General features: G+C 41.3%; 57 protein-coding genes and 5 tRNA genes (2 of these 62 cut by a window edge). 36 read left to right on the top strand and 26 right to left on the bottom strand.

The genetic code is table 11. The annotated features are described in order from the left end of the window. Positions 1 to 748: the 5' portion of a LysR family transcriptional regulator gene (locus PJ15_RS05665; protein ID WP_047428836.1), read on the bottom strand. It extends 164 nt beyond the left edge of the window; the window shows 748 of its 912 coding nt (coding positions 1-748); it begins with the start codon at positions 746 to 748; its stop codon lies off the left edge, out of view. A gap of 99 nt (positions 749 to 847) precedes the next feature. On the opposite strand from PJ15_RS05665, the gene PJ15_RS05660 reads away from it, so the two are divergent. Next, positions 848 to 1444, top strand: coding sequence for an NAD(P)H-dependent oxidoreductase (locus PJ15_RS05660; protein ID WP_047428834.1), 597 nt, complete (start codon positions 848 to 850; stop codon positions 1442 to 1444). Between the two features lie 77 nt (positions 1445 to 1521). Here PJ15_RS05660 and PJ15_RS05655 read toward each other — a convergent pair whose 3' ends face one another. Next, positions 1522 to 2157 carry an SDR family oxidoreductase gene (locus PJ15_RS05655; protein ID WP_047428833.1) on the bottom strand — a complete coding sequence of 212 codons (636 nt, stop codon included), beginning with the start codon at positions 2155 to 2157 and terminating at the stop codon, positions 1522 to 1524. 216 nt (positions 2158 to 2373) lie between these two features. Further along, entirely contained in the window at positions 2374 to 3474 is a 1101-nt protein-coding gene (locus tag PJ15_RS05650; protein ID WP_047428830.1) for an MBL fold metallo-hydrolase, read from the bottom strand. Between the two features lie 280 nt (positions 3475 to 3754). On the opposite strand from PJ15_RS05650, the gene PJ15_RS05645 reads away from it, so the two are divergent. From PJ15_RS05645 to PJ15_RS05620, 6 genes are all read left to right on the top strand, one after another. After that, entirely contained in the window at positions 3755 to 4399 is a 645-nt protein-coding gene (locus tag PJ15_RS05645) for a hypothetical protein (protein WP_047428828.1), read from the top strand. A gap of 16 nt (positions 4400 to 4415) precedes the next feature. Further along, positions 4416 to 5381, top strand: a complete 966-nt coding sequence (locus tag PJ15_RS05640) for a 2-hydroxyacid dehydrogenase (protein WP_047428826.1) — start codon at positions 4416 to 4418, stop codon at positions 5379 to 5381. A 111-nt stretch (positions 5382 to 5492) separates the two neighbouring features. Further along, entirely contained in the window at positions 5493 to 6071 is a 579-nt protein-coding gene (locus PJ15_RS05635; protein WP_047428824.1) for a 1-acyl-sn-glycerol-3-phosphate acyltransferase, read from the top strand. 162 nt (positions 6072 to 6233) lie between these two features. Further along, complete coding sequence (locus PJ15_RS05630; protein WP_406935472.1) at positions 6234 to 7649, top strand: M48 family metalloprotease; 1416 nt, start codon at positions 6234 to 6236, stop codon at positions 7647 to 7649. A 28-nt stretch (positions 7650 to 7677) separates the two neighbouring features. Then, entirely contained in the window at positions 7678 to 8043 is a 366-nt protein-coding gene (locus tag PJ15_RS05625; RefSeq protein ID WP_047428821.1) for a GFA family protein, read from the top strand. A 40-nt stretch (positions 8044 to 8083) separates the two neighbouring features. Next, the gene (locus PJ15_RS05620) at positions 8084 to 8443 is read left to right on the top strand and encodes a hypothetical protein (RefSeq protein ID WP_047428819.1); all 360 of its coding nucleotides are present in this window, start codon (positions 8084 to 8086) and stop codon (positions 8441 to 8443) included. Between the two features lie 77 nt (positions 8444 to 8520). Here the strand turns inward: PJ15_RS05620 and PJ15_RS05615 are convergent, their stop codons facing one another. Further along, positions 8521 to 8967: a GatB/YqeY domain-containing protein gene (locus PJ15_RS05615; protein ID WP_004770502.1), complete on the bottom strand. Its 447-nt coding sequence runs from the start codon at positions 8965 to 8967 to the stop codon at positions 8521 to 8523. A gap of 29 nt (positions 8968 to 8996) precedes the next feature. Then, positions 8997 to 9212: a 30S ribosomal protein S21 gene (rpsU, locus tag PJ15_RS05610; RefSeq protein ID WP_004652785.1), complete on the bottom strand. Its 216-nt coding sequence runs from the start codon at positions 9210 to 9212 to the stop codon at positions 8997 to 8999. A 144-nt stretch (positions 9213 to 9356) separates the two neighbouring features. On the opposite strand from rpsU, the gene tsaD reads away from it, so the two are divergent. Both tsaD and PJ15_RS05600 read left to right on the top strand, forming a co-directional pair. Further along, entirely contained in the window at positions 9357 to 10364 is a 1008-nt protein-coding gene (gene tsaD, locus PJ15_RS05605) for a tRNA (adenosine(37)-N6)-threonylcarbamoyltransferase complex transferase subunit TsaD (RefSeq protein ID WP_047428814.1), read from the top strand. 179 nt (positions 10365 to 10543) lie between these two features. Next, the gene (locus PJ15_RS05600; protein WP_004770499.1) at positions 10544 to 11047 is read left to right on the top strand and encodes a hypothetical protein; all 504 of its coding nucleotides are present in this window, start codon (positions 10544 to 10546) and stop codon (positions 11045 to 11047) included. Between the two features lie 96 nt (positions 11048 to 11143). Here PJ15_RS05600 and PJ15_RS05595 read toward each other — a convergent pair whose 3' ends face one another. The 5 genes from PJ15_RS05595 to PJ15_RS05575 all read right to left on the bottom strand — a co-directional run bounded on the left by PJ15_RS05595 (position 11144) and on the right by PJ15_RS05575 (position 15328). After that, positions 11144 to 11551, bottom strand: a complete 408-nt coding sequence (locus PJ15_RS05595) for a hypothetical protein (protein WP_047428811.1) — start codon at positions 11549 to 11551, stop codon at positions 11144 to 11146. 22 nt (positions 11552 to 11573) lie between these two features. Then, complete coding sequence (locus PJ15_RS05590) at positions 11574 to 12479, bottom strand: DMT family transporter (RefSeq protein ID WP_047428809.1); 906 nt, start codon at positions 12477 to 12479, stop codon at positions 11574 to 11576. Then, complete coding sequence (locus PJ15_RS05585; RefSeq protein ID WP_047428807.1) at positions 12476 to 13054, bottom strand: TetR/AcrR family transcriptional regulator; 579 nt, start codon at positions 13052 to 13054, stop codon at positions 12476 to 12478. Before PJ15_RS05585 ends, PJ15_RS05590 begins: the two co-directional genes overlap by 4 nt. A gap of 183 nt (positions 13055 to 13237) precedes the next feature. Further along, positions 13238 to 14338: a DUF6670 family protein gene (locus tag PJ15_RS05580; protein ID WP_047428805.1), complete on the bottom strand. Its 1101-nt coding sequence runs from the start codon at positions 14336 to 14338 to the stop codon at positions 13238 to 13240. A gap of 99 nt (positions 14339 to 14437) precedes the next feature. Continuing rightward, on the bottom strand, positions 14438 to 15328 hold the full coding sequence (locus PJ15_RS05575; RefSeq protein ID WP_004770492.1) for an ATP-binding protein: 891 nt from the start codon (positions 15326 to 15328) through the stop codon (positions 14438 to 14440). Positions 15329 to 15501: 173 nt separating this feature from the next. On the opposite strand from PJ15_RS05575, the gene PJ15_RS05570 reads away from it, so the two are divergent. The 7 genes from PJ15_RS05570 (at position 15502) to PJ15_RS05540 (ending at position 19297) form a co-directional block, all read left to right on the top strand. Beyond that, complete coding sequence (locus tag PJ15_RS05570; protein WP_004770491.1) at positions 15502 to 17010, top strand: DUF3336 domain-containing protein; 1509 nt, start codon at positions 15502 to 15504, stop codon at positions 17008 to 17010. Beyond that, positions 16985 to 17806, top strand: a complete 822-nt coding sequence (locus PJ15_RS05565) for a protein kinase domain-containing protein (protein WP_047428804.1) — start codon at positions 16985 to 16987, stop codon at positions 17804 to 17806. Before PJ15_RS05570 ends, PJ15_RS05565 begins: the two co-directional genes overlap by 26 nt. Before the next feature lie 106 nt (positions 17807 to 17912). Beyond that, positions 17913 to 17997: transfer RNA gene (locus PJ15_RS05560), tRNA-Leu, on the top strand. Positions 17998 to 18066: 69 nt separating this feature from the next. Beyond that, a tRNA-Trp gene (locus PJ15_RS05555) sits at positions 18067 to 18140 on the top strand. A gap of 147 nt (positions 18141 to 18287) precedes the next feature. After that, positions 18288 to 18372: transfer RNA gene (locus PJ15_RS05550), tRNA-Leu, on the top strand. Positions 18373 to 18439: 67 nt separating this feature from the next. After that, positions 18440 to 18513 (top strand) — tRNA-Trp (locus tag PJ15_RS05545). Between the two features lie 340 nt (positions 18514 to 18853). Then, the gene (locus PJ15_RS05540; RefSeq protein ID WP_047428802.1) at positions 18854 to 19297 is read left to right on the top strand and encodes an acetyltransferase; all 444 of its coding nucleotides are present in this window, start codon (positions 18854 to 18856) and stop codon (positions 19295 to 19297) included. Between the two features lie 77 nt (positions 19298 to 19374). Here PJ15_RS05540 and PJ15_RS05535 read toward each other — a convergent pair whose 3' ends face one another. Continuing rightward, entirely contained in the window at positions 19375 to 19959 is a 585-nt protein-coding gene (locus PJ15_RS05535) for a helix-turn-helix domain-containing protein (RefSeq protein ID WP_047428800.1), read from the bottom strand. Positions 19960 to 20478: 519 nt separating this feature from the next. On the opposite strand from PJ15_RS05535, the gene astA reads away from it, so the two are divergent. Beyond that, positions 20479 to 21516, top strand: a complete 1038-nt coding sequence (astA, locus tag PJ15_RS05530; RefSeq protein ID WP_047428798.1) for an arginine N-succinyltransferase — start codon at positions 20479 to 20481, stop codon at positions 21514 to 21516. A gap of 453 nt (positions 21517 to 21969) precedes the next feature. After that, positions 21970 to 23421, top strand: coding sequence for an amino acid permease (locus PJ15_RS05525; RefSeq protein WP_047428795.1), 1452 nt, complete (start codon positions 21970 to 21972; stop codon positions 23419 to 23421). 75 nt (positions 23422 to 23496) lie between these two features. Here the strand turns inward: PJ15_RS05525 and purB are convergent, their stop codons facing one another. The 4 genes from purB to PJ15_RS05505 form a co-directional block, all read right to left on the bottom strand. After that, on the bottom strand, positions 23497 to 24885 hold the full coding sequence (purB, locus tag PJ15_RS05520) for an adenylosuccinate lyase (protein ID WP_005258584.1): 1389 nt from the start codon (positions 24883 to 24885) through the stop codon (positions 23497 to 23499). Between the two features lie 88 nt (positions 24886 to 24973). Further along, positions 24974 to 25705, bottom strand: coding sequence for a high frequency lysogenization protein HflD (gene hflD, locus PJ15_RS05515; protein ID WP_004770483.1), 732 nt, complete (start codon positions 25703 to 25705; stop codon positions 24974 to 24976). 18 nt (positions 25706 to 25723) lie between these two features. Continuing rightward, the gene (gene mnmA / locus PJ15_RS05510) at positions 25724 to 26857 is read right to left on the bottom strand and encodes a tRNA 2-thiouridine(34) synthase MnmA (protein WP_047428793.1); all 1134 of its coding nucleotides are present in this window, start codon (positions 26855 to 26857) and stop codon (positions 25724 to 25726) included. A 4-nt stretch (positions 26858 to 26861) separates the two neighbouring features. Beyond that, a complete protein-coding gene (locus PJ15_RS05505; RefSeq protein ID WP_004770481.1) occupies positions 26862 to 27350 on the bottom strand; it encodes an NUDIX hydrolase in 489 nt (162 codons plus the stop codon). Between the two features lie 300 nt (positions 27351 to 27650). Between PJ15_RS05505 and fmdA the strand changes: the two genes are divergently transcribed. Together fmdA and PJ15_RS18310 are read left to right on the top strand one after the other, a co-directional pair. Then, on the top strand, positions 27651 to 28826 hold the full coding sequence (gene fmdA / locus PJ15_RS05500; protein WP_047428791.1) for a formamidase: 1176 nt from the start codon (positions 27651 to 27653) through the stop codon (positions 28824 to 28826). A gap of 43 nt (positions 28827 to 28869) precedes the next feature. Then, positions 28870 to 29166, top strand: coding sequence for an FmdB family zinc ribbon protein (locus PJ15_RS18310; protein WP_081402750.1), 297 nt, complete (start codon positions 28870 to 28872; stop codon positions 29164 to 29166). A gap of 75 nt (positions 29167 to 29241) precedes the next feature. On the opposite strand, the gene PJ15_RS05495 is transcribed toward PJ15_RS18310, so the two are convergent. From PJ15_RS05495 to PJ15_RS05485, 3 genes are all read right to left on the bottom strand, one after another. Further along, a complete protein-coding gene (locus PJ15_RS05495) occupies positions 29242 to 29784 on the bottom strand; it encodes a gamma carbonic anhydrase family protein (RefSeq protein ID WP_047428789.1) in 543 nt (180 codons plus the stop codon). 91 nt (positions 29785 to 29875) lie between these two features. Continuing rightward, positions 29876 to 31024, bottom strand: a complete 1149-nt coding sequence (gene dacC / locus PJ15_RS05490; RefSeq protein WP_047428787.1) for a D-alanyl-D-alanine carboxypeptidase PBP5/6 — start codon at positions 31022 to 31024, stop codon at positions 29876 to 29878. Positions 31025 to 31151: 127 nt separating this feature from the next. Then, a complete protein-coding gene (locus PJ15_RS05485) occupies positions 31152 to 31556 on the bottom strand; it encodes an MCR_0457 family protein (protein WP_004770474.1) in 405 nt (134 codons plus the stop codon). 327 nt (positions 31557 to 31883) lie between these two features. Between PJ15_RS05485 and PJ15_RS05480 the strand changes: the two genes are divergently transcribed. Then, positions 31884 to 32243 carry a hypothetical protein gene (locus PJ15_RS05480; RefSeq protein ID WP_005258570.1) on the top strand — a complete coding sequence of 120 codons (360 nt, stop codon included), beginning with the start codon at positions 31884 to 31886 and terminating at the stop codon, positions 32241 to 32243. 100 nt (positions 32244 to 32343) lie between these two features. Here the strand turns inward: PJ15_RS05480 and PJ15_RS05475 are convergent, their stop codons facing one another. Then, positions 32344 to 32718, bottom strand: a complete 375-nt coding sequence (locus PJ15_RS05475) for an MCR_0457 family protein (RefSeq protein ID WP_047428784.1) — start codon at positions 32716 to 32718, stop codon at positions 32344 to 32346. Between the two features lie 102 nt (positions 32719 to 32820). Here PJ15_RS05475 and surE point away from each other — a divergent pair, with 102 nt between their 5' ends. The 3 genes from surE (at position 32821) to PJ15_RS05460 (ending at position 35596) form a co-directional block, all read left to right on the top strand. Next, entirely contained in the window at positions 32821 to 33591 is a 771-nt protein-coding gene (gene surE / locus PJ15_RS05470) for a 5'/3'-nucleotidase SurE (protein WP_004770469.1), read from the top strand. 109 nt (positions 33592 to 33700) lie between these two features. Then, entirely contained in the window at positions 33701 to 34531 is an 831-nt protein-coding gene (locus tag PJ15_RS05465) for a peptidoglycan DD-metalloendopeptidase family protein (RefSeq protein ID WP_004770467.1), read from the top strand. A 135-nt stretch (positions 34532 to 34666) separates the two neighbouring features. Continuing rightward, positions 34667 to 35596, top strand: a complete 930-nt coding sequence (locus PJ15_RS05460) for a LysR family transcriptional regulator (RefSeq protein ID WP_004770466.1) — start codon at positions 34667 to 34669, stop codon at positions 35594 to 35596. Between the two features lie 37 nt (positions 35597 to 35633). Here the strand turns inward: PJ15_RS05460 and PJ15_RS05455 are convergent, their stop codons facing one another. After that, the gene (locus PJ15_RS05455; protein WP_047428782.1) at positions 35634 to 38270 is read right to left on the bottom strand and encodes a Lon protease family protein; all 2637 of its coding nucleotides are present in this window, start codon (positions 38268 to 38270) and stop codon (positions 35634 to 35636) included. 184 nt (positions 38271 to 38454) lie between these two features. Between PJ15_RS05455 and PJ15_RS05450 the strand changes: the two genes are divergently transcribed. The 4 genes from PJ15_RS05450 to rpmE all read left to right on the top strand — a co-directional run bounded on the left by PJ15_RS05450 (position 38455) and on the right by rpmE (position 42562). Beyond that, the gene (locus PJ15_RS05450) at positions 38455 to 40626 is read left to right on the top strand and encodes an AmpG family muropeptide MFS transporter (RefSeq protein WP_047428780.1); all 2172 of its coding nucleotides are present in this window, start codon (positions 38455 to 38457) and stop codon (positions 40624 to 40626) included. Positions 40627 to 40628: 2 nt separating this feature from the next. Continuing rightward, a complete protein-coding gene (gene gloA / locus PJ15_RS05445) occupies positions 40629 to 41030 on the top strand; it encodes a lactoylglutathione lyase (protein ID WP_004770462.1) in 402 nt (133 codons plus the stop codon). A 133-nt stretch (positions 41031 to 41163) separates the two neighbouring features. After that, positions 41164 to 42138 (top strand): bile acid:sodium symporter family protein, encoded by a 975-nt coding sequence (locus tag PJ15_RS05440; RefSeq protein ID WP_171248573.1) that lies wholly within the window; start codon positions 41164 to 41166, stop codon positions 42136 to 42138. A gap of 199 nt (positions 42139 to 42337) precedes the next feature. Further along, positions 42338 to 42562 carry a 50S ribosomal protein L31 gene (gene rpmE, locus PJ15_RS05435; RefSeq protein ID WP_004770458.1) on the top strand — a complete coding sequence of 75 codons (225 nt, stop codon included), beginning with the start codon at positions 42338 to 42340 and terminating at the stop codon, positions 42560 to 42562. Positions 42563 to 42661: 99 nt separating this feature from the next. On the opposite strand, the gene PJ15_RS05430 is transcribed toward rpmE, so the two are convergent. The 3 genes from PJ15_RS05430 to epmB are packed head-to-tail and all read right to left on the bottom strand — an operon-like array spanning position 42662 to position 47518. Then, positions 42662 to 44752, bottom strand: a complete 2091-nt coding sequence (locus PJ15_RS05430) for an EAL domain-containing protein (RefSeq protein ID WP_047428776.1) — start codon at positions 44750 to 44752, stop codon at positions 42662 to 42664. Then, a complete protein-coding gene (locus tag PJ15_RS05425) occupies positions 44734 to 46488 on the bottom strand; it encodes a hypothetical protein (protein WP_004770456.1) in 1755 nt (584 codons plus the stop codon). Before PJ15_RS05425 ends, PJ15_RS05430 begins: the two co-directional genes overlap by 19 nt. Before the next feature lie 13 nt (positions 46489 to 46501). Beyond that, the gene (gene epmB / locus PJ15_RS05420) at positions 46502 to 47518 is read right to left on the bottom strand and encodes an EF-P beta-lysylation protein EpmB (protein WP_004770455.1); all 1017 of its coding nucleotides are present in this window, start codon (positions 47516 to 47518) and stop codon (positions 46502 to 46504) included. Positions 47519 to 47607: 89 nt separating this feature from the next. Between epmB and efp the strand changes: the two genes are divergently transcribed. From efp to PJ15_RS05380, 8 genes are all read left to right on the top strand, one after another. Further along, the gene (gene efp, locus PJ15_RS05415; protein WP_004652839.1) at positions 47608 to 48177 is read left to right on the top strand and encodes an elongation factor P; all 570 of its coding nucleotides are present in this window, start codon (positions 47608 to 47610) and stop codon (positions 48175 to 48177) included. 194 nt (positions 48178 to 48371) lie between these two features. After that, positions 48372 to 50474: a carbon starvation CstA family protein gene (locus PJ15_RS05410; RefSeq protein ID WP_047428772.1), complete on the top strand. Its 2103-nt coding sequence runs from the start codon at positions 48372 to 48374 to the stop codon at positions 50472 to 50474. A 2-nt stretch (positions 50475 to 50476) separates the two neighbouring features. Then, positions 50477 to 50779 carry a YbdD/YjiX family protein gene (locus tag PJ15_RS05405; protein WP_004770453.1) on the top strand — a complete coding sequence of 101 codons (303 nt, stop codon included), beginning with the start codon at positions 50477 to 50479 and terminating at the stop codon, positions 50777 to 50779. Positions 50780 to 50857: 78 nt separating this feature from the next. Continuing rightward, positions 50858 to 51817, top strand: coding sequence for an AAA family ATPase (locus PJ15_RS05400; protein WP_004770451.1), 960 nt, complete (start codon positions 50858 to 50860; stop codon positions 51815 to 51817). Positions 51818 to 51830: 13 nt separating this feature from the next. Beyond that, positions 51831 to 52748, top strand: coding sequence for a DUF58 domain-containing protein (locus tag PJ15_RS05395; RefSeq protein ID WP_047428769.1), 918 nt, complete (start codon positions 51831 to 51833; stop codon positions 52746 to 52748). A 2-nt stretch (positions 52749 to 52750) separates the two neighbouring features. Next, entirely contained in the window at positions 52751 to 54739 is a 1989-nt protein-coding gene (locus PJ15_RS05390) for a transglutaminaseTgpA domain-containing protein (protein WP_047428767.1), read from the top strand. 35 nt (positions 54740 to 54774) lie between these two features. Then, positions 54775 to 54851: transfer RNA gene (locus PJ15_RS05385), tRNA-Val, on the top strand. Positions 54852 to 55106: 255 nt separating this feature from the next. Then, positions 55107 to 56123 (top strand): tyrosine-type recombinase/integrase, encoded by a 1017-nt coding sequence (locus PJ15_RS05380; RefSeq protein ID WP_047428765.1) that lies wholly within the window; start codon positions 55107 to 55109, stop codon positions 56121 to 56123. Between the two features lie 23 nt (positions 56124 to 56146). On the opposite strand, the gene PJ15_RS05375 is transcribed toward PJ15_RS05380, so the two are convergent. From PJ15_RS05375 to PJ15_RS05360, 3 genes are all read right to left on the bottom strand, one after another. Then, the gene (locus PJ15_RS05375) at positions 56147 to 56446 is read right to left on the bottom strand and encodes a hypothetical protein (protein ID WP_047428764.1); all 300 of its coding nucleotides are present in this window, start codon (positions 56444 to 56446) and stop codon (positions 56147 to 56149) included. Between the two features lie 361 nt (positions 56447 to 56807). Beyond that, the gene (locus tag PJ15_RS05365) at positions 56808 to 57533 is read right to left on the bottom strand and encodes an ERF family protein (RefSeq protein WP_047428761.1); all 726 of its coding nucleotides are present in this window, start codon (positions 57531 to 57533) and stop codon (positions 56808 to 56810) included. 11 nt (positions 57534 to 57544) lie between these two features. After that, on the bottom strand, positions 57545 to 57671 hold the 3' end of the coding sequence (locus tag PJ15_RS05360; protein ID WP_081402749.1) for a hypothetical protein. 395 nt of this gene lie beyond the right edge of the window; only the last 127 of its 522 coding nucleotides appear in the window; the start codon falls outside the window, past its right edge — the gene reads right to left on this strand; the stop codon is at positions 57545 to 57547.

The raw sequence follows: 57671 nt of genomic DNA, 5'->3' as shown, positions 1-57671 counted from the left end.
CGGTATGGATGAGCCAGTCTGGTAACCACGCAATGCCATGATGCGATAAAGCCGTCTTTTTAATGGCTTGCATATCATTGAGCATAAATTTGGCTTTGGGCTTTAGGGAATAAGCTTGTTTATTTTCATCTTGTAAATACCACTTTTGCAGATGTCCCGAATAAGAATAGGCGATGGTGGTATGTTGCTGTAGGTCGTCCAGTGTATTTACTGGGCCAGAGTACTTTAGATATTCAGGTGTCGCACAAAGTAACATGCGATGATCCCCAAGTTTCCTTGCGACTAAATGGGTGGTATCTGGCAGTGTCCCAATACGGATGGCCAGATCAAAACCATCATCAACCAAGTCCACAGTTCGGTCATTTAAAGAAAGCTCAACTTGTAAGTCTGGATGTTGTTGCGCAAGGTTAACCATCAAGGGCGCAATATAGAGTTGCCCAAACAGTGCAGGGGCTGAAATTCTTAACAGGCCTGTGGCACTGATTTTACCTTGATCCAGCAAGGTTTCCGCTGTAGTAATTTCTATTAAGGCCCGACGACTGTGTTCATAAAATAAGGTGCCTTCAGCAGTTAAGCTTAATGTGCGGGTGGTGCGTTTAAATAAAGAGACACCAAGACGATCTTCCAGACGGGCAATGCTTTTGCTGACCGCTGAACGGGTCAGATGTAATTGTTCTGCGGCATTGGAAAAGCTACCAGCTTCAACAACGGCGACAAAGATTGAAATCGTGCTGAGTTCTGTTTGCATTATTGTGGAGTTTTTGGAATCAATTTTATGAAATAGTATCACTACTGGTGAATAAAATATAGTAGTAAGATGACGTCATCAAAGATATAGAGAACAAACATGGCGAAAGTGTTGGTATTAAAATCGAGCATCATGGGTGATAACTCGCAAACCAATCGTTTAATTGATGCATTTTTAAAGCAACGTGTTGAAAATGGTATGCAAGATGAGGTCATTGTTCGCGATTTAACCACTTTAAATCTACCTGTACTGGATGCTGAAATTTTCCATGCTTTACGTGGTGCTGAAAATGTCTCAACGTCAATTCAGGAAATTATTCAATTATCGGATGAATTAATTGCTGAGCTTAAGGCAACTGAGCTATTGCTGATCGGTGCACCGATGTACAACCTGAATGTACCGACGCAATTGAAAAACTGGTTTGATCTGGTTGCCCGTGCCCGCCATACCTTCAGATATACAGAAACCTATCCGCAAGGCTTGGTAGAAGGGGTAAAAGCCATTGTGATGAGCAGTCGCGGTGGGATTCATGTTGGGCAAGCGACCGATGTGGTAACACCTTATCTTCAATCTGTTTTAGGCTTGATGGGAATTCATCAGGTTGATTTTATCTATGCTGAAGGTCTGGATATGGCGGCGTTAAGAACAGATGCTTTAAAAGATGCTCATCTTAAAGCGCAGCAGATCGCAGTTTAAAATTTCCTATTCCTTTTGCTGCTCCTTTGGCAGAATCGGACAATGCTCCAACGCCTGTCCGGTTTCTTTTTACCCCTTTACATAAAGTAGGGGCGATCTGCATCTGTGTTCGGTTTATTGATGCCTAAATTTTGTCGTGAGGCGAAGCTTGGTGTCTGGATAATTTTCACCACCAGCGCAGCTACACTTTTACGTGAAACGACCGTACCTTTAAAGTTTTCATGACGCTCAGTTGTTTCATAATCAATTTCATCTTCATTCGTTAACCACGCTGCACGTAAAATACTGTAGTCCAGATCAGAAGTTTCTAATAAATCTGCTGCTCTACGATACGGACCAAGATAAATACCAATTTCCTTGTTATTCCATTCACCGAATTTGCCTTTGACTTCATCATAAATTCCTAATGAATTGATCAAAATAATACGTTTTACACTAGCTGCATGCATTGCAGTGATAATATTCTGCGTTTGTGCTTCTAATTCACCCGCCAGATTTGCATAGACAATATCTTGTCCCTGCATCGCCTGTTTTAGCTGTTCCAGATCCAACACATCGGCCTCAATAAGCTTGGCATTTGCAGGTAAATCCGAGCCTAATTTTTTTGCATCACGAAGCAAGAGTGTTTGTGTGAGGTCAGGCTCATTTGCCAACATCTCAATCGCCCATCTAGCAATTTGTCCTGCTGCGCCTAGTATTAACACATGTTTCATTTTGGACTCCCAACGATATAAATAATTTTCCAAGAAAATAGGTATTTATGACTCATCTTCTTGAGTGTTGATGGTTCTATTTAAGCTTAAAGTTAAACGGGAGAATTACCTGAAATGCAGGGTTGTTTGCCTAATCTGACGAAGCTGTGAAAATGTCTGTGATAGGGGGGGAATAAAAAAGCCTCATGGAAATGAGGCTGGATGAAACAGGTTCAGTTAACGAATATTTTTCCACCATTGTTGAAAGACTTGCTGTTCATTATCGAGTTCAATCAGTTCACCAATCATTGGTGTTGCAAGGCGATAATTACGTGTTCTTGAATATTCGACAATACGGGTAATCGGTTCATTCCATGCATGTTTGGCTAAGCTGAATTTTGAATGATGTACAGGAATCATATTGCGTGCATTCAGTTCTTCTGTGGCTTGAGCCACTTCATCCGGATGACAATGGACTGAGCGCCAAGCTGGATCGTATTGACCATTTTCCATTAAGGCCCAATCAAATGGCCCGTATTTCCTGCCAATTTCTGCAAAGTGCTGGTCATATCCACCATCGCCCGTATAGAAAATATTTTTATCAGGCGATTGGATCACAAAGGACACCCAAAGGTTTTTACCGCCGTCAAAAGCCCGTCTTGAGTCATGGTGGGTCGTTTCAGTGATAATACGGATGCCATCATCGAACTCAATTTTATCTCCCCAGTCTCTTTCAATCAGTTTGTCACGCGGATAACCCCAATATTCGAAATGTTCACCTACACCCAGACCTGTAATGACATATTGGACCTTGTCTTTGAGTTTAACAATGGTGTCATAGTCCAGATGGTCATAGTGATCATGCGAAATCAGTAAATAATCAATATCGGGTAAATCCTCGACCTGATAGATATCCGTTCCTTTATAGGCGCGTGTGCCCCAAGGAAAAGGCGAGGCTTTGCCACTCATGACGGGATCAATCAGAAACTTTTTGCCATGCAGCTGCATGAACACAGATGAATGCCCAAACCAGACCATGACATCTTGTTGTGGATTCAGTGTTTTTAAATTGGTCTTAATCGAAGGAATAGGGTCAATCGGATTACGATGTGGAATGGTTTTGATAAAGGTCTTATAAAGTTCGACCACAATACTGGAACCTTCACTCATCCCCGATTTTTCAATTAAATTACGAAACTGGCCTTGGCGATAATTGGGAGAACTTTCAATCAATTGCAAGCGTTCGCCAGAAGGGCTTTTACCAAATAAGGGTTGTTGCGTATAGATGAAACTGCTCACAATAAGCAGCATCACAGCGATCGCAAAAAGAATAAGCATAAATGGAGTCAACCTTTTCATTTGAGCATTCGATACAACAGTAATAAAAAGTCAAAGCGACAAAATGATGAAATATTATCTAAAAGCCGACGAATGAAAGGTTGCCTATTTTTATTGAATATTTGCCTAAATGAATGAGATGTGACTTTTCTGTATGAGACTGAATATGTAATGGCGTGATTGAGCAAAAGGAAGCCATTTCGAGGAGGTCGGTTTATGTTAGACTATCGGACGTTACAGTATTGAAAATGACTGTAAGTGTAGACAATGAGTAGGTAAGATGATCGGGCAGCAGAGAAACGTATTAGCAACTTTAGGAATAGATGTCTGGATTCCTAGGGAAGTCGTATGTCAAAAAAATACTGCACCCAGCCTATGGCGAGATCAAGTGGTTGAAGAAATTCAACAAGTGCCTGTGCTTACCTTTGAGACTGCATCCGTTGCGCAAGAGATCCAAGTCACACCACAGACAGCATCAGTCACAGAAATTGAACGTCCTCAACAGGCGAAAGTCGTTGCAGAAGTTGTGGTTAAAGAAGCGGTCGCTGAAAAAGAACAGATCGTGATCACCGCCCAGATTCCAGCATTTGAATTGCAAATGTATGTCTTGGAAAACTGCGCCATTTTATTAGAAAGCAGTCAGTTAAACGATGCACAGCGCCAGTTATGGCAAAATATTCAAAAGGCCAGACTGGGACAATATGCCGAGTTGAAATGGCCATTTCCATTGGCTGCTTTTCAGGAAAGCCGAGGACTGGCTTCATATATTCAAGGTTTTCTGGACGCGACAGCCACCAGTAAAAAAATATTATGCTTAGGTCAACTGGACTTTATTCAGCATTCTAATATATTACATTTAGCGAGTTTGGAAGAAATGCTGGCTCAACCTTTATTAAAACGACGGTTGTGGCAGCTCATGCAATAAAGAGCGGAATTTAATAATGAAGAAAGTCGTTGTATTTAGCCAGATAGACCAGGACGTTATAGCGCAGTTACAGCAAGATTATCAGGTGGTGGTACTGAATCCCAAGCTTGGTGATATCAATGAACAAATCCGAACTGAAGTAGTCGATGCCGATGCCATGATTGGAGCAGGGCGCTTACTCAATGAAAGCAATTTAGCGCCAGCACAAAAACTAAAAGTGATTTCTACCGTTTCGGTAGGTTACGACAACTATGATGTAAATTATCTGAATCATAGAAAAATCTGGTTGGCCAATACACCGCATGTATTGACTGAAACAACGGCAGATCTTGCTTTTACATTATTGCTCAGCGCAGCGCGTCAAATTCCATATCTGGATGCATGGACCAAACAGGGGCAATGGAAACGTACCGTATCGACTGAACAATTTGGTGTCGATGTTTTTGGAAAAACCTTAGGTATTATTGGTTTGGGAAATATTGGCGCTGCCATTGCCCGTCGAGGTTTTTATGGTTTCAATATGAATATTTTGTACCATAACCGCCGTGAAAAAATTGAAGTTGCACAAGCCTTCAATGCCCAATATCGGGAGCTTGATCAACTGTTAGCACAGTCTGATTTTATCGTGGTCGCCGTTGATTTAAATACTGAATCGAAAGCGCTGATTGGCGCAGCAGAGTTTGATCTCATGCAGAAACATGCAGTATTCGTCAATATTGCTCGTGGTTCAGTGGTCGATGAAAATGCATTGATTGATGCATTACAGCAAAACAAAATCTTTGCAGCGGGGCTGGATGTTTATACCAAAGAACCTTTGCAAAGCTCTCCTTTATTCGAATTACCCAATGCTGTGACTGTGCCACATCTAGGCTCAGCAACAGCCGAAACACGTAAGAAGATGGTAAATCTTGCTTATCAAAACCTGATTGAGGCTCTAGAAGATCGGACGCCGCGTTATCTAGTCAATCCAAAATTCGAATAATTGCTTACAATGCTGAGCATTTGATTGCTGCATTATTGCACGAGTCGATCTTTTTAAACTGGTGAATATTGCTACACTTGCGCCCTTTGTGACTTCATCTTGGGGCGTCTGGTGTTTGAGAAATTAGCTGAACAAAGTTTAGGTTTAATGGGCTGGGAAATTGACAATCATTGGGATCTGAATATTGATCAATGTGTCATGATTGCTGCTCCGCACACCAGCAACTGGGATGCGCTTTATGCACGTTTGGCTTTAAAAGCGCTCGGCGTTAATGTGCGTATCACCATCAAAGATAGCTATATGAAGTTTCCATTTGGCCCTTTTGTACGGGCGATGGGTGGAATTGGCATTGATCGTAGTGTGAAGCTGGAAGGTCAGGAACGTCCAAGTATGGTTCAGCTCATGAGCAATCTGTTTAAGACACATCCTAAATTGGTCATGTTGGTGACACCAGAAGGAACGCGAGCAAAACAGGAGCAATGGAAAACTGGTTTCTATCATGTCGCGATTACGGCGGGTGTACCCATTGCCTTGGCTTATATGGACTATGCCAAGAAAAAGACAGGCGTGGGAAAAATTGTTTATCCGACAGGGGATTATGAAAAAGATATGACGGAAATCATGTCGTTCTATGCCGAGATTAATGCAAAATTCCCTGAAAAATTCAGTGTCGATCAGCGTTACATTTAGCCCCAATCATTTGTGTCACTTGCAAAAATCATAAAATAAGGCAGGATTTTTCTGCCTTTTATAACACATTGTTGCAAATTTCTCCTTTTTTCAATGCTATATTAAATTTCTTTATTAAAATCATAGAGAAACTACTTGAGATCGTTGCTGCTTGCATGTGGCTTGTTTGCCACAACTCAACTTACTCATACTCAGGTCTTTTTACCTACGGTGACGGCTGGGCAAACAGAAGTACCCGAAATTGGCAGCGGTATCGGTTTACTCGACCAACAAAAAGAAAAATTTATTGGTGAAAAAGTTTATCGTGAAGTGCATCGTCAAATGCCAACTGTGCAGGATGCATGGCTAGAAGATCAGTTTTTACAAGTTTTCTCAGGCATTTTAAGCCAGACCCAGTTAGGCCAGCCGATTGGTCTGGTGATTGTCAAAGATCCTCAAATTAATGCTTTTGCCGTACCAGGTGGACTATTTGCCTTAAACACAGGACTAATTACTTCTGCAAAAAATCTGGATGAGATTGCTGGCGTTATGGCGCATGAAATTGCGCACGTGTCACAGCGACATTACAGTCGTTCCCAAGAAGCATTCAAAGGGCAGGGTTTATTGGCATTGGCAGGGATTATCGTTGGTGCAGCCATTGCCTCTCAGGCTGATGGCGATGCTGGTTCGGCAGTCATGCTGGGAACGCAAGCTGCATTAATGGACAAGCAGCTCAGTTACAGCCGTAATCAGGAACGTGAAGCGGATCGTATTGGCATGCAATTTATGTATGCTGCTGGCTATAACCCACAAAGTATGGCGGATTATTTTGAAACCATGCATCGGGCGACCAGCCGTGTGAGTTTCTTGCCCGATTTCTGGTATACCCACCCGTTAACCACAGAACGTATGAGTGAGGCGCGTTTACGTGCCAATCAACTGCCTAAAGTTAAATCAAAAATATATGACATAGATTTTGAAATCTTGAAACTGTACACCTCTGTTGTTTCCAATCAGGCTACAGAAATCCAGTTACAGGCATTGGCGAACCAGAACAATACCGCGGCACAACTGGCGCTCAGCAAATTCTATCTAGAGCGCGGTGATTATACGCAGGCGCAGCAAAATCTGGATCTGGTAAAACAAAAATTGAAGAATCACATTCTGATTCCTTTGATTCAGACAGATATTTATTTAGGTCAAAATAAAATTGAGCAAGCCAGCAGTAGCATTGGTTCAGTACAAAGAACTATGCCTGAAAATCGGGCATTGTCCTATAAGCTGGCAGAAGTCTTGATTCGACAGGGGCAAATTGCTCAGGCACAAAGTCTGGTGCAACGTTTTATTCATAAGAACCAAAGAGATATTGAAGGCTGGCAATTATTACAACGCGCCACCAATCTGGATAAAAGCTCATCCCTACAGGCAATTAATGTATTGTGCTATCGTGCAGAAGCTGAGTATTGGTCGGGATATGAGGAAAATGCGATTAAATCGATGCTACATGCCCAGCGTTTAGCAAAAGGTAATTTGGCAATGTCGGCCAAAATCGAGTCACGCCTAAAACAAATGCAAGATGAACGGCGTATGAAAATCTAAAACCAGTTTAAAAATTAAGGAAAATAAAATGATTAAAGGGCAATGTTTGTGTGGTGCTGTGCAGTATCAATATCATGGGGAAATTGAAAACAGCATCTTGTGTTATTGCATTCATTGCCAGCAGGCACAAGGTTCAATTGCAGGTTGGAACAGTCCACTTGAGCAAAGTAAATTCGAGCTGATTTCTGGGCGTGAGCAACTGAAAGAATATTTTCATACGCCTAACAAGGCGCGTGTATTTTGCCAAAACTGTGCCAGTCCACTTTATTCCTATCGTATAGATTTGCCGAATATTATTCGTTTACGTCTGGGTACGGTGACTGAAGGTGTGCTACCTGCTCCGAAACAAGAATTTTTTCTAGAGCATAAACCAAATTTTATTGAATTGAGATAAGATGGCGGACGTAAGCAATTGCTGAGCACTTAGAACATTTATGAAAAAGATTTTAGTTTTAATTTTTGCATTAAGCACAGTGGGGACAAGTTCAGCAGCATCTGTTGAGCAGTATGTAAATGCGGTGGATAAAATTCGTAGTGCCTATGCGCAGGATATTCGTGGTTTTTTACGTGGCTTAAATCCACAACTTACACAGTTTACGCCTGAGCAGCAGGCTAAATATTGCCAGATTAATCAACGTTATATTCAGGATATGTCAGATGCAATTGAACGTAATCGTTCTTCATTGCCACCGCAATATGCGAGTATGGCCAAGCAGGATCTAATCAAGCAGGTTGCGGAATCGAAAGAGATGCAAATGCTTGCGAAATATAATGTTCAGTGTGATTTTAAATAAAAATAAAAATTTGGGTTCATTGTTGAAATGAATCCAGTTTTAAATTAAGCAGGGGAATAGAAAGGAAGTTAAGCAGATTAGCTTAATTTTGCTTTAATTTTAGAAGAGACTTGTGCAGGATCGGCACGCCCGGCTATGATCGGACGTAGAGAATTCATCACCTTACCCATATCTTTCATGCTAGTAGCTTCTTGAGCAGCAATCGTTTGCTCAATGATAGAATCAAGCTCTTCCTCAGTCATAGCTTCTGGTAGAAATTGAGAAATAACCTCAACTTCGGCTTGTTCTTTACTAGCTAAATCATCACGACCAGCGCCTTGAAAGGCCTTGATCGATTCTTTACGTTGTTTAATTTGCTTTTCAATGACCGCAAGAACCTGAGCATCGTCAAGCTCTATGCGCTCATCGACTTCGATTTGCTTAATTGCTGCCTGTACACCACGAATAACCGTTACTGTTGCCATATCTTTGGCACGCATTGAGTTTTTTAACACGTCAGTAATCTGGTTTTTTAAAGTATTCATAGTATTTTCAGCAGTCAATCACAAATTAATTAGTAAAGGCGAGTAGTACGTACAGATTCGCGAGTCAATTTCTTTTGATAACGCTTAACTGCAGCAGCTTTTTTACGCTTACGTTCTTGAGTTGGTTTCTCATAGAATTCGCGCTTACGAACGTCAGCTAAAACACCCGCTTTTTCGCATGAACGTTTGAAACGACGGATAGCTACGTCTACTGGTTCGCCTTCTTTCAACTTAACTTGTGGCATGTAAAATCCTCTAAGATTATGGATAAGATCTAACGCACTATGCACTAGATCGCAAGTGAAGGTCAGTATTTTACTCATTTACAACTCAGATCACAAGTCTATAATAGCTCAGATATTATTTTTGATCGTTGTAAAGGCAGTTTAATGATTGTTTTGGGCTTGGAAACTTCGTGTGATGAAACTGGGTTAGCACTCTATGATAGCGAGCTCGGCTTACGTGGACAGGTTCTATATAGTCAGATCAAACTGCATGCTGAATATGGTGGTGTAGTGCCTGAACTGGCTTCGCGTGACCATGTTCGTAAAATGATTCCCTTGATTAATCAATTGCTTGAACAAAGTGGTGTCACAAAGCAAGAGATTGATGCAGTTGCCTATACGCGTGGCCCGGGCCTTATGGGTGCGCTCATGACAGGTGCATTATTTGGTCGTACTTTAGCATTTGCGTTAAATAAACCTGCTATTGGTGTACATCATATGGAAGGTCATATGCTTGCACCATTACTTTCGGAAACTCCACCGGAATTTCCGTTTGTCGCATTATTGGTCTCTGGTGGACATACGCAATTAATGGCTGCTTACGGTATTGGTCAATATGAATTGCTGGGTGAATCGATTGATGATGCGGCGGGTGAGGCTTTCGATAAAGTCGCAAAAATGATGAAGCTCCCTTATCCAGGTGGGCCGAATATTGCGAAGTTGGCTTTACAAGGCGATGCACAAGCATTTGAATTCCCGCGTCCGATGTTGCATCAAGGCTTAAACTTTTCATTTAGTGGTCTGAAAACTGCGGTTTCTGTGCAGTTGAAAAAGTTAGGTGAAGAAAATCGCGATGCGGATGTGGCTGCTTCTTTTCAGGAAGCGCTTGTCGATACTTTAGTGAAGAAGTCTGTGAAGGCCTTGAAACAAACTGGTCTTAAGCGTTTGGTGATTGCTGGCGGTGTGAGTGCCAATGTTCGCTTACGTGAGCAATTGGAAACTTCATTGAAGAAAATTAAAGCACAGGTTTACTATGCAGAACCTGCTTTATGTACTGATAATGGTGCCATGATTGCTTTTGCTGGTTATCAGCGTTTAAAGGCTGGGCAGCATGATGGCTTGGCGGTCACAACGACACCTCGTTGGCCGATGACAGAGTTAAAGCCAACCTAAAATACAAATGGTCAGTGTTACTGGTTGCTAGGCTGCTGGTCAGTTTAGCCTATTCTCATATTTAAAAATCAGATTCTTGATTTATGTACATGGCGCAGGCTTGAAACTGGCGCTATGGTATAAAGTATTGGATATATTATTTATTTTGATGAGCTAAAACTCATTGTGGAGTACAAAAGTTGAAAATTTCTTATATTTTTACATGTGGCCGACTAGAATCTTTATTCAAGATTCTATGCCTCACTCAAAAAGGTGAGGAGAAGGTTGCATCAAAAGAAAAAGTAGTTGAACAATATAGAAAAGATATCGCTTTAGGGCGACCATTTGAAGAAACTGAACTTTATCAATTGATTGAACAAAGTGAAGAAAAAATTGTCATTAATCGCTTGCATAATATTCTTCGAGAAAAACCGACTCAGCAGAAGGGTAGCTTTGATGCGGATGAATATAAGACGGGTGCATGGTCTGAGTTTAATGATTATAAGTTGGCAGTTCGATTCTCAAATGCGAAAACCGAGTTAAGCGAAAAGCACTTTGCGAAAACGGGTGAGTATATGACCAGTCGAGGCATTGCAAAGCTGACAGGTTTTAATCCAAGTAACATTAAGAACATGTTGCATCATAAAAGAAGTGTAGTGAGAAAAATGCTTACCACTTTAGAGAAGTTGGCAAAAGAGTATTAATCTTTAAGCTCTATTTTCGATGCAGAGACAATGTCTTGCTCTGCATCGATAGGCAAGTTTATGCAGAATCACCCATATTAGATGGGGTTTTTGATATTAAATAAAATGGTTTACACACATTTTGATTTTTTTAAGTGCTAAATTCGTACACCCATGATGAATACATTTCTCTGCTGAAAATCCGTCGTGGCTAAGAACTGCCAGAAATTGTTTGACTGCTTTAATTTCATTGTCAGATAGAACATGATCTTTAGTATCTAACTTAATACCGAATATTGGGTATGGGTTCTCTGTGGGCGAGCACTCAAAATACCACCATTGCTGACATACTGAACATTGATAGGACGTAATAGAATAATCAAAATTAGGTATGGCTTCATCTGTAGGGATTTCTTCTTTGAAGTACTCTGGAAAGCTATAACTTGCCTGATAATCAAAACTGAAAAGATCAGTAAAATCATCAGGACATGCAAAAAAAGATTTTACCTTTTGACATTCACACATATTTAAGACTCTTACGAATCGGTTAATTATTTTTAGACAGCACCGCCAAACACACAAAAATCAAAGCCATACCGACCCAACCAATTGGTGCCAATTGCTCACCAACTAATAACACTGCAAACAATGCAGCAACCAATGGTTCAAATAGCGTCAAGGTCGTCGCGGTACTGGCTGAAATGGTCTTTAAGGCATATCCAAACAACAGATAACCAAGAAACATAGGGATCAGCATCATATAACCCACGACATATAGATTGACGGGTTCGTCGAACAGATTGGTTCCCGTAAAAAACAGTGTTGGTAATAGGATTAAAGCACCAAAACCAAAAATTAAGCCCATCGATGCTTTGGAATCAACGCCTTGATCAATCATTTTTTTGGCTGCCCAAGAGTATAAGGAGTAGGTCAGTGCTGCGATCAGTCCGAGAATAATACCAATCGTTTTCTGATCCGTTGCAATGCTTTGGCTTGTACCTTGGGAATGAGACTCTCCAATCGTTAACAGTAACACCCCAGCTACGCCAAAAATGAAACTGATAAACCATTGGCTAGAAAGTGCTTTTTTATCAAAGAATTTTTCCAGCAATGCGGTAAATAAAGGCGCTGAACCAATTGAAACCACCGTCCCAATCGTGATGCCAGCCATCCGCATAGAGGAATAGAAGGCCAGTGGATAAATAGCAACCGAAACCATGCCAATCAAAAGCAAAGGATAATAAGAGCGAATTTGTGGTAAGTGGCTGCGGATATTTTTATGGGCCAATAAGGCTTGTAGTAATCCACCACCGCCCATTGCGATTGCGCCTATGGCTAAAGGACTTAAATTCGGTGCATAGGAAGCAGCAGTTCCTGTTGTTCCCCATAAAATAGAGGCCACTAAAACCGCAATAAAGCCATAATGAGCTTTTAGGTTGATTGAGCTATTCAATTTGCAATCTCTTGTTCTAATAATCGCTGAACCATGTGTTTTGCGGCAAATACTTTATCACTAGAGCTTTCTAAACCTGCACGGGCGATCGATCCTTCCAGAATAAAAGAAAGCAGCAGGGCCAGTTCTTTGGCTCGCTCTGGATTGCTGGTTAATTGACTTAAATGTCCTACTAAAATTGCTTCAATTTCATCTTTATGGTTTTTGACAGCTAATCGCTCAGGACTATGGGCAGGAAACTCAGCGGCAGCATTTAATAAGCCACAGCCACGGAAACCTTTTTCATAGGCAAATTCAGCGTGATCCTGATAGGCATCAAAAACAGCCAGAATTCCATCTAAGGGTGTTTTAATCTGAACTTTTCTTTTTTCATATAAGTCGAGCCATTCCTGATGACGTGCTTCGATGTAGCAGGTGATTAGATCTGACTTGGTGGCAAAGTTATTATACAAAGACATTTTGGCCACATTGGCTTTCTCTGTAATGGTATTGATGCCTGTGTTGCTGATGCCATCGTTATAAAACAAGGTGGATGCTGCATCCAGAATTTTTTGTTTTGCTGATTTAGAACTCATTGTAGAAATTACTTATGTATACCGACCTACCTAATATTAGGTAAAAACTACTTAATTAGCAAGTATGAATGCTTAAGAAGAGAGCAATATTATCCAGATATGAAGCGAAGTGAGAAGTGAAAGAGCAAATAAGCCTTTGAATTATTTCAAAGACTTATTGATGCTATACACGTGTAGATAGATTTATTTTTGAAATGAACTTTGATCTTCAACATCAATATATTCAATATAACCACGTCCTTGGACTGGTTGTTCCAAATATTCACCTGTAAAAGTGTAAGCACTGGCATAACCAATCCCATGTCCATAACGGAATGGGCTATCGATTTCCGCAGTAATATTCAAAATGTTCTGATCAGCATTATCTTTGACAGACCAGATAAATTGTTGCGGTAGACGCATTTTCTTACCGCTTGGAGAAACATGAGCATTCGGCTGATTGCTGATGACCTTAAATTCAACATTGGTATAGATTTCAGCAGGTCGGTCGGTGTAGCGGACATGCAAAGTATAGGCAGCAGGTTGCCCAAGAATATCGGCTTTGGTCAGAAGTAGCTGAGTTGTTTCAGTTAGATTAATGATTTGATAAGTGAAAAAATCGAGCGGTAATTTATAGGCTTCTGGGAGCAGCTTTTTCACGACACCATGTGCACCTGCTGCTCGTGCATATTCGTAGGTACATAAGCCTTCAGCAGGGGTAACTTGACCTTGATATTCAAGCTGACCTTTAAAGTTTGCCAATAAACTAAAATGATCATAAATCGGGGTTTTGATAAACCATGAAACCTGATCGCTCACATCCAGATCAAATTCAAAACTTAAGCCGTGATAAGCGCCTTTGAGTTGAATATAGGGTAATGTCCCTTGAATTGAAACTTCTTCTCCAAGTTGGATGATTGATCCATTGTCTTGAATATTGGTATTTTCTGGAATGACGTAGGCTTTTAATAGATGCTCGTCGATTGCAGCTGTACTCGAAAAGAATGTTGCCGTTTTTCTTGGATCACCCAAAGTAATATCATCATGGTCGAATGCCAGCGCGCCAGGTGTGCCGAGCAAAATCATAATATTTAAATAACGATGTGGTTCAGGCAGAAGTGGAAAGAAAATCCCATAATGTGTCCATGTATAGAACTTTTCTTGTGTACGTGGTCGGATAATGTCGGGCTGGGAAAATGGCAGGGTTGAATATTGAATTGCTTGATCTAATGTACCCTGCGCCAAGAGTAGGCTTTTCCCCATGATTTTGCTGGTGAGGGAAGTGGGAGGCAACTGTTTTTTCATCTTGTTTCCTAAACTTTATCGAAGCTGAAAAGTAGGTTATGAAAAACAATTGCCCATGCTAAGCGGAAATAAGGACAAAGCTACGGCTTTTCAGGACATTTATGCAGATGCTTTGTTGGACAATTTTTCCAGATTTTGTGAGCCGATCCAGTGTTTTGAAAATTGATAGGCGGCACGGCCAGAACGTTGTCCACGAGCCTGACACCATTTCAAACTTTCACTACGGACCAAGTCGTTATATTCAAGATCAGCTTTCACAATATAGTGCTCTACAATTTGTAGATAGAGCTGCTGATCCATTGGATAGAAGGAAAGCCACATGCCAAAGCGATCCGAGAGTGAAATTTTCTCTTCAATCGCTTCCTGTGGATGTAGTTCAGTATATTGCGGTACATCTACTTTTTGCACAGGCGTATTTTCATGCATAAATTCAGGTAATAAATGGCGGCGATTACTGGTCGCATAAATAATAAAATTGCTTGAACCTGATTGTAGTGAGCCATCCAATACACTTTTCAGGCTACGATAATTTTCATCTTCAGCGTTAAACGCCAGATCATCACAATAGACAATGAATTTCTCGGGACGATTTTCAATGAGTTTCTGAATTTTAGGTAAATCAGATAAATCATCACGTTCGATTTCGATCAGACGTAAACCTTGCGCTGAATATTCAGTCAGGAGGGCACGTACAATCGAGGACTTTCCTGTGCCTCGCGAGCCGGTAAGTAATACATCATTGGCGGGTAAGCCGTTCAGAAACTGTAAGGTATTTTGGATGATCTTGTCTTTTTGGCGTTCAATCCCTTTTAAATCTTCCAGATACATCTTCTTTGGCTGCTGTATTGCGACCAGCTGCTGATTTTCCCAACGAAACGCAATTGCAGAGAAATCTGTCGGTTGTTTCGGAGCAGGAAGCACTTGCTGAAGCTGTGTTAAAACATTCGATAAGGACTGGATGATAGATTCTGGTAAATCAAGGATAGCCATAAATACAAACCAACTTAATGATGAATAGGGATACTAACATTGCTATTACTGAAATAAAGAAAATATCATCAGAAATATCGAAATAAATCGATTTTACCCTTGATTGTTACGGCAGCTTTTTGCATTGTATAGGTGCAAGAATTCAAAAAATATGCCGAAAATCAGGAACGCGAATGTTTAATAGAGTTCAAGAAAAAAAGAATACATATCAGTCGCATAGGGTTGATGTGTTGCAGGAACACTTACGACATGCAAGCTCTTATGATGAATGGAAAGAAATTGCACTAAAACTGGATGAAGACTCAGGCCATGAAGCATGGAAATATGACAATGAATCGCCTTATTTTGATGCAGAGATTTTGTCAAAGCGCTATAACTTATTAAAAAAGTATCGAACCCAGCATCGGACACTGGATCTGATTTATGTATTAAGAGAAGGATTGTCCTATGATTTTGCCAATATTGGTCATCCGATGTTATTTGCGGAGACTTATATTGGAACAAAAAAGATTATTGAAAATTATGTCGAGGAAATGAGCGATTGTTTTCGTTATCTTGCCTCCAGTGAATGCATTACCTTTCAGTTAAAGGAAAAAATCCAGTTTTTTGAAGAATGCCAGACTGCTTATGGACAGCCAGCCTTGATGTTTTCTGGCGGCGCAACTTTGGGTCTGTTTCACACTGGTGTGTGTAAGGCTTTGCTAGAGCAGGATTTAATGCCACGGGTGTTATCGGGTTCTAGTGCTGGGGCAATCATGACCGGTATGCTGGGTGTCTCTGCATCGGATCAGGTTCCTGATTTGCTCAAAGGTGAACATTTCTTTAGTGATGCATTCAAGTTCCGAAAAGTGAGTGAACTGATCAGAGGGCATGGCGGTATTGCGGATGTCATGTATTTAAAACAATTCCTGATGCAAAACTTGGGCGATGTGACTTTTGCGGAAGCTTATCAGCAGTCCAAGCGCCATATTAATATTGTGATTGCTCCGTATAACACGGCACAAAGCCCACGGATCATGAATGCATTGACCGCGCCGAATGTGTTGGTCTGGAGTGCCGTTCTGGCCTCCTGTGCCGTTCCAGTCTTGTTTCCCCCTGTGCATCTAACCAGTAAACGTTATGATGGGCAACATACGCCGTATCTTGCTAACACCAAATGGGTGGATGGTAGTATGCGCAGTGATTTTCCACAGGAAAAAATGGCTCGCTTGTATAATATTAATTACACCATCGCCAGTCAGGTCAATCCGCATATTGTGCCGTTTATGCAAAGTGATTCTGATCGCTTCCGTAGAGATGTATTGAGTTGGCCTGAGCGGATTGTACGTCGCCAAGGCAAAGCCATTGCACTTGAAGTAATGGATCTGACACGTAACTATGCAGGAAGTTTTTTCCCGATCCGTCGCGCTTTGGATCATGGTTATGGCATTTTGGGGCAGCGCTATTATGGTGATGTAAACATCATTGCCAAATATGGTTTGCGGCACTATAGCTATATGTTGAAAAATCCACGACCAAAACTGTTCAAAGTATTGCAGCGAGAGGGTGAGCGGGCGACCTGGCCTAAAATATCTGCAATTGAAACCCATGCAAGGATTGGTAAAACCATTGAGCATTGTTTAACATCATTGCGAAAGCAGGAAGAAAAGCAGCAGAATGAGTTTTACTACGTGGATCTGTGATCCCAAGATTGAACTTGAAAACTTGGCATTAGTGACCAAAGCCCAAAGCTATGCCTTTGGGCGACGCTTATATCGCTTTGAAATTCATCAGCAGCGTTACTGGCTTAAATTTCATCATTCAAATACACATGAGGGCTTTGAACAGGCGCTATTGCGCGAGCTAGATTTTTATCAGCATCGCCAAGACGTACAAGGCTTTTTATTGCCCCATCAGATCATTCAACTGAATCCTTTTAAACAGCAACTAAATTGTACTGGTGATGAAATTGGATTGGTCACCGTTGCTGCAAAAGAATTCTTTAGACCACTTTCGGATAGCTGTGACATTGAATTCATTAAACAAAAGATCGTTGAAGCTTTAGATGCATTGAATGGTTTACACCAAGCAGGCTGGATTCATGGGGATTTAAAGGCAGAGCATTTTCGTGTTCACGCTAACGCTTGCAAGCTGATCGACTTTGAACAGACTTTTAGAATAGGGCAATCCATTCAAACTCTGGATGCAACACCACATTATATGGCGCCAGAACTGTTTCATGGGGCAGGGAAGAGTATTCAAAGCGATTTATACGCTTTTGGAATTATTGTTTATGAATGGTTGACGCAAACTAAATTACAGGCTCAAAGTTATCATGAATGGGCGATCTTGCATTGTCAGCAACTACACATTCAGCTTCCAGAAAGATTACAATGCTTTTTGCCAGTGTTAACAGGCCTGTTGTCCAAGCATGTACAACAACGATTTAACTCTATTGAAGCGGTAAAAAGCAGTTTAAATGCCATCAATTTGCTTTAAAAGTAAACATAACACCTTGATTTGAATATTATATGTTCATTTGAGTGGTTTTTTTGCGAGAAAGACTTGTCATAAAGAAAGTTTCTCTCTAATATGCATACCCATCGGGGGCGTGGCGAAATTGGTAGACGCACTGGATTTAGGTTCCAGCGCCGCAAGGTGTAAGAGTTCGAGTCTCTTCGCCCCCACCAAATTTAAAAAGCAAGTTTAATCTTGCTTTTTTTATGGTTGAGTCTCTTAGGCTCTAATCATGCGGTTATAGAGGATTGGTGTAATGGTAGCATGACGGTCTCCAAAACCGTTCGTCAAGGTTCGAGTCCTTGATCCTCTGCCAAATTTGAAAAGGACTTTTTAAAAGTCCTTTTTTTACGTCTGTTGTTTTTAGTTGTATATTAAAAAAGCATTAGGTTTCATAGACATGATTTTTTTATAAAAAGGGCTTGTCATGGAGAAAGTTTCTCTCTAATATACACACCCATCGGGGGGCGTGGCGAAATTGGTAGACGCACTGGATTTAGGTTCCAGCGCCGCAAGGTGTAAGAGTTCGAGTCTCTTCGCCCCCACCAAATTTAAAAGGCAAGAACATCTTGCTTTTTTTATGGTTAGACCTGTTAGGCGCTAATCATGCAGTTTAGAGGATTGGTGTAATGGTAGCATGACGGTCTCCAAAACCGTTCGTCAAGGTTCGAGTCCTTGATCCTCTGCCAAATAAATAGAAGGGCCCTTGTGAAAACAAGGGCTTTTTTATTGTCTGAATTTTATCTCCTATTGTTATTCTAAAACTAACTTCTTTTACTACTAGTATTACTTGTAGTTTGAATTAAGAGTTACTGACTTATTTTTTGTGATCATATGGCTAGGGGTGTTATGAAGAGGCCAGTGATTTAACGCATTGTTTTTATGCCATCTCAACATATTTGAATAGAAATTATGTTATTAAAAACACTATTGTGAATATTTATGTACTATAGTATTTTTCTTGTGTTAAATTAATTTCTTTTAGAGAAAATTTTTGTCAGATTTTGAATGTAGATGTAGAGATAAAAAATGTTAAAAATTCGTATGTCACGTCCTGATGAAGGTGCTCAGATCCTTGCAATCTGGAAAAGCTCTGTTGATGCAACTCATCATTTTTTGAAGCCAGATGATCGTATCGAGATCGAAAAAGAAGTCATCGGCTTTTTTACAGAAACGCCAGTATGGGTTGCTGTAAATTTGGATAACCAGCCGTTGGGTTTTATGTTCTTGCATGAAGGGCATATGGAAGCATTATTTATTGATGCAGTAGCTCGCGGACAGGGCGTTGGAAAGTTTTTGTTATCGCATGCTTTAATGCTACATCCCAATCTCAGCATTGATGTGAATGAACAAAATCAGCAGGCAATTGGATTTTATCAACATCTTGGTTTCCAGATAACAGCGCGCTCAGAACTCGATAGCCAAGGTCGAGCATATCCACTATTACATCTTGGAATTGGCTCCAATGCTTAAATATTATTTTTATTGAACCAACAGATGGGATGAGTTGCATTAAATTGAAAGTATATGCTGATCATTCCACATGTATTCTATTTCTGGCTAAAACTCACCATATAAACACAAGGTTGTTGATCGTTGGGGTTGGTTAAGTGGCAATCTGCGGGAGCTGTTAGTGCGATACAATCTCCAGCTTCTAGGTGAAAGACTTGCGTATTAACTTGGATTTCAAGTTGCCCACTTAAAAGCCAAATGGTTTGACCACTGAGATGCTCGTATGCGCTTGAAGGGATATTGAGTTGACCTGATGCTGGAATTTCAATTTTAACCATCTCTGGAATTGCGCCAGCGGGAGAAATTGACCAACGAGTAATGCCCAGCTGGTGATCAGTCCAATATTGTTGCTGTTGTTTTTTTGAGACCATTACATGTGTATTTTGATTGAGCTCAGCTTCTGCAAACAGTTTAGATAGGGTGATCCCCAAAGCGCTTGCTAAGCGGCTGAGAATGGCTGCACTAGGGCTAGAAGCTCCGCGCTCAACCTTGCTGATCATTGCTTGACTGACTCCTGAATGCTGAGCTAATTCGGCAACCGTCCACCCTTTACTCTTTCTTTGCTTAAGCAATAAGCGAGCGATTTCAGTGTCTAGTATTTGGCTGTCAGCTTTTTCGATCATCATATGAACCTTTATTTTGAACTGACATATTATGCGATAGAAATGAGCTGGATGTTGTATGCAATGTCTATATTAATGTGCTTGATCAAAGTTCGTATTTAGGCAAATTCATTATTCTTGGTGTAGTGCCATGAATATGGTTCTCTAATAATAAAAATTTTTCACATTGTCACTGTCAATGAATAAATTGCTAAAAAACAGCTCATTTTTTGCTTAATTTTAAATTTTGTATGGCAATTAGTTTTTGAATAATAGAGTGATCAATCTGAATATGCATCTGGTGATGCTATTTGATTTTGGTTTCAGGTTGGTGAAAGTGGTCAAAAAAGACTTGCATAATTAAAGTCAGCTCAGCCGAAAATTGGCCTAGCTAGGGAAAATTTAATAATTAAGGAATAACAAATGTTGGTATTGTGCATGGTTCAGCAAGGAAAGCGTAATCTGGATGGCATTACGCAACGAGATCGTTACTGTGGGAATGGTTCATTTTTTAATGATTCAAAATAAGGACCAAATCGCATGATGATTATTCGTTATATCGAGCAGAAAGATATTCATGACCTTTACCATTTGGCGCAAAAAGCAGGTTTTGGCTTAACCTCCTTACAACCTGATATGGAAATGCTTGCTGCCCGTATTGATCGGGCTGTAAAAACAGTGGAAGGCAAATTAGATAAGTCGGAGCAGGGTTATTTATTTGTACTGGAAGATACCGCTCTCAATAAAGTCGTGGGCGTGTGTGGCATTGAGGTGGCGCTCGGGTTAAAAGAGCCGTGGTATAACTTCCATGTCGGTACACAAGTTCATTCCTCAGAGCCTTTGAATGTTTATAAAGCGCTACCGACCTTGTATCTCAGTAATAATCATACGAATTGCAGTGAACTCTGTACCTTATTCCTAGATCCTGATTATCGCTTAAACAAGAATGGGAAGTTCCTTTCCAAGGTGCGTTTTTTATTTCTATCCGCGTTTAGACGATATTTCGAAGAAACGATCGTTGCTGAAATGCGTGGATTTTCTGATGAGAATGGACATTCACCTTTTTGGGATGCAGTCGGCCATAAATTTTTTGATATGGATTTTGCCAAAGCGGATTATTTAAGTGGGACAGGTAAAAAAGTCTTTATTGCAGAGTTGATGCCACGCCATCCGCTTTATGTCGATATGTTGCCTGATGAGGCCAAAGCGGTGATTGGTGCAGTGCATCCGAATACGGTTCCCGCCTATAACCTCCTGATTGAAGAAGGGCTGCGTTATAAGGGTTATGTCGATATCTTTGATGGTGGTGCAACGCTACAGGCGGATATTGAAAATCTAAGAGCCATTAAAGAGAGTCATGTGGTTCAGGTGCAGGTCGAGCAATCCGATCTGATTGCTGTAGGAGATGAGCCTTATATCGTTGCCAATGATGATTATGATAATTATCGCGCCATCCTCATCTATAACCATCCAGAACATAATCAGGTGAAATTAAGTGAACAGCAAGCGCGTGAGTTGCATGTCAAAAATGGTGATTCGGTTCGGGTGTTAAATATCAATATTCATCACAAGTCATAAAGCGTGACCGCTTGGCTATTGGGCATTTATAAGCGTGAAATTTATTTGACTTGTATTGTATTTTTTATGGTGTGAATCTATCAGTAGAAATTTTTAACTTCTTATAGATAGGTAATTGCAAAGATTATTTACATAAAAAATCCCTCTAATAATTAAATATATTTCACGTTTAATTGCTTGCTAATTGAGCAGAAAAGCGAGGTCTGCTCCTAAAGTGGCTGATGAATAGGATATGATGCTTGCGCCTAAAATAATTTTGATCAATAAGAACAGATTTTAGTAGCTCAATAAGTAATACATGGAAAGGATTTATAGGTGAGGTGAATGAACTAAGATATTCATTTTAAAATAATTTTATTGAACGAAATGGAATTTTTATATTAAAGCAGCTTAAAAATATTTTATTTTTATCAAGTGCTTATAACGGTTGTTGTAAGTTGGAGTAAGGATTACATGAGTCATAATAAAGAAAAGCAACTTCAGGATGAAGACCTGCCAGAGAATCAGCAGGATGAGGAAAAGTTACAGCGCTCTTTGACCAATCGTCATATTCAGATGATTGCGATTGGTGGTGCAATTGGTACTGGTTTGTTTATGGGTTCTGGCAAAACCTTGAGCGTTTCGGGTACCTCCATTGTTCTAACTTATTTGATTATCGGCTTTTTCTTTTTCTTTGTGATGCGGGCGATGGGTGAACTGTTGCTGGCAAATACCAATTTTAAAACCTTTGCTGATTTTGCAACCGCGTATATAGGCCCTTGGGCTGGCTTTTTTCTGGGGTGGTCATATTGGGGGAACTGGATTATTACCGCAATCGCAGATGTCATTGTGATTGGTGGTTACATGCAGTTCTGGTATCCCGATGTGCCTGTCTGGATTCCGGCATTTACTTCGCTGGCGATTTTGACGATATTGAATTTTGTCGCCGTCCGGATGTTTGGTGAGCTGGAGTTCTGGTTTTCCTTAATTAAAGTCTCTGCCATTATCCTGTTTATCCTTGCAGGGATTTATTTAATTAGTACAGGCTTTACTTCCCCAAGCGGTGTAAAGGCTTCAATGAGTCACGTATTTGAAACTGAATCCATGTTCCCTTATGGCCTCACTGGCTTTTTGGCTGGGTTTCAGATTGCGATTTTTGCCTTTGTCGGGATTGAGCTGGTGGGTACCACAGCGGCTGAAACTAAAGATCCGCATAAATCACTGCCTAAAGCGATTAACTCTATTCCGTTACGTATCCTGTTATTTTATGTCGGGGCATTAGTGTGTATTATTGCGGTGACCTCTTGGGCAAAAATTTCACCAGAAAAAAGTCCATTTGTTGAGATGTTCTCACTGATTGGTTTACCGATTGCAGCGGGCTTGGTTAATTTTGTGGTGGCGACTTCGGCACTTTCTTCTGCCAATAGTGGTATTTTTGCGACCAGTCGTATGCTCTATGGTTTGTCATTAGATAATGATGCGCCTAAAAGTTTTAGTAAATTATCGAAAAGAAAAGTGCCGATTCGTGGTTTGGTTTTCTCCATGACTTGCGTCACCATCGGTACTTCGATTTTATTTGTTGTTCCCAATGTTATGACTGCGTTTACCATCATTTCAGCGCTGACTTCGATCTTATGTGTGTTTACCTTTATACTGATTGTTCTTTCTTATATTTGTTATCGTAAGAAGTTTCCTGAGTTGCATCAGCAGTCTAAGTTTAAAATGCCTGGTGGCTTAATCATGGCATGGTTTACGATGTCATTTTTGGTGTTTACCATTGTTATCTTGGCATTGGATCATGATACCTTGATTGCATTGGCGGTTTCACCAATCTGGTTTTTTGGTCTGTTTATTGCCTATCGCCGTAAAAAGAAAAAGATGCTGGAGCTGGATGTATTAAAAGCCAGAAGTATGGATTATGTTTAAGCAGGGTTGAGTAGAGCGGACCGAGTTTAAAACATAAAAAAGCAGAGCCGAAGCTCTGCTTTTTTATGTCATCAGTTAGATTTTGCTGATTAAATCATTAATCTGTTTTGCTTGTTCAGCTGCATTACCTGTGTAAGTTGCTGGTGTAAGCTCAGCTAGACGAGTACGCTCATCTTCTGGAACTTGAGCAAGTTCGTCACCTTTAACGAAGTTCACCATCATGTCGCGCGTCATAGCTTGACCACGAGTCAGGGCTTTTAATTTTTCGTATGGCTTTTCAACATTATAACGACGCATAACTGTTTGAATTGGTTCGGCAAGAACTTCTTGTGCTTGGTCTAAATCTTCATTTAAACGTGCAGCATTGAGTTCAAGTTTACCTACACCTTTTAAGCAGGCATCAAAAGCAATCAAGCTTTGCGCAAAACCAACACCCATATTACGTAATACAGTTGAGTCGGTTAAGTCACGCTGCCAGCGAGAAACAGGAAGTTTTTCACCAAGGTGGCCCAATACCGCATTGGCAATACCCAAGTTACCTTCTGAGTTTTCAAAATCAATCGGGTTTACTTTGTGCGGCATAGTTGAAGAACCAACTTCACCATCTTTTAACTTTTGTTTGAAGTAACCCAGCGAGATATAACCCCAAACGTCACGGTTAAAGTCGATCAGAATCGTATTGAAACGACGTAACGCATCAAACAATTCAGCCATATAGTCATGTGGCTCGATTTGCGTAGTATATGGGTTAAATGCCAAGCCTAAAGACTCTACAAATGCTTGTGCATGTGCAGCCCAGTCAATTTCAGGATAAGCAGAAAGGTGAGCGTTGTAGTTACCTACCGCACCATTGATCTTGCCAAGTAATTCAACATTTTCAAATTGCTTGATTTGACGTGCTAAACGGTAAGCAACGTTCGCCATTTCTTTACCCAATGTGGTTGGGCTTGCAGTTTGACCGTGCGTACGAGACAACATTGGCTGTTCAGCATGCGTGGTTGCTAAAGCTGAAATCGCATTGAGAAGTTGCTTCATGCTTGCAACTAAAACTTCACGACCATTTTTTAGCATCAATGCATGAGACAAGTTGTTGATGTCTTCAGAAGTACATGCAAAGTGAATAAATTCACCAGCATTTTTTAATTCATCAATGTTGGCAATTTTTTCTTTAAGGAAGTATTCAACTGCTTTTACATCGTGGTTGGTGGTGCGTTCGATTTCTTTAATGCGATTTGCATCTTCTTCAGAGAAGTTGGTCACAATCGCATCTAGCGCTGCATTGGTTTCATTTGAGAAAGGTGCAACTTCGATGATTTCTGCACGATTTGCAAGTGCTTGTAACCAACGCACTTCAACCGTGACACGAGCGTGGATTAAACCAAACTCAGACAAAAAAGGGCGTAGGGCATCGCATTTGCTAGCGTAACGTCCATCAAGTGGCGAGAGTGCGGTTAAAGCATTCATACAGATTCCTTAAATTAAAGTCTCTCCTTATAGGAGAGATTTAGAGAGGTTGTAAAACGACATAAAAATAAAATCGTTGGCGCATCGGCTATACCACCTGATACTGCAAACGAGCGAGAGCTTGAATATCTTGCAATAATTTGCGTTTACTAAAGATCATACTCCACGAGCTGCCGCCAGATTGTTTCCATAAATGGGCCAGCTGTAAGCCTGTAAACAGGCAAGCTCGAATACGGTTGGTATGATTAATGTCTTTAAATGCTTCCGCATTACCACGGACTAAAATGCGCGGATTAATTTGGCCTGCGGTTTCAACATAGGTTTGTGCGAGGTTGGCAATAATGCTTGGATGCAAATAATTATTATCGAAAAATGACAGTTGCTTTAAGATTTTTTGTTGGGCAGTTTCAATAATTTTGACGTATTCAGGATTGCTGTAGACTTTCTTTTCCAGCTGCAATAAAGCCATTGCATAGGACATTGGCAACTTGGCAGTCGACATTTTTGGAACGCGGGATTTCGGTGCAGTATTAAAAGGCTGGGTAATGCAGCCTTCTAAAGTTTTTAAACCAAGAGAAATGTCAGCAAGCTGATTAAAGAAATCGAGCGTTTGAGTCGCCTTATTTGAAGTTGGGCGAATGTTTAGGCTGGCCTTGATCAGTAATTCAAAATAAAAATTACCACTATCGCCAATGCTTTGTTGACCCGCCATCGCTGTCATATGCGTTAGCTGAGTTGCCTGAAAGACTGCCGCCAATGCCAAAGCACGGTTTTGTCTAACATTCAACGCTTGAGTGTGCTGAAAGGGTAACTCGACCATGCTTCGCTTCCAATTTCCTTAAATAAAATCTGGTTCAGGTGCATTAGTATGGTGAATCACACCACCGCCTAAGCAAACCTCTCCTGAGTAGAACACGACGCTTTGTCCTGGAGTCACCGCACGTTGCGGTTCATCAAATTCAACACGCACACCATTTTCAGTCTGTTCATCGCGGTAGATTGTACACGCTTGATCAGGTTGGCGATAACGGGTTTTTGCTGTGCAACGGAAACCTGTCGTTGGAATATCCTGCTCGCCAGCCACCCAGTCAATCGACTCACTCCAAAGCTGTGTGCTTTGCATCAATGGATGTTCATGTCCTTGTCCAATCACCAGTCGGTTATTGGCAATATCTTTATGTAGTACGAACCATGCGCCTTCTTGCACACCTTTCATACCACCGATACCAATACCACCGCGTTGACCCAGCGTATAGTACATTAAGCCGTGATGTTCACCAACTTCTTTACCTGATTCCAAAACAATTTTTCCAGCTTGTGCAGGTAAGTATTGTTTTAAAAAATCAGTAAAGCGACGTTCACCAATAAAACAGATACCAGTTGAGTCTTTTTTCTTGGCAGTTGCCAGATCTAGTTCTTCTGCAATGCGACGAACTTCTGGTTTCTCGATTTCACCTACAGGGAACAAGGTCTTGTTAATTTCACGACCATGTACTGCATGTAAAAAATAAGTCTGGTCTTTATTGTTATCGACACCACGGAGTAATGGCGCATAGGTTTCGCCACGCGAATTTTGCATGCTTGCACCACGACGCGCATAGTGACCTGTTGCAATAAAGTCTGCACCTAAAGTCATGGCATGGTCGAGAAACGCACGGAATTTAATTTCTTTATTACAGAGAATATCTGGGTTTGGTGTACGACCCGCAGCATATTCAGCTAAGAAGTGCTCAAATACGCGATCCCAATATTCCATGGCAAAGTTGGCAGTATGCAGTTTGATGCCAATTTTATCTGCAACGGCCTGAGCATCTGCCAAGTCTTCCAATGCTGTGCAGTAATCCGTACCATCATCTTCTTCCCAGTTTTTCATGAAAAGACCTTCAACTTGATATCCTTGTTGAAGTAATAATGCGGCAGAAACAGAGGAATCTACACCACCAGACATACCGACGATGACACGTTGTTGCATCTAATTAAGCATCCAAATGAGAAGTTAATGAGGGAGAGAAAGGGTGCTCATAAATAAGCGATAAAGGATATTTTTTGCCAGCAAGGGCATCTTCAATAGCTTTTAAAACCAATGGACTACGCGCTCGTGCAGATTCTTGTAGCTCATCCAGATTCATCCACACAGCACCCACGATACCTGTATCCAGCTGCGCATTTTCTACAACTGATGTGACATGCGCCAAGAAGCAAAAACGGTAATAGGTACGATCGGGGAACATTGGAGGGGTGTAGGTATAGATACCGAGCAGATGATCGACTTCAACATGATGACCTGTTTCTTCCAGAGTCTCACGAATCGCTGCCTGAATAATGGTTTCACCACATTCTACATGACCAGCAGGTTGATTAAACACGGTATGTACAAAGCCTTCGCTGTGTTCTTCAACAAACAGAAAACGTCCGTCTTTTTCGACAACAGTGGCGACTGTGACATGAGGTGTCCAAGCGGTCATAGAAAGCACCATGGTTTTAAAAAATGTATTCTACAAAATTTGACTGTTTTTGGCTACATAGGAAGGCTAATTCGCTAAAGTGAAAGAAAAATATTTGCTGCCATCCGTGTGTATTTGATGTGTTGAGAATCGAAAAGGAATTGCTTCAAAAAAACAGAATGTGCTAGTGTGTTTTTTGACCGCAAGGTAAAAATAATAATCTCCACCAAGAAAAGTCACGTTTGCTATGGCCTTTCAATGATTTAGAAGTAGAACAGATAATTAATTAGATTCATATACATCACACGGAGTTGAAGTCATATGCAACATATTAAAATTAAACCTGGCGTCGCTTTAGCAGAACAAGCAGAGATTGGCCATAATCGCTGGCATCCAGATATTCCATTTTTAACCTCAGTGAAACCAGGCGAAGAAATTCTGATTGAAAGTCTGGATTTTTTAGATGCCCAAATCAAAGATACCGATGATGTCTCCGATGTGAAAAATGTGGATCTCACCCGAGCACATCCATTGACAGGCCCCTTTTATGTTGAAGGGGCTGAGCCAGGGGATTTATTGGTGATCGATCTACTGGATATACAGCCCATCTCTTCGGTTGGCTTTTCTGGGGTCTTTGCCAAGGAAAATGGCGGTGGGTTTTTAGCTGATTATTTTCCTGAAGCAGATAAAGCGATTTGGGATTTAAAAGGATTGTTTGCAACCTCGCGTCATATTCCCGGTGTACGTATCGCAGGTTTAAAACATCCTGGATTAATGGGAACGCTTCCTTCGCATGAACTTTTAAAGGAATGGAATCGTCGAGAAGCGTTATTGGTGCCTAAGGGGCAAGCCAACCCACCCGATCCAAGAACTGCGGTGCTGAGAGGCGTGACAGGAGCAGAATTTGATCGTATGGCTATTGAAGCTGCCCGTACAGTGCCACCGCGTGAGCATGGTGGTAATACTGACATTAAAGATCTTGCTGCGGGTAGCCGTATTTATTTTCCTGTGTACCAAAAAGGTGCTGGCTTCTCAATGGGCGATTTACACTTTTCACAGGGCGATGGTGAAATCGGCTTCTGTGGAGCGATTGAAATGGATGGGGTAACTCGTGTTGGTTTTGATCTGATTAAAGGGGGAATGGAAAAATATAATATTGATTCACCGATCTTTGTTCCAAGTAATGTCAGACCTAACTACGATCAGTGGTTAACCTTTGAAGGGATCAGCGTTGAAAATGGGGTAAATCATTATCTGGATGCCACGGTTGCCTATCGTCAGGCCTGTTTAAAGGCGATTAAGTACCTTGAGAATTTTGGGTTTACGGGGTCTCAAGCCTATATGCTGCTGACCGCTGCACCTGTTGAAGGGCGTATTGGTGGCATTGTGGATATTCCAAATTGCGCCTGCACAATTTCGCTACCAACTTCTATTTTTGAGAAGAATATTTTACCGCAGGGCGCCTTAAACGAGAATAAGTTTTGGGGACATCGTTAGTCTTGCATGAATGCAAGATTGATCGCTAAAGAAGGATTTAAAGATGCCACTGTATGATTTTAGATGTGAACATTGTGAAGGGATTTTCGAGCAGAATGTCCCAATGGTCAGTATTGCAAGGGATAACACATCTTGCCCATACTGCCAGCAATCCATGTTGTTAAAGCCCATGATTACAGGGCATCAAAAGATCTCAGTCAAAAATAAATGGCGACCATCATCAAGTGCAGAGCAACTTGCGGGGCCGTTGGTTGAGGGGCCTGGAACAAGAAAAAAAAGTGCTCGGACGTCGGTGTTGCATAACTGCCGAGGTGTGAATTGTTCTTTATGTGAGGTTTGATATTTCACTATTCTTAGTGTTTAAGACTCATATGTAATCAGCATTTAACACCCTGTTAAATGCTGATTTTTAAGACTAATTCTTTTGATCTAAATAATTATCCTTCACTTTCACATAATGACGTGCTGAATAAGGTAAAAATTCCATTTCTTTTTCAGTCAGTGCACGCACTTGTTGTACTGGGCTACCGACATACAAATAACCGCTTTTTAACACTTTACGTGGCGGAACAAGACTACCAGCACCAATCATTACATCATCTTCAATGATCACGTCATCTAAAACAACGGTATTAATCCCGATCAAGACACGATTGCCAATGGTACAACCATGTAAAGTCACATGATGTCCAACCGTTACATCTTCACCAATCACCAATGGCGAACCATTCGGTTTAGACTGGTTTTTATGGCTGACATGCAACATACAATGATCTTGTACATTACTGTTTTTACCAATCTGAATTGAGTTCACGTCACCGCGAATCACAGCAAAAGGCCAGACCGAAACATTTTCAGCGAGTTTAACATCACCAACAACAACCGACATCTCATCGATATAACAGCTTGAATCAACATCGGGTTTTTGGTCGAGATAGGGACGAATGTTCTTTGGCATAGCAGTGTTCGCTTGAAAATTTAGGGGAATTATAAAATAAAAAAGCATTCATACCCAAGAGCATGAATGCTTAATCTAACGCTTCTAAAATTTAGAACAAGTTGCTAAAGAACATTTTGATATGGTCAAACATACGTGCGAAGAAACCAGCTTCTTCAACAGGTTTTAATGCAACCAGAGGTTTTTCAGCAATCACTTTACCATCAAGGCTTGCAACCAGTTTACCTACAACTTGGCCTTTTGCTAAAGGTGCATTGAGTTTAGGCTGAACCACAAGCTGAGTTTTGATTTTATCTGCTTGGCCTTTAGGCATGGTCACATTGAAGTTTTCTGCTAAACCAATTTGAACATCGTCTTGTTTACCAAACCATACTTTTGCTTTGGCAAGAACTTGGTTTGCTGGTTGAACATTGGCTGTTTCAAAGTTTGAAAAACCCCAAGCCAAAAGTGTACGTGTTTGATTGGCACGTTCATTCATGCTTGGTGTTCCGAAGATCACTGAAATTAAACGCATTGGGCCACGTTTACTTGAAGTGGTTAAGCAGAAACCCGCTTCATTGGTGTGACCTGTTTTTAAGCCATCAACGCTTGGATCGGTATAAAGCAGGGCATTACGGTTGCCTTGCTTGATGCCATTAAAAGCAAATTCTTTTTCTGAATAGATTGGATAGTATTTAGAACTGTCTTTAATGATGTGCTGTGCAAGGATTGCCATATCTTTGGCTGTTGAATAATGACCTTCAGCTGGCATACCTGTTGAGTTGATAAAGTGAGTATTCACCATACCAACACGCTTTGCCTCTTGGTTCATCATATGAGCAAAGGTACCTTCATTGCCCGCGATATGTTCAGCCATCGCTTTAGAAGCATCATTACCTGACTGGATGATAATCCCACGTAACATTTCTAAAACGGTTGCAGTGCCATTTAATGGAACATACATACATGATTCAGAGCTGCTACCACGACACCACGCAGATTCATTCATGCGTACCTGTTCGTTTTCAGTCAATTCACCCTTTAAAAGTTTCTGCTCAATGATGTAGCTTGTCATCATTTTTGTCATTGAAGCGGGTGCAAGTTTTTCATTTTCGTTTTTGGCAGCGAGAATCTGTCCAGTCTCGTAATCCATTAATACGTAGGATTTATTATTTAATTCTGGTGGAGCGGATAGGACAGTTGCTGCATATGAAAAGCTTGGCAAAAGTAATAATGCAGCAAGAGCGCTTTTGTGTGTCATTCTAGGTGGTTCCAATATCTTGTATGAAGCAGACGAGCCTAGCATTTTAGGATAAAGCAAAGCCGACTTCTACGGGGGAAATCGGCTTTTTCATGCAGTATTGTAACCTGAACCTTAATTGTTCATCTTATTTGGAATAATAATTACGGACATCATCGCAAATTTGACGATTATCACTGTCAGATGCTGCTTTTGCATCACTACGTGCTTCTTTTAAAGCCTCTTTAAAATCTTGACCTTTTACACGTTTATTTAAAGTTTCAACCGCTTTCGGGTCATTATTTAAATAAGCTTTAACCAGATTGTCATAGGCTTTGTTAAATTTTAAATCTTTGCCAATCAGGCTTGGGCAAATTTCAGAGAGAACATAGATCGCTGCAAGCTCTTGCTTGGTTACGCTATCAGAAGTTGGAGTCACTTCAATCTTTTCTGCATCCGTAGATTTTTTATCTGCCGCAAATGCTGTAGGAGCTAAAGCGCTAGAAGCGATGAGAAATGATAAACCTAGTGTTTTAAAAACATTTTTCTTCATAAGAAATCAAACTCAGAACAAGACTTAAAGAATTTGAATAACTTATAGCATAGAAGCAGGTAAAAAATTGTATGTTTGCTGTAGGAAACGTGGAGAAAGTGTGGGTTTAAATTTTCAGAATTGAAAATTCTTCAATAGATTTAAGCGATTTTCTCCTGCTGTATTCGTCCTGCTTTCGCTGTCGCAGAGGGTGGCATGAGTTCACTTGACATCCTGTATAGACTTAAACAAGATTAAAAAATAGCCATCAAGAAGTGAGGTGGAAAATTAAAAATGATGAGAAGGAATTGATAAAGAAAACAAGAGATGAATGTAAGGAGTAAGAGAATGAATAGATTTAATGGTGGTGTTGATATCGCACTAAAACTTCCACCTCATCAATTTGAAGCGACGGTTGCATTTTATCGGGATGTGATTGGTCTTAAACAGATTACAGAAAAAGAACCTGATATTGGTTTTGAATTCGGGCCAGTCAAACTGTGGATCGCCGCCGTGCCAGAGATGAGTCAGGCAGAACTTTGGCTTGAACTATTTACGGATGATTTTACTGAGGCAGCTCAATATCTAAATGAAGCGGGTGTTGTGCGTTGTGATGCGATTGAGCCTTTGCCCGAAGGTTTTAAGGGTGGATGGATTACCAGCCCTGCAAATATTATTCATATGGTTCGCGAGCCAGATGCGTGGTAATTGCTGTAGCGATATAAGGATATGATGTGGATGATGAAATGGAGAAGGTGTGGTTTTAAACAATCTAGATTTAAAACCACACTGATATTCCAAAACGTGATTAACCTTCGAAATTCAATACTTCTTCACATACAGCTTTTTGCTCAGCCTTGTCGACTTCAGTTGCCGCTTCATGGGCATCCTTCAACAAACTTTTAAATTCAGCATCTTTTTGCAAACTCTCAAGCGAAGCTGATTTGTCAGAATAGTTACTTAAATAAGTTCCGACCATTTTTTTGATGTTTTGATCAAATTTGGTATTTTTACCAATCAGAGCTGGACACATCTCAATCAGTACTTGAGCATTGGCAATATCATCTTTAATCAATGCATCTGCTTCTTTAACTGAAACCGCTTCATCTGCAAATACAACAGGTGCTGTAAAAAGCGTGAAACTCACCCCAAAAACTTTAAGAAAATTAGATAAATGTCTCATGGCTGCGTAAATTTTTAATACTAAGAAGCCATAAATATATATAATTCAAAGAATAATTCAATTGAAAAAACTGCTTAGTAACATTGAAGAGAATTGATTTTAGTGAATATTTTAATTGCAAACGATGACGGTGTGTTCGCGCCTGGCCTACAAGCTTTGGCTCAAGCATTAAAACCTTTGGGTCGTGTGGTTGTGGTCGCGCCTGAAAGTGAACGTAGTGGTTATTCAAGTGCATTAACGCTGGACCGTCCTTTACGTCCTGTTCAAATATCTGAAGATGTCTGGGCGGTAAATGGCACACCAGCAGATTGTGTTTATTTGTCCATGAATGGCTTATTTGATTTTGAATTTGATCTGGTGGTCAGCGGAATCAATAGTGGAGCGAATCTGGGCGATGATGTTTTATATTCAGGGACTGTTGGTGCAGCTTTTGAAGGGCGTTTAATGAAACATCCTGCGATTGCAGTATCTCTGGCGGGCGCGAATGTACGTGCATATGAGCATCCAGAACATTATGCAAAAGCAGCACAATGGGTACACGACTTTATTGCCAAAGGCTTACCGATTTTACCGCCGCGCCATATTTTTAATATTAATATTCCAGATGTTGAGCAGATTCAAGGTGCTCAAGTGACCTATCAAGGGCGCAGGGCACAATCGAAACCGATCAGCAGTCATGTTGACCCGCGTGGGCGTCAGGTGTACTGGATTGGATTGGCTGGTGAAGCGGTGACAGATCCGCAGCCTGTCTCGGATTTTATTCAGTCAGACTTCTTTGCTGTGTCAAATGGTTATGTCAGTATTACTCCAATCCAGATGGATGCAACCAACTATACGGTGCTGGAAAATTTACATGCTCATGTAAATGGATAATGGTGTGAATGTTATAACTTTGTGAATAAAGAAAGTGAGAACTCGTTTTTTCTCACTTTTTTGATACTCTTAGCGCAAATAAATTGAGGTTTTTTCGATGAGGGCGAAGATGCACTTAAACCATGTCTCGGTTTTTCTATCACAGAAAATGATTAAAACAATCGTTTTGTCTATGGCGGTTGCGACAGTGGCAGTTATGACAGGGTGTGCATCAAAACCGCAAGTCAATGGTGGAGCACGTCATACGATGCCAGCACCAAACTATTACACGGTGCGTTCAGGTGATACCTTAAGCGGGATCTCAAATCGTTATGGTTTGAACTATCTTAATGTTGCTGCACTGAATGATATCGCACCGCCTTATCGTATTTATGTCAATCAATCATTGCGTTTAAAAGGTTCAGTTGCTCAGCGCACTACATCAACGCAAGCGATGGCGCAAACAGCTCCAATCCAGCGTCAAAGCATTAATTTACCAACTCAGCAACCTGTAGCGCCAAAACCACAACCAGTTGTACCTCGTCCTGTCGTGCCGGCAGTTCCAGTGAATCCGTCATCTTCGACTGTCGCATCAAGCCTGCGTTGGGTTAAACCATCGAATGGTGCTGTGATTCAAACTTTCAATCTGGCGAGTAATGTAAAAGGTACACGCTATGGTGGTAATGTTGGCGATCCAATTTTTGCTGCTGCAAATGGGCAGGTGGTCTATGCGGCTGACGGCCTAAAAGAATATGGCAATCTGGTGTTGGTGAAACATATTGATGGCTATATCACAGCTTATGCACACAACAGCAAAATGCTGGTGAAAAGTGGTGATAACGTGACAGCTGGACAGAAAATTGCAGAAATGGGGTCTTCTGGTGCATCGCAAGTCATGTTGGAATTCCAAGTTCGCCTAGATGGCAAACCTGTGAACCCAAGCACAGTTTTACCAAATTAACTAAAGATTATTAATAAACTTTCAATAATTTATTAATAATCCCCTAGTCTAAAAATAGACTTCCTTGTATACTTAATTTGATTGCTTTCATTAGAACAATAAGCATATTAATAAATTAAGTTGAGAGGGAAGTCTATGCTAGATCAATTGCGTGCAATGGGGGTCTTTGCTTGCGTTGTAGAAAAAAGTTCTTTTAGTGGTGCAGCAAGGGAACTCGGAATTACAACCAGTGCAGTTAGTCAACAAATCCGTTCTTTAGAACAAGAAATGGATGTGACCCTACTTCATCGTTCAACCCGAAAACTCAGTCTTACAGAAGCTGGACAGGCATTTTTCCTCAGTTGTCAGGAAATGCTGGCTGCAGCTGAACGGGGCAAAATTCGTATTAATGAATTACGTGATGATCTGGTTGGTGATCTGCGTATTGCCACCACACCTGAATTGGGTGCATTACACGTCATTCCTGCATTGTCTCACTGGATGTCGGCGCATAAAGGGCTGGCGATTCATTTTGAAGCAGACCATCGTTATATTGACCTGATCGAAGAGCGTATTGATATTGCGATTCGAATGAGTTTGAAGATGGAAGATCAGCAATTGTCTGCTGTGCCTTTAGCACGTGTAGATCAGGTTCTGGTTGCATCTCCAAGTTATCTGAATCAGGCACAACCGATTACCCGTCCTGAAGACTTACGTCATCATGAGTTGCTTCCAATTACCTTAATGCAAAACTATCAGCATTTTACTTTCCGCCACGGTATTAGTGGGGATGTAGTCAATGTGGATATGAAAACTCGTTTAGGTACCAATAATGTATTCGTTGCCAAGGCTTTATGCCAACAAGGACATGGTTTGGCGCGTATTCTCTATATGGATATTCAAAAAGAGCTGATCAATGGATCTTTGGTTGAGGTTCTGCCAGATTGGCAACTACCAGCTTATACCTTGCATGCTTTAACCTCGAAGCGTGAACAATATCCAATGAAGGTTCATCGTTGTATTGATGCCTTGAAGCAATATTTTGCCCAGTTACCCGGTGGACGCTCCTTGCAGGGTGTCGCCTAAGTCAAAAGGCCATGTTCCGAAGAACATGGCCTTTTCTTTATTTACTTTTCTTTTTACTCAGCGATTTCAGCGTTTTCGCTTCAGCAGTGTTTTCTTCACTCGCTTTTGCTTTTGCTTCCACCTCATCTTTCTTGGCTTTTTTACGCTTTTTCTTTTTCTTGGGTTCGTCCTCTTCAACCGCTTCGCCGTCTTCGATTGCTTGCCAGTACTCAAGTTGTTCCATCACTGCAGCATAAATCGAGTTTTTGCTGTAGCGACCTTTTTTATCCAGCGTACCGACTGGACGCGCCATCAAAATTTCTAAAGCTTGGTCAATGGTGTCAATTGCGTGAACATGGAACAGTCCCGCTTTAACCGCTTCGCTGACATCTTGACGTAGCATTAGGTGTTGCATGTTTTGACGCGGAATAATCACACCTTGTTTGCCAGTTAGGCCTTGCAATTTGCAGGCATCATAGAAGCCTTCAATTTTGGCATTGACTCCACCAATCGGCTGAACTTGACCCAACTGGTTCATCGAACCTGTGATTGCCCAAGATTGATCAATCGGGATCTGGCAGATTGCGGAGATCAGTGCAGACAATTCTGCAACTGTCGCACTATCACCATCGACCTGACCATAGCTTTGTTCAAAAGCTAATGCTGCAGAGAAGTGCAGGATTTGTTCGCGACCAAAATGTGCTTTTAGGAAGCTCGACATCAACAACACACCTTTGGCATGTAGAGAGCCGCCTAGTTCGACACTGCGCTCAATATCGAGAATATCACCGCCACCCTGATAAACAGAGGCAGTGAGACGAGAAGGCAAACCAAACTCGACATCAGCATAATGAATCACCGAGAGGGCATTGATTTGTCCTAGACGATGTCCAGAGGTTTCAATCAATTGTGTCCCACGAGACAGATCCTGCCAGTAGAGTTCACGTAAATAGCCTAAGCGATATTGGCGGTGATGCAATGCGTGATTGACATGCTCATCGGTCACAATTTTATCGCCTGCCTTAAATGCATGGTGATGTGCTTCGCGAATTAAGTCACCCAGCGTAGAGGCATGCAAAGAGAGTGAGCTTTGGTCTTCAGCCTGACGACTTGAATCCGTCAGTAACGCTGCAAGTGCCGAGCGATCAAAAGGCAATAGCTTGTCAGCTTGTACATAATCCGCAATCAACTGCATATATGCCTGCTCATTACTGTCATTACGTTGTAATGTATCTGTAAAGTCAGCGCGAATTTTAAAGACACTGCCGAGCTCAGGTTCAACCTCTAAAATTTCATAATAAATTTCAGGCTCTGCCAATAAAACTACTTTAATATCAAGGGGAACTGAAGCAGGTTCTATCGAAATACTACCTGTTAGGGTCAACATGTGCTCTAGTGAAGACAGTTTAAGCTGACCAGATTTTAATGCGCGTTTCAAACCCTGCCATGCATAAGGTTGCTCAAGCAATTGCTCTGCTTCCAGCATTAAAAAGCCACCATTGGCCTGATGTAATGAACCTGGACGAATCAAGGTAAAATCAGTGGTAATGGTGCCGTTATGGGTTAGTTGCTCAACATGGCCTAACAGGTTGTAGTGTGTCGGGAAGTCTTCAAAAATGACTGGCGCACCGCTGTTCGGTTTATTCGATACAATGACATTGGCTTGGTAGCGTGATGGAACACGGTTGAATAAAGCTGGGGTAAAGTCATCCTCTTCTTGTTCAAGAATGAGCTCAACATTGTCAATAATGTCTTCTGCATAATGCTTTAAATATAAATCCAGACCTGTAACGTCTTTATTTTTATTTAAAATCGATTCTACCCGAGGTGTGACCACTTGCGTTGCGATATCTCGATTTAGACTTGAAACCTGATCGCGTGCATCATCTTCCAGATCACCGAGATGTAATCCGAGGCGCTCAAGTTTCTTCTCCATATAGCGAATATTTGAGGTGATTTCAGCACGCTCTTTGCTATTGAGTGTATTCAGGTCACTTTGCGTCAACTCATGATATTCATTATCTTTGAGTTGCATCGGAATAAAGACATGTTTGTCATTACGCGAAATCAGTTTTAAATCGAGTTCTTCACCTTCTTTGGTGAGTTCGACCAGTGCCTGCTGTTGGACATCACCTGTAGCCTGACGAATACGTTCAATGCGGTTGTGATAACTTTCGGCACTAAAGCGACGTTCTAATTGTTTAAGAATAATTTGCCATGTTTGCTGTAAGGCATTCTGGAATTTAACGCCTTGTCCTGCTGGAAAGCGTAAAGCAATCGGTTGGCGCGGATTTTTAAAATTATTGAGATATACCCAGTCGTCTGGGGTTGGCATGGTTTTGGCGTGTTGTTGCAGTAAACGCTTGATCATGGTGCGCTTACCCAGTCCAGCTGTCCCCACAGCAAAAATATTATAGCCAGAATAAGGCAGGGCAATACCCGCCTCAACCGAAGCGCGTGCGCGATCTTGTCCTAAGAAGTTATTAAGCGGCTTGATTCGTTTGGTTGAACTTGGTATTTCCGCTAAATCTGGAGTATGCGTGAGTTGGTCTGCACGTAGTGCTGTTTTAATCAGTGTTGGTTGTATGTCCGTCTGCTCAAAAGCGCTTGGAAATGAATTGATCTTCGCTGTAATCGTGTTTGTTGGTGTTAAAGATAAAGTTGTTGCAGTCATTTGATCAAGTTTTTGGGTCACTGTTGCTATCCAACAAATAAACGTAAGTTGAGTAATTAAAGGTATACAGTTTTGGACCTAAAGATCAAGCGAACTTGTGTTTTTTATCGACAAAACAAAAGAATGATTGCATAAAGCAACTTGCAAGCAAGAGCAAGAAACGATTGAATAAGCACATTTATAGATTATTGGAAAATAATAACCAATGACAACGCAAGCCACTGGGTGGGCTTCGGCATTTAAAGCATTTTTAGATCGCCGTGCCCTGATTATGTTATTTCTTGGTTTCTCTGCGGGGATACCAATTTTATTGATTTTTTCTAGCTTGTCTTTATGGTTAGGTGAGGCGGGCATTGAAAAGAGTGCTGTTACCTTTTTCAGTTGGGCTGCATTGGGATATTCCTTTAAGTTTGTCTGGGCACCACTGATTGATGAGTTGCCAGTTCCTTTTCTAACCAAAAGCTTGGGGCGTCGTCGTGCCTGGTTGCTGATTGCACAAAGTTTGATTATCTGTGCGATTTGTATCATGGCATTTTCTGATCCGGCACTTGGACAAAGTTATTTGATCCAGATGGCTGTGGGCGCTGTGTTACTGGGCTTCTCGGCGGCAACGCAAGATATTGTGATTGATGCTTATCGTATTGAGCTCGCTGAAACTGAAATGCAGACCGTGTTAGCGTCAACTTACAATGCTGGTTATCGTATCGGGATGATTGTTGCGGGTGCAGGTGCTTTGTTCTTGGCTGCCTATCTAGGTACAGCGAAAGGGAATTATATTTATGAGGCTTGGAAATATACTTATTTAACTATGGCCGCAGTCATGGTCGTAGGTATTATTACCACGCTTTGTGTGCGTGAGCCACAGGTCAATCGTATTCATAAGCACTACAAAACCACTGATTATTATCGCCTGGTCTTTGTGTTTTTTGTTGCAGTCGCTACATTCGTGGTGAGTTATATCTATTCAGGTAATGTAACAGAGGCAATTTCTAAATCAGCAGACATTAAAGACACAGCCGCATTATTTGGTCTGGAAGCCCTGCGCTTTTTAACCGCTACAGCAGCTGCGCTATTGATTGGTTTTGGACTGGTCAAAATCGGTGTTGTGAATCAGCAAATGGCGAAAGAAACCTGGGTTGCGCCTATTCTGGACTTCTTTAAGCGTTATGGTGTCAAGCTTGCATTGGTACTGTTATTGCTCATCGGCTTTTTCCGTATCTCGGACATCATTGCAGGGGTCATTTCCAATGTGTTCTATCAGGATCTGAACTTTAGTAAAGAACAGATTGCGGAAGCCGTGAAGATCTATGGCGTTCTATTTAGCCTGATTGGTGGTTTCCTTGGTGGTTTGCTGGCGCAACGTATGAACATTATGAAACTGATGTTTGTGGGTGCGGTGCTGGCAAGTTCAACCAATTTGATTTTCATTGGTTTGGTGAAATCTGGTAAACCACTGGATCAGGTACAAGTTCAGGTGGGTGAGCAACGCTATCAGGTACACACTGATGAGGTGGGCTATTGGAAGTTGCAAGTACCGAATGAGGTCTTGGCGAAAGCGAATTCAGTTCAGGTCAGTACCCAGTATCAGAATCAAGCTGATTCAAACATTCAACTTGCAGTGCCTTATTTAATTACTTCGCAACAGCCACAAATCCAGTTGTTGCCGATTAGTAATGACGATCAGTTAACGGCAAAAGAGTTAAAACAAAGTCTGGTGATTAAAGGGCAGTTGGCAGGAATCAAAGCTGAAGATTTAAATGCTGAACGTCCTGTTGTTTTAAAACTCGATGGTCAGGAATTTGTCGCGAAAGTTGATTCCAATGGTTTATTTACGGGTGCGGTAGACGGCAAACTGTTGCAAGCATCTAGTAGCAAAACCATTACTGCTTTGGCAAATCTGAAAAATAATGCTGGTCATGAATTACTGGCAACACGACAATATCGTATCGATACTGCTTCACATGCCGAGGCGCTAGATATTGATATTCAGCCTGTGGCGGTGATTGATCCGGGTCAGGCTGGAACTGTTGAACTCTCAGGTAAGGTGATTAAGAGCTATAGTTCTTTATGGTTGTATTTGGCGATTATTATCGATAATTTAGCCTCTGGTTTGGCAGGTGCGGCATTTATCGCCTTCTTATCTAGCTTAACCAGCGTATCATTTACAGCCGTTCAATATGCAATTTTCAGTTCTCTTATGACGCTCACGCCTAAATTGTTGGGTGGGTATTCGGGAACAATTGTCAGCAATATTGGCTATCCGAATTTCTTTTTAATGACGACTTTAATTGGTATCCCAATTTTAGTTCTTGTGGTTTGGGTCGCGAAACTTTTACGTGATCATGAAAACCAGACAACACAGCAGAAAGGTGAATAACTATGCGCATGTTACATACGATGCTACGAGTAGGTAATTTAGAACAGTCTTTAAAGTTCTACACTGAGGTACTTGGTATGAAATTGCTACGCCAACGTGACTATGAAGAAGGGCGTTTTACGTTAGCATTTGTGGGTTACGGTGATGAAAAAGACAATACCGTACTTGAGCTCACCCATAACTGGGATACTTCTAGCTATGACTTGGGCAATGCTTATGGTCACATTGCGATTGGTGTAGACGATGCTTATAAAGCATGTGAAGAAATCAAGGCGCGTGGCGGTAAAGTCGTACGTGAAGCTGGCCCAATGAAAGGTGGTGTGACGGTAATTGCTTTTGTTGAAGATCCAGACGGCTATAAAGTCGAATTGATTCAACAAGATCAGGATGCCTATAACAACTAATCTTGGCTTTAAAGTTCAAGATTTTTGGCCTAAAACGCTAGCTTTATTTAAATAGCCCAGTATGATGAGTAATTTGATCAAATGGTTGAATTATTCGCCATATTGGGCTTTTTCATTATTAGCGTGGATAGGGATAGTTATGTTGAAATTATTGGCATTGGACCGCTTTACAATTTTATTGGTTGTGATGGTGATACTGGCAACTTTTTTTCCAGTTTCAGGTCAGGTTGCACATTATTTTAATATTCTTACGACTGTTGCAATTGCCGTACTTTTTTTCTTGCACGGGGCAAAACTTTCACGTGAAGCTGTGGTTGAAGGCATGCTGCACTGGAAAATGCATGCTTTAGTGTTTGCTTTTACTTTCTTGGTTTTTCCAGCAATTGGGTTATTGGCAAAGCCTGTGTTAGAGCCATTATTAGGTCAGCAACTCTATTGGGGCTTCCTGTTCATATGCTTCTTGCCATCAACAGTGCAGTCATCAATTGCATTTACCTCTATGGCCAAAGGCAATGTGGCTGGGGCAGTGTGTAGTGCGTCTTTCTCTAATATTGTCGGCATGATGATTACCCCGATTTTGGTCAGCTATTTTATTTTAGGCCAAAGTCAGCATGATTTTGATCCGACCGAATCGATTCTGCAAATTACTTTGTTGCTACTGGTACCTTTTGTATTAGGTCAGTTGCTACGTCCTTATATTTTTCCTTATATGGTTAAAATGCCAAGTCTGGTCAAGGCTTTCGATCAGGGATCGATTCTGATGGTGGTCTATGGTGCGTTTAGTAGCGCCGTGATTGCTGGTCTATGGCAACAGGTGAATGGCCTGACATTGTTTTATTTAATCTTGGCATGTTCGGTACTGTTAACCATCGTGATGTTGCTGGCTTTATATGTGCCAAAATGGTTAGGCTTTACACGAGCGGATCAGGTTACAATTTTCTTTTGCGGCTCCAAGAAAACCTTGGCGAGTGGTGTCCCGATGGCGCAGATCCTGTTTATTGGACAGCCTTTGGGAATGATTGTGCTGCCGATTATGATTTTTCATCAAATCCAGCTCATGGTCTGTGGCATTATTGCGAATCATTGGTCAAAATCGAATCAAGAATAGTTCGCAAAATTTAATTTATTGGCGTATAATGCTCGCCACTTGTTGGCTTTGCTCTGACCGTTAGAGTCTCGGTGAGTCAAAAGAAATGGTCTGTTGTGGTGTTGATCTGCAAGTGTGAGAACACTTTGCTTTCCTCATGTTGAGAGTGATCAATTGCGATAACAGCTTAAGCCTTTCTTACTAAATAGGAGCATCGACCATGCGCGCCGATATTCACCCTAAATACGAAACATTAGTTGCTACTTGTTCATGTGGTAACGTTATCGAAACTAAATCTGCGCTTGGTAAAGAAACAATTTACCTTGACGTATGTTCAGCTTGCCACCCATTCTATACTGGTAAACAAAAGAATGTGGATACAGGCGGCCGTATCGACAAATTCAAACAACGTTTCTCTGGTATGTCACGTTCTATCAAACGTTAATATCAAGAAAGAAAAAACGGGCTATATGCCCGTTTTTTTATGCCTGTGGATTATTGGATTGAGGAACACTTGCAGCAGTTCCTCAACCCTAAGAAGGCGTTATTGATCCTGTACGTCAGTCAGGCGATCCAGTTTTTTCTGGAAATAGTTGCCTTGCAAAAAGCGTGCTTCAACATTCCATGCATTGGCAAACAGGTTCATATCGTTGAGTTCAGTTAAAAAGATTTCGACAGGTTTTTGCCCAATAAAGTGCAAAATCTTCTCTTGTAGTGTCGCCATCTCTTTTTCAGCGCTTAGCATTTGGGTGAGTTTGCTATGCAAGCTCAGATACTGAACATCGATTTGCTGCAACATCGAATCGCTGTAGAGAGAATCACCAAAACCGCGGATTGAAATCTCGGCACCGTGCTGACGTAATAAAGCGATTTGCGGTTGTGCCTGTGACAGATTTTGTTGCAGTGATTGTTCAGAGAACTGCAAAATTAAAGGATGAGCTTGTTTACTGCCAATAATGGTTAACAGCTTCGCCACCAGTTCTGGCAGCTTTTTATCATTCAGCAAGACGTGATGATTGAGATTTACAATCAATTTCGCTTTTGGATATTGGGTAATAAAGTTGTGTAACTGCTTGCAGGCTTCAACAAGAATCCAGCGATCGAGTTGAATAGAGAGCTCAGGATCATCTTTCAAGTCGCCAAGATCACTTAAATCCTGCCACTGATTATTATAGATAAACCCGCCAGATACTTCATAAGTGTGCGTGTGTTGATCCTGCTTATCATAGAGCTGCTGATATTTCAGATGGATATCGCCAGCATCAAGTTTCTTTTTCAGCTCTTGTAGCAGAGTTAATTGTACAGCAACAGGAATATGTTCTGTGGTCAGGCCAATATCTGCATCAATTTTCGGACTATTAAACACAGGTAGAGGAACCAGGAAAGCCTTGGTTAAAACCTGTTCAAAACGAACTTCATCTGCAATTGGTTGGATAATTTCACAATAGCCTAATTTTAAATGCAGCGGAAAGGTGTAATGATCGGTCACCACCAGTTGTGGTTTTTGTAAGCTATTCAAACCAATCAGGAGCGAATTGAGTACGCTCTTTGATTCCGCTTGAAATAATGAGACATACAAACCGTGTTCAACCTGACACACAGGGACGTTCACTTGTTCTTTAATGAAGTGAGGGATATTGGCAAAATACGCACGCGTCCCACGCCAATCGGTTTGAAAAACCTCACTTGGGCAATTGCTTAAGCTGAATAAAACCAGCGCATTGGCATTTGCAGGGTGATTGGTCAGCTGACGGTTAATGTGTTGTAAGGCACTGGTTAAACTCGACGCTTTTTCGGCAGGTGCGGCTGTTGAAGGCGTTGCTGCCGCTTGAGACGAAGTGCCACATTCAATATTGAGCTGGATTTCATCTTCATTGCCTGAAGGTAAGAATTCCAGATGAAGGGGATTTTGCTTCACCGTCGAGTTTTGTGTGCGAAGTTCAAAACGGCCTTGTTCAAACTGTCCTTGAGAAATCTTTTTAAAGCGCAGTTTAAACTGGCTTAAGTCTTCTGGCTGCAATACATCCAGAATCGGCAAGCCTACTAATTCTTCTGGATTGGCAAAACCAAATAGATTTGCATATTCAGCATTCACATTCATGTGAATACCTTCCTGCAAAATAGCAACTGCTTTATGGCTTTCTGCAACCAATGATTGCGCTTGCGTTTGTGCAGCTTCCAGCTCATTGAGCAAGCGATGTTCTGCTTGTACTAAGCGACTGTAAGAAAGCGCGCGAATAATACTGATATAGAATTTTTCTGGGGATTTTAGATTCAAGATATCATAAATGCCTTTATGGATATAAGCCTGATATTGATCGGCTTTATAGTCCTCAGGTTCGAGTAACAGAACTGGCAAACTTGGTTGCGATGAGGCTTGAATCAGGGAGAGAGTCTGTTCGATTTTTAAGTCGTAGGCCCGACCAAAAATAACGATATCCCAAGGTAAATTAAGCTGTTTTTCGAAGGTTTTAAGATCATCAAGCAAAGTTGCTTTGATTTGATGATCTTGAGCCGTAAATAAAGCTGAAATCTGATTATAACGAAGCTGGTTGTCATCAATAATCAATAAACGTGTTTCAGTGCGTTTTAATTTTTTAGAGAGTAAAGAATTTCTCACTTTAAAGCTTCCCATAAATCTTGATCAATGGTGTCCATATTCTTTTGTGCCATATATCGCTGAAGAATCGGTTGTTCCTCATCATTCAGCAGTTCAAAATCAAATTGAACAAAACTTTGGGTTATTAATTGTGCGTTTAATAAATACACTTTTACTTCCTCTTTCCCCAATCTTAAATGAACAGCTTGGTGTTCTCGAAAAATTTGTGAACCTGGTAAAATTAAAGTTGTTTTGGTTTCATCCAAATTCTGGTTTTTTAATAAAAGTGTAGGATGATAATTGCTGATGTGGCGATCTGCCTGAACACGTACCGCACAAGGGAAGATCTCCTGTGCCAGCACTTCTAAGCCGAGTTCCAGGCTTTTCTCGGTCGATTGTTTGAGCCAACGAATCACACCGCCACGCCAATGCCCATGCGATGTTTCTTTAACTAAAATATATTCACCTGTTCTTAAGTTCTTTGGTGCCTCCCCAGACCATTTAATACGATAACCGTTCACACTAATATCGAGGATATCAGCTTGGTAAACGGCTTTACTTTCACGGCTTAAACGTTGAATGGCCGATTCCTGATTGTCCGTTGAGCCTTTCTTATCCCAAGCAGACATAAATTTTGATTCATTTTGTAGACCGTAACTATGATCTAACAACAGTGTTTCTGAAAAATTTTTGGCTTTAGATAGGTAAAAGTGAGCAGTAAGTAAGCCAAAACAGATATGCAATTGAGCCGAATATTCATAACGCTCATGTCGACGTTCTGCTGTCGTGCCCAGAATGGTTTGCACATGGAATTTTAATGCAGGGGTTAAATAGATCTTCTCATTCTTGGAAACATATTCTGCATTTTTATGCAGGGTTGCTGTGACGTGATCCAGTAAGCTATGCGTACTAATAAAAATATTTGGATTAAAGCCAGAGCTTTGTTTTTTATTATAAATGGGCGGGTGGTCCTTGGTGGTGTCGACTACATATTTGGTCAGGTCTGTTTCTTTGGTCAGGATCTGAACCATTTTTGCCCAGTCAAAACTACACTGGAATAACGCTTGAATTTCGGATTGGCGAATTTGATTGGTATTAAAAATATCCATCAAAATCAATTGGGCATAGGCTTGTGAGATGTTGCTCAAAGCATTCGGTTTGCCTTGTACCTGATCCAGATTGGTATGCTGATATTTATGTGTCACTGCAGCATCATACAGCTGATGCGCAATCAGCCATTGTCCAGCCACAGGTTCGCTATACAACATATGTTGTTGATAGAGCAGTTGCGTCAGTTGTTGCAAGGACTGAAAAGTTGCTAGGGTACGTGCCGTTTGTAGATTTTTCTTTTGGTTTAGCGCAAAGATAGAGAATTTCTGTTGATCGAGCTGATCGTTACTACGGCGGACAATATTGATATAAATCGCTGCAAAATAACAGCGCAGTAACATGGCTAGTTCAATAATGTGCTCATTACGATCTGAACTGATCACGCCCTGATTGAAAAAGTTCTTTTCCAGACTTCCCAAAACATTTTCAATAGTTGGGTGCAACACCTGAACCAAATCAAAACGTAAAGTTTCAGGGCACTCAAGTTCGCTCAGTTCAAGTAAGGCTGCAAATAATGCTTTAGAGGTATCACCCAACTGCATGATGGATAAATTGGAAATCCATTCATTTAGACTTTTCGAATTGGTATCGCAAAAGCTGAGTTTGTCTCGTCTCAAGACAGTTGGAATTTGAAAAATATCCGAAAAAGCATTATTCATCATTGTGTTATCAATCTCAGAACGTTTGAACCCCAAAAAGCGGTGTTTTATTTTTTTCGCCCGCAATTTCCCTGACAAGTTTTGGTACCAGATAGCCTGGTAAACTTGCTAATACATCAGTGTATATATGATCTATCTCTGAAGATCTTAAGTCAAAATGCTGAGCACCTTTGACTTTATCCAAAACATGAAGGTAATAGGGCATTACTCGTGCTTCAAATAAACGGAAACTCAATGCATTTAAAGTTTCTGCAGAATCATTCACGCCTTTCAGTAAAACCGCCTGATTGAGCACGGTAATATGGTGGAGTGATAACTGTAATAACTTTGAGCAGGTGAAATCATCGAGTTCAGCTGCGTGATTTGAGTGTACCACTACTACAATGCGTAGCCTACTGTTTTTTAATATAGAAATCAGCTCTTCATCAATACGGTTCGGGATCACAATCGGAACGCGTGAATGAATTCTCAATATCTTGATCTGAGGGAGAGATGCTAGACGTTCTAGCCACAACGCAAGTTTTCGGTTACTTAAAGTCAGTGGATCGCCACCACTTAAAATCACTTCATTGATCTGTGGATTTTGTTCAATATAGGCTTTGATATTGATCCAGTCGTCATTTTTAGGCAGGTTTTCCTGATAGGGAAAATGTCGACGGAAACAATAGCGGCAGTGAATTGCACAGGCACCAGTCAAGGTGAGTAAAAAACGCGACTGGTATTTATGCAGAACTCCCGCCATTTGATTGGCTGCTTCCTCACCGAGAGGATCAGTCACGAACTCGGGATGTTCTTCCAGTTCCAGATGATGTGGCAAGACTTGAAGCAGCAGGGGATCAAGCGGATCGCCAATGCTCATTTTTCCGACGAATGCACGCGGGACGCGCAATTTAAACTTTTCAGAGGCGAGGATTGCCCCTGATAATAGCTGATCGGTAGATAACTCAAGCAGATTTAACAGCTCTAAGGGATCAGTAATTAGGTCACTGAGTTGTGATTGCCAGTTTTGCTCTTGATGTAAATAGTTTATCATGCCATACGTTAAAAATAGTGTTAGTGTCACACCTGTGCGTGTAGTCTAGCATTAATAGATTTGAGTTTTAAGTTTGGAGTGCGCCTTTCATGGCCTATTATTCTACAAATGATTTTAAAGCAGGCCTTAAGGTTATGCTTGATGGCAACCCATGTTCAATCATGGAAAATGAATATGTAAAACCAGGTAAGGGTCAAGCATTTAACCGTGTGAAATTACGTAACCTTCGCTCTGGTAAAGTATTAGAAAAAACATTCAAATCAGGTGACTCTTTAGAAGCAGCTGATATTGTAGAAGTGGAAATGGACTACCTCTACAACGATGGTGAAATGTGGAACTTCATGGATCCTGTATCTTTCGAGCAAATCGCTGCTGATAAAACAGCAATGGGTGATGCTGCGAAATGGTTAAAAGACGATTCAAATGAAAAATGTACAATTATGTTGTTCAATGGCGTACCTTTAACCGTAAGCCCACCGAACTTCGTTGTACTTAAAATCGTTGAAACTGATCCAGGTGTACGTGGTGATACTTCTGGCGGTGGCGGTAAGCCTGCGAAACTTGAAACAGGTGCTGTGGTACGTGTTCCATTATTCGTACAGCAAGAAGAAAGCGTTCGTGTAGATACCCGTACTGGTGACTACCTAGAGCGTGCATAATTGTGAAGGCGTAGCTGAGCTACGCAAGATATACAATTATCGAAGGGGATGATGAACAATCATCCCTTTTTTTATGCCAAAGTATTAGATAAATAATTGAAGCTAGAAGGTAAACTTACAAAGATATTTCTTCTACAGAAAATATAGAAAGGGAAAGCTAAATAACCACGCGTTATGTATTTGAGAGGTTTTGAATGGAGACAACACAAGCGAAGTCAACACTTTCCTCAAAACTCCTATGGAGTTTGGTTGCCATTGTTGGGGCAATTTCATTTGGGATATTGGCGGTTAGTCGTGGTGAGCATGTCAATGCAGTCTGGTTGGTTCTTGCTGCGGTCTGTGTATATAGCATTGCATATCGGTTCTACAGTTTATTTATTGCAAACAAAGTTTTTGAATTAAATCCTAAACGGTTAACACCAGCTCATCGCCTTGCCGATGGTCTGGATTATGTACCGACCAATAAATTCGTTTTATTTGGTCATCACTTTGCTGCGATTGCTGGAGCAGGGCCTTTAGTCGGGCCAATTCTTGCAGCACAAATGGGTTATTTACCTGGTACCATCTGGCTCTTGGTCGGTGTAGTAATTGCCGGTGCGGTACAAGATTTTCTGGTTTTATTTATCTCCACAAGACGCGATGGCCGTTCTTTAGGTGAGATGGCAAAACAGGAGCTTGGTACTTTTGCTGGTGTCATTGTGATGCTGGGTACGCTTGGTGTAATGATCATTATCCTTGCAGTATTGGCACTGGTGGTGGTTAAAGCCTTGGCACATAGCCCGTGGGGTGTGTTCAGTATTGCAGCGACGATTCCAATTGCTTTATTTATGGGTATCTACATGCGTTATCTCCGCCCGGGGAAAATTGCTGAGGTATCAATTATTGGCTTTGTGCTGATGATGGCGGCAATTGTCTACGGTGGTGATGTGGCAAAAGATCCATATTGGGGACAATTATTTACCCTCAGTGGAACGCAATTGACATGGGCACTGATTATTTACGGCTTTATCGCTTCGGTATTACCAGTTTGGTTGTTATTAGCGCCACGTGATTATTTATCAACTTTCTTGAAAATTGGTGTGATTGCAGGTTTGGCGATTGGGATTATCTTTGCGATGCCTGATCTGAAAATGCCAGCAGTCACGCATTTTGTGGATGGTACAGGCCCTGTATTTGCAGGTAGTTTATTTCCATTTCTATTTATTACCATTGCTTGTGGTGCGATTTCAGGCTTCCATGCACTGGTGGCATCAGGTACAACCCCTAAACTGGTCGATAATGAAGTCAATATTCGTATGATCGGCTATGGCGGTATGTTGATGGAATCATTTGTCGGTATCATGGCAATGATCTGTGCAACGGTACTTGATCCGGGTATTTATTTTGCAATTAATGTGCCAGCAGCAGTTTTAGGAACCTCGGTAGAGACCGCTGCGGAAGCAGTGCGTAATCTTGGCTTCGTGGTTAGTCCAGAAATGTTGACCTTACTGGCTCAGGAAGTGGGTGAGAGTTCAATTCTGTCTCGTACAGGTGGCGCACCTACATTTGCAATTGGTATGGCGCATATCATTTCAGAGATTTTCAATAACCGCTCCATGATGGCGTTCTGGTATCACTTTGCGATTCTGTTTGAAGCATTATTCATTTTGACTGCTGTGGATGCAGGAACACGTGCATGTCGTTTCATGGTGCAGGATACAGTGGGTATCGTGGTTCCAGCGATCAAGCAATCAAGTTCATTCTTTGGAAATATGGTCGGGACCTTTGTCGCGGTCGCAGGTTGGGGTTTCTTCGTTTATCAAGGTGTGGTTGATCCACTCGGCGGGATTAACTCGTTGTGGCCGCTCTTTGGTATCGGTAACCAGATTCTTGCATCGATGGCATTGATTTTGGGAACCGTCATTTTATTCAAAATGAAGAAAGAGAAATATGTTTGGGTGACCATTGTCCCAACGATTTTCTTGTTCATTACCTCAATGACTGCAGGCTGGCAAAAGATTTTCCACGAAAATCCGAAGATTGGTTTCCTTGCACAAGCGAATCGTTTTTCTGATGCAATTGCACGTGGTGAAATCCTTGCACCAGCTAAAACAGTTGCGGAAATGCAGACCATTGTGATGTCAAATCAAATCAATGCGGCACTTTGTGGCTTCTTTATGATTGTTGCGATTGTAATGGTGATTGCATCAATTGGCATTATACGCCGTGCTTTGGCAAGCCCAACACCAACCGCGAATGAAGCGCCAGCCGTTTATTCAGAAAGCCCGATGATTGCGAATAGCATCAAAGGAGAGTAGCGATGGATTTTAAAATTGCTCGGCAAGGTAGCGCGGTGATTGTGAAGATTATTAAATTCACCATCATGTCGCAAAAACACTTACTTTTGTCACCGAAGAATTGGTCGCGTATTGCTGTTTTATGGCAACGTTTGCAGCAGAGTTTCCGTCTGATGGTCGGTGTGCCTGATTATGAAACCTATGTGCAGCATATGAAGGCGCATCATCCAGATTTAACGCCGATGGATGCAAAGACTTTTTATCGTCATTGTATCGATGCACGTTATCCTTCTGCGGGTGGCAATATGAAGAAGTGTCCTTGCTAGAAATTATTTGATTTCTTTGAAAAAAAACCAAAACAGTGTATGTTGAACATACACTGTTTTATTTTGGGGGATAGAATAATGTGGGGCATGGAAAAGTCATCGGCTCAAGAGAAAACAAAACAGAATCAGGCATTAGAACAAGATATTCAAAGCTTTGCCCAAAAGATTGAGCAATTCTTATTTGAAGTAAACCAACTGATTTTAGATAAACCACAACAAACCAAATTGGCGCTAACTTGCTTGTTGGCGGGTGGTCATGTGTTGTTTGAAGATTTACCCGGCTTAGGCAAAACCACTTTAGCCAGTGCTTTGGCGCGTCTGGCAGGGCTGCATTTCCAGCGGATTCAATTCACCAACGATATGTTGGCGAGTGATGTGATTGGGATCAATATTTTTAATCAAAAAGAACATCTATTTGAGTTTAAGCAAGGGCCGATTTTTACCCAGATATTGTTGGCAGATGAAATTAACCGCTGTAGTCCCAAAACTCAAAGCGCCTTATTAGAAGCAATGGAGGAAGGGGCTGTTACCGTAGATGGTGTGCATTATGAATTGCCACAACCATTCTGGGTCTTAGCCACGCAAAACCCACTATTTCAAAGTGGTACCTATGCCTTACCAGAATCGCAACTCGACCGTTTCTTGATGCGTTTGTCGTTAGGATATCCTTCTCGACAAGCGGAAAAACTGTTATTGCAACAGCGTTCACGTCAAGTTTTGATCCATCAACTGGAGGCTGTATTTAATCAAGCTGATATTTTGCATTTACGTGAGCTGGCAAAACAGGTTTTTCTGAGTGAGGCTGTACTCAATTATATTTTGGACTTGGCTGCTGAAACACGGAAGCTACGTCATGGGCTGTCAACACGTGGAGTATTGGCGTTGAAGGCTGCGGCACAAGCTTATGCATTGGTTGAGGGGCGTAGTTTTGTAATGACAGATGATATACAAACTGTATTTGTCGCTGTGGTGGCACATCGTTTAAGTCTGAGTGACGTTGAAGTTGGGCAGATTTTACAATCGGTCGATGTCTTATAGTTGAGATCGGCATATGCAAAAAGGAGTCAAGCAGCAGCTACAACAATGGATTGCGAAGCGCTTTCAAGTGGAAGGCAGCAAGGTCTTATTGCAGAAAGATGTGTTGGTGTTTATTTATAAGCAAGGTTTCTTATATCTGGTTCTAATTGTCATTACATTTATTGCAGGGATCAACTATGCAAATAACCTGATTCTTGGTTTTTGCTTTTTAATCAGCGCCATTCTCTGTATCAACTTTTATCTGACTTTTAAGCAGCTGCATGGCTTAGAGATTGAACTGGTCGCGCCAGAGGTTGGGCAAGTGAGTCAGCCGCTAATCCTAAAAATTTTATTTAAACAATCTGTCCAGACGGTTCGATATTTGCGTTTGGATTGGCAAGAACAAGAACATTTTCTGTATTTGGACCAAACTCAGCATAGCCTAGAACTTGCTGTTCTGCCTGAACAACGAGGCAGATATAAATTGGATGCATTGAAAGTTTATGCGACCTATCCTTTGGGATTGGTCCGTGCATGGACGTATTTATATCCAAAACAAAAAGTCTGGATTGCACCGAAAGCCTATGATTGGCAGAAAGAACATAAGAGTCAGCTGACTTCGGCGCAGGATAGTCTGGATGAATTTAAAGAACTGAGAACTTTCCAGCATGGAGACTCTTATCAGAATGTGGCATGGAAGCAGGTTGCACGTGGGCAGGGTTTCTTTATCAAACTGTTTGAAGCGCAGGCCAATCATCAACATGTAGAAATTGACTATCAACAAATACCTGCATTAGGCCATGAGGAAAAATTAAGTTTTATGATGGGGCTGATTGAACAGTGTGAACAATTAGGGGATGACTATGCTGTGATTTTGCCGCATGCCAGACTGGAAAGTGGACAAGGCCAAACCCAATTAATGAAAGCCAGACTTTTACTTGCGCAGGCTTAAACATGACCAAAGCCATCTATTTTTGTATTTTAGCTGCTTTAGGATTGATCCTGATGGGTCAAGTCAGTTTTATTCCTGTCTCATTGAGTGGGTTATGGGGCATCGTTTGGCTGACTTTGGTATGGCGCTATCACAAGCAAAAAATCACAGCATTGCCTAAACTGCTTTTAGTGGCATTTACCTTATTGTCGATTGCATTGATTTATATTCAGTATCAAAGCTTGCTAGGTGTAGAGGCTGGGGTTGCATTTCTAACAACCTGTTTATTTGCCAAAAGTCTTGAATCTAAAAACACCCGTGATTTGCTGATTGTCTTTAACTTTGCCTTATTTGTCAGTGCAAGTTTGCTGTTATATAGCCAAGCATTCTGGATGGCCGTAGTTGTCTTTGTGGCATTCGTGATGTGCCTGATGGGCTTATATCGGATTCAAACTGATCTATTTAAACAGAAGAATCAGACCAGAAATCAGTTAAAACAAGATCTGAGGCAAATCCTAAAATTTGTCGGGATAGCCACACCATTTTTTATTCTGCTGTTTATTTTCTTCCCTCGTTTACCGCCGCTTTGGGCGATTCCCATTCAACAGAACCACGCGACCACAGGCATCAGTGATCGGATGTCACCGGGGGATATTGCTCAATTATCTCAATCGTCTGCCTTGGCTTTTCGTATCATCGCACCGATGTATGATTTGCCTAGCCGATCAGAATTGTACTGGCGAGCGTTGGTTTTAGACGAATATGATGGAACCACATGGAGTAGTAGTTTTTATAATCAGCATTTAAAGCGCATCCCGGTCTCATCGCGCCGTGTCAGCTATCAATATTTACCTGCGGATGAGCAAGCCAACTGGATCATGGGACTGGAATATTCGATTCCCCAAGAGCGTTATTTACAGCTGTATCAAGACGATAGTATTCGTCCTTCTAAATTGATTAAACGCAATCAACCTATACAGATGCTTTGGTTGGGGCGAACAGCAGCAGAGCCCGTTTTCCTGTCACCGCGTCAACTTGAACTGAATACTCGATTTGATGAGGGTAAAGATAAAAAAGCACAGCAACTGGCGCAGCAATTATTTGAGCAGAACCAGAGACAGGCTGAAAAATACTTACAATCAGTGCTGTCGTGGTATAGGAAAAATGGCTTTACCTATACCTTGACGCCAGGCACCTTGAGTGGAGATCGGATTGATCAATTCCTGTTTTCTAGTCGCAAAGGGTTTTGTGAACATTATGCATCTAGCTTTGTCATGTTAATGCGTTATGTCGGGATTCCTGCACGGGTGGTGACTGGTTATCAAGGTGGACAATTGGCGCCAGACAGACAAAGTTGGGAAGTACGCCAGCTGGATGCGCATGCATGGAGTGAGGTTTATCTGGATGGAAAATGGCAAAGGATCGATCCAACTGCAATGATTGCACCGCAACGAATTGATACGGGGATGCAAGATTATCTGGCGCAAGATCAGGCTGTATGGGGAGAGGGGCAAACTCAGGCTTGGCGTTTGCAGCAATTTAAATTTTTGAAAAATGTACGCATCTGGAGTGATTATTTAAGTTATCAATGGCAAAGCAAAGTGGTTGGCTATGATGCAGAAAAACAGAAAAACTGGCTATCTAGATTAGGTGTGGGTTCAAGTTATGGCTATGTGATTGTTTTAGTTGTTGGGATTGGAAGTATTTTAATCATCTATGCAGGATGGTACTGGTGGAGACAAAGAGGGCAACAAGATCAGTATCAACGCATGATTATGCAATTTGAAAAACAATTGCCCAAGCATTTGCATAAATATCCAGCTGAAACCTTTCAAAGCTGGATGCAGCGTATCTCTATGTTGGTTGAGGAGAAAGATTCATTTAAACAAGTGATTGTGTTATATCAAAAAATCGTATTTTTAGAGCAAAAGGATAAGGTAAATACCCAAGAGTTTAAGCAGTTGCTTAAAGACTGTGCGATTGTAATAAAACAGTCGCAAAAAAACTTGTGAAGCGTCAAAAAAATGAATATTATGCTTCTCATTCTAGGTGTATAGCTCAGTTGGTTAGAGCGCTACGTTGACATCGTAGAGGTCTCCAGTTCGAGTCTGGATATACCTACCAAGATTAAAGTTGAGTAAAATCAGCGTTTTAAGGCCGAATTTTTAATGAATTCGGCCTTGTTTTTATTGTCCTTCGGGTCAAATTTGAACCTTCAAAAAGTTCAAAAAAGGCATAAAAACTACTTTATATTCCGCTTTTGGGCGCCATTTTTAGCATCTAATGCTGAAGTATGGCTCTCGGATCGGGCGCCAACGGGCGAACTTTTTCGTTCCTCTTTGTTGCGCTTGATTTAAGCACAAATATTAAGAGGTTAATATGCAAAAGCCAGTCAAGCGCGGTAATTCTTATCGCATCCAAGTAAAATACAAACATCTCCGTGACGCAGCTACAAGAGACACCGCTAAAGAGTGTACAGATTGGGCAGCACGTCGACTTATGGAACTCCAGCTACAATACCAAGAAGAATTAAAAAAACTCGAACAACCAGATATCCCTTTTTCCGAACTATTCACCCAGTACTACGAAAATGTAGGTAAACATAAAAAAAGCTGTTCCTATATAAAGAACTATCTTAAACGTCTCAACTATTATTGTGGCCATCTAGCAAATACTTCAATTTACGATATTACTCCACAAGATATGGTTGCCCTCAGAGATCGTCGTTTAAAGGTGGTTAAATCAAGTACGGTCAGCCGAGAACTAAGTCTATGTTCAGCTGTATTCACATATGCTGTCAGTGAATTATTCTTATTAAAAGATAACCCTGTTCAAGTTATCAAAAAGCCATCTCTACCGCCGCCACGAAATCAACGAATCACAGATGAACATGTAAAAATCATTCTGGCAGGTTTAGATAATTACAATGAAGAAAAAGAACCGGTTACACCAGCTCAAGAGGTAGCCTGGGCATTTCTGTTTGCTATGGAGTCCTCTATGCGTAGAGGTGAGATCTTGGGTATTCATGACATCCATGATTTTGGGGATTATGTACATTTACCAGATACTAAAAATGGCAGTGCTCGGGATGTGCCTCTGACAACACGCGGACGTAAATTGCTGGATCTGTTAAAGGGTAGAAAAGGGAAGTTGCTTAAACATAACAGCAATTCATTTAGACTTATCTGGCAACGGAATTTAGCCAAAGTGGGCTTGAATGGAGTTATTACTTTCCATGATACGCGCCATGAGGCCATTACACGTCTGGTAAATATTCAGAAAATCCCGGTTGAGATCCTCGCTAAAATTACAGGTCATAAAACCATTAATGTGCTGGTGAACACTTACTATAATCCAAGTGCATCTGAGATTGCCAAAATGTTGAATGCTGCATAAAAGAAAAGCCCCTTGATAGGGGCTTAGTTTTTTCTCTTTGCACCGCGTTTTATTTTATGGCGATTATTTAACACTGGGATAATCTCTAAAGGATCATAGGAATACTTACCGCCCGAGCCTTTATTAAATGGTTTTAAAAATTCAATTACTGTGGTGCGAGCCATTTCATAACGTTCCATTACCCATTTGGTATCAACCCGGTGAGGGAGCTCCTCAGATTTCAATTCTAAAACTTTGCCCACTTGCGGTATCACATCTTGCAAACACACTCTTGGTGGTTTTTCTGATTCAACAACAATTATATATTTTTGCATAATGCTCATGCTTTTACCTGTTATGCAATGTTCTCCAGAAACAACCGCATGGGTCAACAATACGATCGCTTCTGGAGAACATTGCTAAGAATGTTCTCTTGTTTAGAAGTGTGGTTTTTAAATTTTAGGTCTAATAGGGTTTCTGAAATTCTTCATATTCCCATCTGCAAAAACTTTTAATTATTTAACTTTTCAAAAGACTGCGTGCGGGCAGCCTTCTGATTGGTTAACAAGGAGACTGAGACATCCTTAATCATTTCATTACCTTGCAGGACCTGTTGTTTTGCCTGGAGAGCTGTCGTAGCCTCTACACGTCCTCGTAAGCTGCCTTTGCCGTGAAGCTTGGCCACATACTTAAAGATGTAGGTTTTTACGCACTCCAACCCTCCATGTCCTTTTTTGCCTTGCAGGCCTGCACAATCTGGGCTTCATAGCGAGTGCCTTTAAATTGTTTATAGATCGGTCCCAGATCCACTTCTTTGTCTGCATGATGAATCGCATTTAAGGCCTGCTGAAAATCCTGAGTCAATTGCTGTGCAGCATTGACAGGGGCCATCTGGTTTTGTGGCTGCGGTTGTCGTTGTTGCTGAGCCGGTTGCTGGTTCTGATTGCGCTGCTGATTTTGAGCAGGAGCATTCTGCTGGTTGTTCCGGGCAGGTGCATTGGTCTGTTGATGGAAAGCATCCGTATCAGCATCTTGAGTATCATCAATCAGGAACAGACCATTCAATGCATATTTACGCGCATAAGAACTGGATGAGCCAAAAGTCTGCGCTACATCCATCCCTTTTTTATTGATCTCGACACCAGCATGAGCGGTGGTCATGGTTTGTTTGCCTTGTGCATCGGTAAAGACTGCTTTGGCCGTGATCACCACGACCGGGCCGATCTCTTGTACTTCATCAGTCACCACAAGGGTAGCGCCGTATTTTTGCAATAACGGCTTAACACCTTCGAGAATGTCCTCAAGACTACGGTAATGGAATTTACCGAAGCTGTTGTATTTGCTCTTTGGTGCTTTTAATTCAAGCTGGATAAGTTGTAAGGCATCAAGTGTGGTTGCCGATGCCATTTGCTGATTCACTGCTGCATTCATCTTAAATCTCCTTAGGCACCGTTGTACTGCGCGTTACGGTAGTCAATACGTTGTTCTTTGCTATAGCGTGGAGTTTGGCTTTTGGCACTGCGTTGAATGGCACGTTGGTAATTTACGAGCTTCTTGATATTACCTTTT

This window comes from Acinetobacter sp. neg1, from assembly GCF_000788125.1.
GTDB lineage: Bacteria > Pseudomonadota > Gammaproteobacteria > Pseudomonadales > Moraxellaceae > Acinetobacter > Acinetobacter vivianii.
Note: the sequence above shows the minus strand (reverse complement) of the source record. Positions and strands in the feature narration are given on the sequence as shown.

What these genes read in the sequence shown, in the direction of transcription:
- astA (WP_047428798.1), top strand. Translation starts at nt 20,479, where the DNA reads ATGATGATTATTCGTTATATCGAGCAGAAAGATATTCATGACCTTTAC.
- PJ15_RS05595 (WP_047428811.1), bottom strand. Translation starts at nt 11,551, where the DNA reads ATGTGTGAATGTCAAAAGGTAAAATCTTTTTTTGCATGTCCTGATGAT.
- purB (WP_005258584.1), bottom strand. Translation starts at nt 24,885, where the DNA reads ATGAATGCTTTAACCGCACTCTCGCCACTTGATGGACGTTACGCTAGC.
- rpsU (WP_004652785.1), bottom strand. Translation starts at nt 9,212, where the DNA reads ATGCCACAAGTTAAGTTGAAAGAAGGCGAACCAGTAGACGTAGCTATC.
- PJ15_RS05365 (WP_047428761.1), bottom strand. Translation starts at nt 57,533, where the DNA reads ATGAATGCAGCAGTGAATCAGCAAATGGCATCGGCAACCACACTTGAT.
- PJ15_RS05505 (WP_004770481.1), bottom strand. Translation starts at nt 27,350, where the DNA reads ATGACCGCTTGGACACCTCATGTCACAGTCGCCACTGTTGTCGAAAAA.
- PJ15_RS05565 (WP_047428804.1), top strand. Translation starts at nt 16,985, where the DNA reads ATGAGTTTTACTACGTGGATCTGTGATCCCAAGATTGAACTTGAAAAC.
- PJ15_RS05495 (WP_047428789.1), bottom strand. Translation starts at nt 29,784, where the DNA reads ATGCCAAAGAACATTCGTCCCTATCTCGACCAAAAACCCGATGTTGAT.
- PJ15_RS05615 (WP_004770502.1), bottom strand. Translation starts at nt 8,967, where the DNA reads ATGAATACTTTAAAAAACCAGATTACTGACGTGTTAAAAAACTCAATG.
- PJ15_RS05480 (WP_005258570.1), top strand. Translation starts at nt 31,884, where the DNA reads ATGAATAGATTTAATGGTGGTGTTGATATCGCACTAAAACTTCCACCT.
- PJ15_RS05390 (WP_047428767.1), top strand. Translation starts at nt 52,751, where the DNA reads ATGACCAAAGCCATCTATTTTTGTATTTTAGCTGCTTTAGGATTGATC.
- PJ15_RS05405 (WP_004770453.1), top strand. Translation starts at nt 50,477, where the DNA reads ATGGATTTTAAAATTGCTCGGCAAGGTAGCGCGGTGATTGTGAAGATT.
- PJ15_RS05575 (WP_004770492.1), bottom strand. Translation starts at nt 15,328, where the DNA reads ATGGCTATCCTTGATTTACCAGAATCTATCATCCAGTCCTTATCGAAT.
- PJ15_RS05450 (WP_047428780.1), top strand. Translation starts at nt 38,455, where the DNA reads ATGACAACGCAAGCCACTGGGTGGGCTTCGGCATTTAAAGCATTTTTA.
- PJ15_RS05465 (WP_004770467.1), top strand. Translation starts at nt 33,701, where the DNA reads ATGCACTTAAACCATGTCTCGGTTTTTCTATCACAGAAAATGATTAAA.
- rpmE (WP_004770458.1), top strand. Translation starts at nt 42,338, where the DNA reads ATGCGCGCCGATATTCACCCTAAATACGAAACATTAGTTGCTACTTGT.
- PJ15_RS05375 (WP_047428764.1), bottom strand. Translation starts at nt 56,446, where the DNA reads ATGAGCATTATGCAAAAATATATAATTGTTGTTGAATCAGAAAAACCA.
- PJ15_RS05380 (WP_047428765.1), top strand. Translation starts at nt 55,107, where the DNA reads ATGCAAAAGCCAGTCAAGCGCGGTAATTCTTATCGCATCCAAGTAAAA.
- PJ15_RS05460 (WP_004770466.1), top strand. Translation starts at nt 34,667, where the DNA reads ATGCTAGATCAATTGCGTGCAATGGGGGTCTTTGCTTGCGTTGTAGAA.
- PJ15_RS05525 (WP_047428795.1), top strand. Translation starts at nt 21,970, where the DNA reads ATGAGTCATAATAAAGAAAAGCAACTTCAGGATGAAGACCTGCCAGAG.
- PJ15_RS05400 (WP_004770451.1), top strand. Translation starts at nt 50,858, where the DNA reads ATGTGGGGCATGGAAAAGTCATCGGCTCAAGAGAAAACAAAACAGAAT.
- dacC (WP_047428787.1), bottom strand. Translation starts at nt 31,024, where the DNA reads ATGACACACAAAAGCGCTCTTGCTGCATTATTACTTTTGCCAAGCTTT.
- PJ15_RS05625 (WP_047428821.1), top strand. Translation starts at nt 7,678, where the DNA reads ATGATTAAAGGGCAATGTTTGTGTGGTGCTGTGCAGTATCAATATCAT.
- PJ15_RS05540 (WP_047428802.1), top strand. Translation starts at nt 18,854, where the DNA reads ATGTTAAAAATTCGTATGTCACGTCCTGATGAAGGTGCTCAGATCCTT.
- PJ15_RS05485 (WP_004770474.1), bottom strand. Translation starts at nt 31,556, where the DNA reads ATGAAGAAAAATGTTTTTAAAACACTAGGTTTATCATTTCTCATCGCT.
- PJ15_RS05475 (WP_047428784.1), bottom strand. Translation starts at nt 32,718, where the DNA reads ATGAGACATTTATCTAATTTTCTTAAAGTTTTTGGGGTGAGTTTCACG.
- PJ15_RS05640 (WP_047428826.1), top strand. Translation starts at nt 4,416, where the DNA reads ATGAAGAAAGTCGTTGTATTTAGCCAGATAGACCAGGACGTTATAGCG.
- PJ15_RS05650 (WP_047428830.1), bottom strand. Translation starts at nt 3,474, where the DNA reads ATGCTTATTCTTTTTGCGATCGCTGTGATGCTGCTTATTGTGAGCAGT.
- PJ15_RS05585 (WP_047428807.1), bottom strand. Translation starts at nt 13,054, where the DNA reads ATGAGTTCTAAATCAGCAAAACAAAAAATTCTGGATGCAGCATCCACC.
- gloA (WP_004770462.1), top strand. Translation starts at nt 40,629, where the DNA reads ATGCGCATGTTACATACGATGCTACGAGTAGGTAATTTAGAACAGTCT.
- epmB (WP_004770455.1), bottom strand. Translation starts at nt 47,518, where the DNA reads ATGATAAACTATTTACATCAAGAGCAAAACTGGCAATCACAACTCAGT.
- PJ15_RS05655 (WP_047428833.1), bottom strand. Translation starts at nt 2,157, where the DNA reads ATGAAACATGTGTTAATACTAGGCGCAGCAGGACAAATTGCTAGATGG.
- PJ15_RS05395 (WP_047428769.1), top strand. Translation starts at nt 51,831, where the DNA reads ATGCAAAAAGGAGTCAAGCAGCAGCTACAACAATGGATTGCGAAGCGC.
- PJ15_RS05430 (WP_047428776.1), bottom strand. Translation starts at nt 44,752, where the DNA reads ATGGGAAGCTTTAAAGTGAGAAATTCTTTACTCTCTAAAAAATTAAAA.
- efp (WP_004652839.1), top strand. Translation starts at nt 47,608, where the DNA reads ATGGCCTATTATTCTACAAATGATTTTAAAGCAGGCCTTAAGGTTATG.
- PJ15_RS05620 (WP_047428819.1), top strand. Translation starts at nt 8,084, where the DNA reads ATGAAAAAGATTTTAGTTTTAATTTTTGCATTAAGCACAGTGGGGACA.
- PJ15_RS05535 (WP_047428800.1), bottom strand. Translation starts at nt 19,959, where the DNA reads ATGATCGAAAAAGCTGACAGCCAAATACTAGACACTGAAATCGCTCGC.
- PJ15_RS05580 (WP_047428805.1), bottom strand. Translation starts at nt 14,338, where the DNA reads ATGAAAAAACAGTTGCCTCCCACTTCCCTCACCAGCAAAATCATGGGG.
- PJ15_RS18310 (WP_081402750.1), top strand. Translation starts at nt 28,870, where the DNA reads ATGCCACTGTATGATTTTAGATGTGAACATTGTGAAGGGATTTTCGAG.
- hflD (WP_004770483.1), bottom strand. Translation starts at nt 25,705, where the DNA reads ATGGTCGAGTTACCCTTTCAGCACACTCAAGCGTTGAATGTTAGACAA.
- fmdA (WP_047428791.1), top strand. Translation starts at nt 27,651, where the DNA reads ATGCAACATATTAAAATTAAACCTGGCGTCGCTTTAGCAGAACAAGCA.
- PJ15_RS05645 (WP_047428828.1), top strand. Translation starts at nt 3,755, where the DNA reads ATGATCGGGCAGCAGAGAAACGTATTAGCAACTTTAGGAATAGATGTC.
- PJ15_RS05660 (WP_047428834.1), top strand. Translation starts at nt 848, where the DNA reads ATGGCGAAAGTGTTGGTATTAAAATCGAGCATCATGGGTGATAACTCG.
- mnmA (WP_047428793.1), bottom strand. Translation starts at nt 26,857, where the DNA reads ATGCAACAACGTGTCATCGTCGGTATGTCTGGTGGTGTAGATTCCTCT.
- PJ15_RS05410 (WP_047428772.1), top strand. Translation starts at nt 48,372, where the DNA reads ATGGAGACAACACAAGCGAAGTCAACACTTTCCTCAAAACTCCTATGG.
- tsaD (WP_047428814.1), top strand. Translation starts at nt 9,357, where the DNA reads ATGATTGTTTTGGGCTTGGAAACTTCGTGTGATGAAACTGGGTTAGCA.
- PJ15_RS05570 (WP_004770491.1), top strand. Translation starts at nt 15,502, where the DNA reads ATGTTTAATAGAGTTCAAGAAAAAAAGAATACATATCAGTCGCATAGG.
- PJ15_RS05425 (WP_004770456.1), bottom strand. Translation starts at nt 46,488, where the DNA reads ATGATGAATAATGCTTTTTCGGATATTTTTCAAATTCCAACTGTCTTG.